Raw genomic sequence first — 54519 nt, 5'->3', positions numbered from 1 at the left:
AGGCCCGCAAATGATCCGTCGCCTCTACGATTGGACGATCGCCCTCGCCGAGACCCGGAATGCCCTGTGGGCCCTGGCCATCGTCGCATTTCTGGAAAGCTCGGTCTTTCCGATCCCGCCCGATGTGCTGATGATCCCGATGATCCTGGCCCGTCCCTCGCGGGCGTTCCTGATCGCGGGCGTGGCCACGCTGGCCTCGGTCGCCGGGGCGCTGCTGGGCTACTGGATCGGCTTCGGTCTGTTCGAGACCGTGGGCCAGCCGGTGCTGGAATTCTACGGCAAGGGCGAGGATTTCAGCGCCTTCGCCGACCGCTACAATGCCTATGGCGCCTGGGCGGTGCTGATCGCCGGGGTGACCCCGTTCCCGTTCAAGGTGATCACCATCGCCTCGGGGGTGACGGCGCTGAACATCTGGGTCTTCGTCTTGTCGTCGATCATCGCGCGGTCGCTGCGGTTCTTGCTTGTGGCGGGGCTGTTGTGGAAATTCGGCGACCCGATCCGCAATTTCATCGAGCGTCGACTGAACCTCGTGTTCATCGCCTTCTGCGTCCTACTGGTGAGCGGCTTCGCCCTCGTCACCTATCTGTGAGCCTGCCATGACCTTTCGCCAGCTTGTCGCCCTCGCAACCCTCGGATCCATGGCCCTGCTGGGCGGGGCCTTCGTGTTTCAGCTGCTGGGCTATGCGCCCTGCAAGTTGTGCCTGTGGCAACGCTGGCCCCACGCGGCCGCGATCGTGCTGGGGGCGCTCATCCTGACGATGGCGCCGTCGCGCATCCTGGCCGCGCTGGGCGGGCTGGCCGCGCTGGGCACCGCGGGCATCGGGATCTATCACACCGGGGTCGAGCGGGGCTGGTGGATGGGCCCGACCAGCTGCACCTCGGGCGGGCAAGGCCTGAATTCGCTCTCCGGCGACCTGCTGCTGCCGGGCAACGCGGCGGTCGAGCCCGTGGTGCTCTGCGACGAGGTCGCCTGGGAGCTCTTCGGCCTGTCGATGGCCAGCTGGAACGCGTCGTTCTCGCTCGCCCTCGCGGTGATCTGGGTGCTGGCGCTGACCGCCCCGCGCAAGGCCTGAGCCTCAGCGGCCCTGCCGGGTCGACAAGAGCAGGTTGGTCTCGCTGCGGATGACCCCCTGCAGGCGCCGGATCGCGAAGAGCGCGGCGTCGAACTCCTCCAGCGTGCGGGTGCCGATCTCGGCCACCAGGTCCCAGGTTCCATTGGTGGAATGCACCGCGCGAACCGCAGGCATCGCCGCGATCCGCGCCATCAGCCGTTCGGTGCCGGTGCCCTCGATCCCCAGCATCATCAGCCCGCGCACAGGCGCCTGTCCGGGGTCGCGACGGGTCAGCACGGTATAGCCCGTGATCTCGCCCGAGGCCTCCAGCCGCGCGAGCCGGCTGCGCACCGTGGCCCGCGTCACCCCGAGGTCGGCGGCCAGCAGCGACAGCGAGGCGCGCCCGTCGCGCACCAGGGCGGCGATCAGCCGATTGTCCAGTTCGTCCATCACGCTTGTCCAATTCGGGCGATATGGCTGCCGTTTTGCACATATCGCCGGCTTCCACCAGCGCGGCAAATGCCTATCCTGCGGGGCATGACACAGAACATCATCCTTATCGGAGCGCCCGTGGACAGCGGCAAGCGCGCCCAGGGCTGCCTCATGGGGCCCGACGCCCTGCGCGTGGCCGGCCTTCGCCGTGCGGCCGAAGAGCTTGGCCGCACCGTCCTCGACCTGGGCAACCTCGCCCCGGCCTCCCTGCCCGAGCCGCTGCCCGCGAACCCGGCCCTGCACGAGCTGACAGAGACCGTCGGCTGGACCCAGACCCTGATGAAGGTCGCGCGCGAGGCCGCCCCCGAGGGCATGCCGATCTTTCTGGGCGGCGATCATTCGCTGTCGCTGGGCAGCGTCGCGGGGATGGCCGCCCATGCCCGGGATATCGGCCGGCCGCTCTTTGTGCTGTGGCTCGACGCCCATTCCGATTTCCACACGCCCGAGACCACGACCAGCGGCAACCTGCACGGCACGCCCGTGGCCTATGTCACCGGCCAGCCCGGCTTCGGCGCCTTTCCCGGGCTTCCGGCGACTGTGCCGACGCGCAACGTCTGCATGATCGGGCTGCGCTCGGTCGATGCGCCGGAACGGGCGGCCCTGGCCGAGACCGACGCCACCCTCGTGGACATGCGGATGATCGACGAAGAAGGCATCGTCGGCCCCTTGCGCGGTTTCCTGGCCAAGGTCGCTGCGGCGGGCGGCCTGCTGCACGTCTCGCTCGACGTGGATTTCCTCGACCCCGCCATCGCGCCCGCCGTGGGCACGACCGTTCCGGGCGGCGCGACCTTCCGCGAGGCGCACCTGGTGCTGGAGCTTCTGCACGACAGCGGCCTCGTGGGCTCTCTCGACCTGGTGGAGCTCAACCCGTTTCTCGACGATCGCGGGCGCACCGCCTCGCTGATGGTCGACCTCACTGCGTCGCTGCTGGGCCGCCGGATCTTCGACCGGCCCACGCGACCCTATAGCGCCGGGAGCCTCGCGTGACGACGCCCTCCACCAAGGCCCTCGTGCCGTTCGTGTCCGTGGATGACATGATGCGGCTGGTCCACCACATCGGGCTGGAGCGGATGCTGAGCGAGCTTGCCGACGCGATCGAGGCCGATTTCAAACGCTGGCCGAGCTTCGACAAGACCCCGCGCATCCCGGCGCATTCCGACCTCGGCGTGATCGAGCTGATGCCGACCTCGGATGGCGAGCTCTACGGCTTCAAATACGTCAACGGCCACCCGTCCAACACCGCCTCGGGGCTGCAGACGGTCACCGCCTTCGGGCTGCTGGCGGATGTGGCCAACGGCTATCCGGTGTTGCTGACGGAAATGACGATCCTGACCGCCCTGCGGACCGCCGCGATGTCGGCGCTTGCGGCGCGGCACCTGGCGCCCGAAGGCAGCCGCACGATGGCTGTGATCGGCAATGGCGCCCAATGCGAATTCCAGTGCCTGGCGTTCAAGGCGATTTGCGGGATCGACAAGGTCCGGCTGTTTGACACCGACCCGGCCGCCACCCGCAAGGCCCTGCGCAACCTCGCCGGACGCGGCCTCGACGTGACCGCCTGCACCAGCGCGCAGGAGGCGATCGAGGGCGCGGACATCCTGACAACGGTGACGGCCGACAAACGCTATGCCACGATCCTGAGCGACAACATGGTCGGCCCGGGCGTGCACATCAACGCGGTGGGCGGCGATTGCCCCGGCAAGACGGAACTGGCCGAGGCGATCCTGCACCGGTCGCGGATCTTTGTCGAATTTCCGCCGCAGTCGCGGATCGAGGGGGAGATCCAGCAGCTCGCCCCCGACCATCCGGTCACCGAGCTTTGGGAAGTCTTCGCCGGCACCGCGCCCGGGCGGCAATCGGCGCGGGACATCACCCTCTTCGACAGCGTCGGCTTCGCGATCGAGGATTTCTCGGCCCTGCGCTATGTCCGCGAGGCGATCCGGGGCACCGCCTATTACGTGGATCTCGACCTGCTGGCCGATCCGGACGACCCGCGCGACCTGATGGGCATGCTCCTGCGCTCGCAGACGTCGGCAAAGCTTGCCTGACGGGGCGGCTTGGCCGTAGGCTTGCCCGGTCACCTCCCCCGGAGAAACCAGATGTCAGACGATCCCGGCGCCACGTTCCGTGCCCTGCATGTGCCGGGAGACCCGTTCATCCTGGCCAATGCCTGGGACCGCGGCTCTGCCCGCATGCTCGAGGCGCTGGGCGCCAAGGCGATCGCGACGTCTTCGGCGGCCCATGCCTTTACCCTCGGCCGGCCCGACGGCGGCACCATCACCCGGGACGAGGCGCTGGCCCATGCCCGCGACATCGTCGACGCCGTCTCGGTTCCGGTGCAGGGCGATTTCGAGAACGGCTTCGGCCAATCCCCCGAAGAGGTGGCCGAAACCGTGCGTCTTGCGGCCGAGACCGGCCTGGCCGGGATCTGCATCGAGGATATCGCCCTGCCCTCGGACACGGCCTATCCCTTCGATCTGGCCGTGGCCCGGATCGCCGCGGCGGTGGAGGCCGCGCGCGGTCTCGACCGCGATTTCGTGCTGACGGCGCGGGCCGACGGTCTGATGCTGGGGGCCTACGGGATCGACGCGGCGCTGGATCGGCTCAAGGCCTATGAGGCCGCGGGAGCCGATTGCCTTTACGCGCCGTTGCCCGCGCATATGGACGACCTGCGCCGGATCTGCGCCGAAACCACCGCGCCGGTCAACGCGCTGGTGGCCGGTCAATATGCCAACCAATCGCTGCAGGAATACGCCGAGGCCGGCGTGGCGCGGCTGTCGCTCGGCTCGTCGCTGGCGCGGGTGACGCACAAGGCGATCCTCGATGCGGCCGGCGACATGTTCGGGCGGGGCAGCTTCGTCACGCTGGGCCGCGCCGCCTCGGGCAGCCGGATCGACGCGCTGCTGCACCGCGAGACGGACTGAGCCCGTCCCGTCCATCCTGAAACCAAAAGCGGCGCCCTGCGATCTGCAGAACGCCGCCCTGGAACCGGAGGCCCTTTTGGGGGGATGAGGGGTTCATCAGGGCCCCGGTCGACGGGCGAGCGCAATCTGGCCCGACCCGAAGAGTGATACGTCGCGCCTCAGAACTGGAACGACACCCTGGCCGAGGCCGTGGTGGCATCGAGGTCGAGCCCGGTGCCGTCGAAATCCTCGAACTGGTGCTGCAGCACCTCGCCGCCGACGCGGACGCGGTCGGTCACCTTGTACTCCACGCCGAGACCGGCAAAGCGGCCGTAGTCCTCGGCATCCAGCGCCCCGCTGGTCTGCGCCCAGACAGCGCCGCCCGTGAGGTAGGGCTGGAACCGTCCGGCGTCATAGCCGACACGCAGCTTGGCCCGTGCGAAACGGTCGAAGTCGATGCCCGTGGGGTCGTCGGAAATGTTGCTGCCCTCGTAGTCGATCTCGGCGCCGGCGACGATGCTGCCGAAATCGTAAAGGTAGCCGCCGTGCAGACCGTAGGTGGCGCCGGTCGCCTCGCCGTCCTCCAGCGGGTCCGCCTCGATCCGGCCATAGCCAAGCTGCGCACCGCCGTAGAAACCGGTCCAGTTGCCCGGTGCGGGCACCGGCGCAGGCGGCGCCATCTGCACCGGGGCGACCACCTGGTCGGGGGCCGGATCGGCCAGACCGCCGGCGAAGGCCGGGGTGGTCGCTGCGAGGATCAGCGCTGTGGTGGCTGTCAATCTCATGGTCATACTCCTGTCGATGGGGCCCTTGCCTGTTTGCGGGCCGCGTCGTGAGAGCGACATAACGGATCATCGGGGAGGCGGTTCAATCGGCGGCTTGCGCAGGGGGCGGCGCTCGGCCAATCCCCGCCACCTGGCGCGACGGAATCGGCTGGATTTGGCGCGGGGACGTGGCCCGGCGCGGTCACATCCCCGTGTGGGCCCTTGTGCCCGCGGGTGCCGCGCCTGCCTGAGCCGCCAGGCGATGCTGGGGCCGGCTGAGCTGTCCGCCGCCCACGGCGGCGGCCACGCCTGTCGTGCCTGGGCAACTGGTCGGCAGGCCGCGGATCACCCGCACGGCCAGATAGGCGAAGGCCTGCGCCTCGAGCATGTCGCCATCGAGGCCCACGGCCTCCACCGGGACGACGGGGATGTCGGCGCCGGCGGCGATCATCTCCATCAGGGTGGCGTTGTGGCGCCCCCCGCCGGTGACGAGCAACCGCTCGGGCGGGATCGGGCAATGCTCCAGCCCGCCCACGACCGCGGCGGCCGCACATGCGGTGAGCGTGGCGGCCGCATCGGCATCGGAAAGCCCGGCGACAGCCTGCGACAGCGCCGCGAAGGCGTCCCGGTCGAGGGATTTCGGCGGCATCCGGGCAAAGAACCGGTGCTTGAGAAAGCCGTCCAGCACGCCTTCGTCGACATCGCCCTGCCGGGCCAGGGCCCCGTCCGCATCCCGCGGCAGGCCACGGCGTTGCATCATCAGGTCGTCGATCGGCGCATTCGCCGGGCCGGTGTCGAAAGCCAGCAGGGCGCCCTCGGTCTCGGGCCTGGGGTGCGCAGGGTCGATCCAGGTCAGGTTGCCGACCCCGCCGAGGTTGAGGAAGGCCAGCGGTGCCCTGGCCCTGATGCGGCGGGCCAATGCGAAATGATAGAACGGGGCCAGCGGCGCACCCTGCCCGCCCAGCCGCACGTCGGAACTGCGGAAATCCCAGACCACCGGCAGGCGCAGGTAATCGGCCAGCGCCTGCCCGTCGCCCGCCTGGTGGGTGCCGCGCCCGGCGGGATCGTGGGCCAGGGTCTGGCCGTGAAACCCCACGAGGTCGGCGGCGAGACCGGCAAGACAGGCCATGTGGCAATCGTCCACCACCTCGGTCGCGGCGGCGACCCCGGGCTCGCCCGGCCAGAGCCCGAGGGCCCCGCGCAGGATCATCCGGTCGGTGGGCGAATAGGGCCGATACGCGGTCTCGCCGAACTCCAGGATCTCGTGGCCGTCGGTCACGATCACGGCGGCATCGACCCCGTCGAGCGACGTGCCCGACATCGCCCCAAGCGCCCGGACGGGCCCCGTCTTCAACATCCGCTTTTCCTCTGACCGGCCTCGCCCTATAGAGTGCCTCGCGCGGCCGAAAGGAACAAGAGCGATGACCTACCACCCGAAATCGGATTTCATGGCCACCATAATGGAGCGGGGCTTTCTGGCCGATTGCACCGACTACCAGGGACTGGACGACGCCCTGTCGCGGGGGCCGGTCACGGCCTATATCGGCTATGACGCCACCGCGCGGTCGCTGCATGTCGGCCACCTGCTGAACATCATGCTGCTGCGCTGGTTCCAGAAGACCGGGCACAAGCCGATCACGCTGATGGGCGGGGGCACCACCAAGGTGGGCGACCCGTCGTTCCGGGCCGACGAGCGCCCGCTGCTGTCGCCGGCGCAGATCGACGACAACATCGCCGGGATGGGGCGCGTGTTCTCGCAATACCTCGGCTACGGCGCGGGCGACGGCGACGCGATGATGCTCAACAATGCCGAATGGCTCGACGGGCTCAACTACCTCGATTTCCTGCGCGACATCGGGCGGCACTTCTCGGTCAACCGGATGCTGTCGTTCGAATCCGTGAAATCGCGGCTCGACCGCGAGCAGTCGCTGTCGTTTCTCGAGTTCAACTACATGATCCTGCAGGCCTACGATTTCCTCGAGCTCAACCGCCGACACGGCTGCCTGTTGCAGATGGGCGGGTCCGACCAATGGGGCAACATCGTCAACGGCATCGACCTGACGCGCCGGGTGCTCGACCACGAGATCTATGGCCTGACCACGCCGCTGCTGACCACCTCGGACGGGCGCAAGATGGGCAAGAGCCAGGGCGGCGCGATCTGGCTGGATGCCGAGATGCTGTCGCCCTACGCCTTCTGGCAGTTCTGGCGGAACACGACCGATGCCGACACGGGGCGGTTCCTGAAGCTTTTTACCGAAGTGCCGGTGGAGGAATGCGACCGGATGGGGCGGCTGGAAGGCTCCGAGATCAACGAGGCCAAGATCCTGCTGGCCAACGAGGTGACGGGCCTGCTGCACGGGCCCGAGGCGGCCCGCGCGGCCGAAGCGACCGCCCGCGAGGTGTTCGAGAAGGGCGGCGTCGGTGACGACCTGCCCACCCTGGTGCTGTCGGCCGAGGAAGTGGGCGACGGGATCTCGGTGGTGCAGCTGATCGTCCGGTCCGGGCTTGCCGGCTCTGGCAAGGAGGCCAAGCGCCTGATCGCCGACAACGGTGCGCGGCTCGACGACCAGCCGCTGACCGATGCGGGGCTGGTGCTGGATCGCGGTGCGCTGTCGGCGCCGATCAAGCTCTCGGCCGGAAAGAAGCGGCACGCGCTGGTTCAGCTTGGCTGACGGGCCTTGATGCAATGGTGAGGGGGGCCGGCGGACCGGCCACCCTTGCGCGATGAAGGGAAGCGGTGCGCAAGGCGCGGCCGGGGTCTCGACCGGGGGCATCGGCGCCTGCAAGATCCGCACCCTTGCCTCGATGGGGCGCAAGCGATCTTCCTGGCTCGAATGGTCAACGAAGCGCACGTGAGCCGCAAGAAGGGCGCTCTCTGCTTGTGCGTCTGCGCCCAATGATGCGCGACGCGGTGCTGAAGGCCCACGTCTTTTCCGACGTCTTTGCCCGCGCCGATTACCCGGCGTTCGGAGAGAGACAAGGTCGGATTCTGCGGCAGACGCCGCCCGAGGAGCACGACCGCCTGCGCACTGCGCTGCCGGTGCCGATCCTGTCCCGCAACGGGTTGGAGGTGGCCTGCGAGGCCGAGGGGGCCGAATGCAGGCACCACGTCACCCGGGTCGCCGGGCGCTTTGCATAAGGGGAGCGTCACGATCCGCCGCCTTCGTCGAGGGGCGCTTTCGCCTCCGCGCCGCGGCCATAGAGGCGGCCGGCGAAGCGGTGCGCGGCGGGTTCGAGCGCACACCGCTTTCCGCCGCCGAGCTGACCGGGTTCAGCCCCGGGGCCCTGCGCCACACCCGACCGGTTCCGGACGGCATCCTGATGTCGCTGGCGCTGTTCCGCGGCCGCCCGGGCGAACTCGTGGTCGCCCGCTTCATCGAGACGGGCGACAAGGGTGTGCGCTTCGAGCCCTGGGCGCTGTTCGATTTCCCCGCCGGCGGGAACAACGTCCGCACCGAGGGGGATCTGGACGACGCCGTCGGCCTGCTGTCTTGCTGCTGCAACCTCTTTTGCGATGCCGCGTCCGAGAGCGGCCCCTGAGCCGGGCTTTCCCTCATCTTGGACCTGCTTGAAAGCTGGCCTGACGACGTGCCCCTCGGTCCGCAATGATGCCTCACGTCCGGCAAAGGGTCCCACCTGCGGAGCCCGCGCGACGTCTTGCCCTGTCCCGTCAGGAACCGCCCGTCAGAACACCAGCCAATCCAGCCCACAGAGCAGGAGCCCGGCCGGCAGGGCAATCCCCGCGGCCAGAAGCGCCGCACCAAGCGGGGTCAGCCGCATTGCGGGGGCATGAATGCCGGCAATCTTCTTGATCTCGCGCATGGCGCCATTAACGCGCCCTTAGGTTTACTTTGTCCTAACTGGGCCATGAATGCGTTGCAGCAACATCCGATCTTTGCCGAGGCGCTGGCCGCGCTGGGCGTCGAGACCTTCCGGGTGTGCCTGGGCGAGGCGCGCCTGCTGGTGGTCCGACGCCGGGTCTGCGGCCTGCCGCTGACGCTGAGCTCGCGCGCGGAGATCCCCGGCCCGGCCGACGGCCTCCGCCCCCTGATCGTCAATGCCGAAAGCGCCGCCTGCGGGGCCGCGCTGCGCGCCATGGGCTACCGGCGCATCGCCACGCCGTCCCATGTGGCGCTGCTGGACCTCGCGCCCGCGCCGGAGGATCTGCGCCTGCGGCTGCACGGGGCCTGGCGGACAGCGCTGCGGCGGGCCGAGGCGCCGGGGCTGAACCATGCCGCCTTCGACCCCGCCCGGCACGGCTGGCTTCTGGCGCGGGAGGCGGCGCAGCGCCGGCGGCGGCGCTACCGCGCCTTGCCCCTCGGCCTCACGGCGGCGATGGCAGCGGTCGCGCCGGGGGCTGTCCGGGTCCTGCAAAGCGGCGAGGACGCGGGCATCCTGCTGGTCCTGCACGGCGACACCGCGACCTATCACATCGGCTGGAGCGGGCCGGAGGCGCGGCGGCGGGACAGCCATCGCCGGCTGCTCTGGGAGGCGATCCTCTGGTTGCAGGCCAGGGGCGTGCGCTGCCTCGACCTCGGGCAGGTGGACACCGAGACAGCACCCGGCCTCGCGCGGTTCAAGATCGGCACCGGGGCGTTGGTGCGGCCCCTAGGGGGCACCTGGATGAAATTCCCGCACCTTGCCGCGGGCAGAGTTTCCCGACCCCCGCGCCCGTGCTAGCGCTTGGCCACCGACCAAAGCCACGGAGCGCCGGATGACCCTGTTGCAGATTGCCTCGCTTCTTATCGTGCTCGCCGGCGCCTTCGGCACGATCAACTACCTGTTCCTGCGGCTGCCCTCGGCGATCGGGATCCTGGTGGTGGCGCTGCTGGCCTCGCTCGCCGTGCTCGTGACCGACGCGCTGTTTCCCGCGCTCACGGTGGCCGAGACGATCCGCGCGGGTGTGCTGGAGATCGAGTTCTCGGACGCGCTGCTGGAGGGGATGCTGGGCCTGCTGCTGTTCGCCGGGGCGCTGCATGTGAAGCTAGAGCGGCTGCGGGCGGAATGGCTGCCGGTGATGCTGATGGCGACCATCGGCATCGGCCTGTCGACCGCCATCGTGGGCTTCGGCTTTTCCTGGCTCACGGGGATGCCGCTGATCGTGGCGCTGGTGTTCGGCGCCCTGATCTCTCCGACCGATCCGGTCGCCGTGCTGGGCGTGCTGCGCAACGCGGACCTGCCCAAGGCGCTGGAGACCAAGATCGCCGGAGAGAGCCTGTTCAACGACGGTGTGGCCTATGTCGTGTTCCTGGTGCTGCTGGGCCTCGCCTTTCCTTCGGACCCGCACCATGCCGGGGGTGCCGGGGGTGCCGGGGGTGGGCTTTCCGACGCCGCCCTGTTGTTCCTGCAGGAGGCCGGCGGCGGGGCCCTGCTGGGCCTGGTGCTGGGGTGGCTCACCTTCCGGGTGATGCGCCGGATCGACGATTACTCGCTGGAGGTGCTGATTACCCTCGGGCTGGCGTTCGGCGGATACGAGCTGGCCGTGGCACTGCATGTCTCGGCCCCGATCATGGCGGTCTGCGCGGGGCTTCTGATCGGCGAGATCGGCACCCGGCACGGGATGTCCGAAGAGACGCGGCGCTATGTCGATGCCTTCTGGACTCTGGTCGACGAGATCCTCAACGCGGTGCTGTTCCTGATGATCGGCTTCGAGGTCTTCGCGGTCGCCTTCGGGCCGGACCTGCTGCTGTCGGGGGTCTTCGCCATCGCCCTGGCGCTGGTGGCGCGCCTGGCGGCGGTGGCCGTGCCGGTCCTGCTGCTGCGCCCGTTCCGCAGCTTTTCGGCCGGGGTGATCCCGATCATGACCTGGGGCGGGCTGAAGGGCGGCATCTCGGTCGCGCTGGCGCTGTCGCTGCCGGACAGCGAGTGGAAGCCCGTGATCCTGACGGCGACCTATGTGGTCGTGATCTTCTCGATCATCGTTCAGGGGCTGACCGTCGGGCGCCTTGCCTCCCGGCTGAGCCGGGAGCCAGAGCTGCTGCCCTAGCTGTTCAGTCCCCCCACCGGAGGCTGCCGCATGAACCGGCCCCGCCCCCCCGGTTGCGCGGCTGGCCTCGCGCGGCCCGCTGCGATAGAGACGACTGGCGAGGACACAGGACGATCCCATGGCAAGAACCATCCTGCAGCGATGCGAGGACAAGGGCCTGCGAATGACGGGCCAGCGCCGGACCATTGCGGCCGTGCTGGAGGCCGCGGACGACCATCCGGACGTCGAGGAGCTCTATGCCCGCGCGGCCTCGGCGGACGCGGCGATCTCGCTGGCCACGGTCTATCGCACGGTGAAGCTGTTCGAAGAGGAGGGTATCCTGGAAAAGCTCGATTTCGGTGACGGCCGGGCCCGCTACGAGACCGCGGACCGGGCCCACCATGACCACCTGATCGACCTCGAAAGCGGCGAGGTGATCGAGTTTGTCGACCCCGAGATCGAGCAATTGCAGGAACGGATCGCCCGCAAGCTGGGCTATCGCCTGACCGGGCACCGGCTGGAGCTTTACGGCGTGCGGCGCAAAGACAAGACATGAGGGACAACCTGCGCGGCGCGCTGCTGATGACGGCGTCGATGGCGGTCTTTGCCGTCGAGGACGCCCTGATCAAGATGACGGCGACCCTGATTCCCACCGGACAGGTGCTGATGCTGATGGGCCTGGGCGGCTTTTGCGCCTTCTGGGGGCTCCTGCGGCTGCGGGGCGGACGCCTGCTGACCCCGGCGCTGCTGAGCCGGGCGGTGATCGTGCGCAACACCGGCGAGCTCGTCGGAACCCTGGGCTATGTGTCGGCGATGACCCTGGGCGACCTGGCGACAGCCTCGGCCATCCTGCAGGCCACGCCGCTTGCGGTCGTGCTGGGCGCCGCCACCTTCCTCAAGGAGACGGTGGGCTGGCGGCGGTGGTCCGCCGTGGCCGCGGGCTTTGTCGGGGTCCTCATCGTCATCCGCCCCTGGACGTCGGCCTTCGATCCGATCTCTCTGCTGGCTCTGGTGGGCGTGGCGGGGCTTGCGGTGCGGGACCTCGCGACGCGCAACATTCCCGCCGACGTCCCCTCGTTCCAACTGTCCGCGGTGGCCTATGCCGCGGTGGTGCCGGGCGGCTTCCTGCTCTTGCTGTTGACGGGCAATGTCCCTGTGTCGCCCGCGCCGATTGCCTGGCTCGGCGTGGCGGGGACGCTGGTCATCGGCATGATCGCCTACACGATGATCGTGGCGGCCACCCGCACCGGCGAGGTCAGCGTCATCGCCCCGTTCCGCTATTCGCGGATCGCCTTCGCGCTGCTGATCGCCACGCTGGTCTTCGGCGAACGCCCGGACGCGGCGACCCTGCTGGGCGCGGCACTGATCGTGGGGTCTGGCCTCTATGCGTTCTGGCGCGAGATCCGCGCGGGCCAAAAGGCCCGCGCTTCCCTCCCGCCGCAGGGCACGATATAGGCAAAGACGGTAAAAACAGTCCCGATAGCGCAAATATTGCGAGGAAAGACCCCATGAGCACGATCATCGACATTCACGCCCGCGAGATCCTCGACAGCCGGGGCAATCCGACCGTCGAAGTGGACGTCACCCTCGAGGACGGCTCGATGGGCCGGGCCGCGGTGCCGTCGGGCGCCTCGACCGGCGCCTATGAGGCGGTCGAGCGTCGCGACGGCGACAAGGCGCGCTACAGCGGCAAGGGCGTGCGCGAGGCGGTGGCCGCGGTCAACGGCGAGATCGCCGAGGCGATCCTGGGCTACGACGCGACCGAGCAGGTCGAGATCGACATGGCGATGATCGAGCTCGACGGCTCCGACAACAAGGGCCGGCTGGGCGCGAACGCGATCCTCGGCGTCAGCCTCGCGACGGCCAAGGCCGCGGCCGAATATTGCTCGCAGCCGCTCTATCGCTACGTCGGCGGCACCTCGGCCCGCGTCCTGCCGGTGCCGATGATGAACATCATCAACGGCGGCGAACATGCCGACAACCCGATCGACATCCAGGAATTCATGATCATGCCGGTGGCCGCGACCTCGATCGCCGAGGCGGTGCGCATGGGGTCCGAAGTCTTCCACACCCTGAAAAAGGCGCTGTCCGAGGCGGGCATGTCCACCGGGCTCGGCGACGAGGGCGGCTTTGCGCCCGAGTTGGAATCCACCCGCGAAGCGCTCGATTTCATCCTGAGATCCATCGAAACGGCGGGCTACACCCCGGGCAAGGACATCTACCTCGCCATGGATTGCGCCGCGACGGAATACTTCAAGGACGGCGTCTATCTCATGACGGGAGAAGGGAAAAAGCTGTCCTCCGACGAGAACGTGAAGTATCTCGAGGCGCTGGTGAACGACTATCCGATCATCTCGATCGAGGACGGCTGCTCCGAGGATGATTGGGACGGATGGGTCAACCTGACCGAGGTGCTGGGCAAGCGCATCCAGCTTGTCGGCGACGATCTCTTCGTCACCAACCCCAAGCGCCTGCAGATGGGCATCGACAAGGGCGCGGGCAACTCGATGCTGGTAAAAGTCAACCAGATCGGCAGCTTGACGGAAACTCTTCAAGCAGTCGAGATGGCGCATCGGGCGGGCATGACCAACGTGATGTCGCACCGCTCGGGCGAGACCGAGGATGCGACGATCGCCGACCTCGCGGTGGCCACCAACTGCGGGCAGATCAAGACCGGGTCTCTGGCGCGCTCCGACCGGCTGGCCAAGTACAACCAGCTGATCCGCATCGAAGAGGGCCTGGGCAGCTCGGCGGTCTACGCCGGCACCTCGGTCCTGCGGGGCTGAGCCCGGTGACCGCCGACGAGATCGTCGCGACGCTCGGCCTCTCTCCGCATCCGGAGGGGGGCCATTTCCGCCAGACCTGGGTGGCGGAGGCGGCCGAGGGCGCGCGCCCCGCGGGCACCTGCATCTATTTCCTGCTCAAGGCCGGCGAGGTCAGCCATTGGCACCGGGTCGATGCGGTGGAGATCTGGCACTACAACGCGGGCGCGCCGCTGGTTCTGTCCATCGCCGAGACCGGAGACGGCCCGGCAACGGACCAGACCCTCGGCCCGGATCTTGCGGCGGGCGAACGCCCCCAGGGCCTGGTGCCGGCCGGGTTCTGGCAGGCGGCCCGCTCCACCGGCGACTGGACGCTGGTCAGCTGCACGGTCTCGCCCGGGTTCCGGTTCGAAGGCTTCGAGCTGGCGGAACCGGGCTTCGACATCCCGCGGGGCTAGGTCCCGGGATCGCCGGCGCCGTCGCGGCCAGGCCCCGCAAAGGCGGAAGGGTCGCGCCACCTTCGGCGGCCCGAGGTCGTGCGTCGCATTCACATCCCCCTGCAAAGCCCTGAATTTCATAAAAAAAACGGGGGCCGAAGCCCCCGTTAGGTTTGCCGTTCAGGCTCGTTCTTTGTACCGCCCGGTTTCTGCCTGCGGCCTGAACGTCATGCCCCCCCTCGGGGGGCGGGACGGAAGCGGGGGACAGAATTTGCCTGACTGCCCGGCGCTCCCGTATCTTGTCTCGCGCAACCCAGATTATTCGCGAATAATCTGGCGCCTCAGCTGCACCCGGAGGTGCCGCCGCAGGTGTTGCACTTCATGCAGGTGCCATTCCGGACCAGCGTGTAATTGCCGCATTCGCCGCAGGGATCGCCCTCGTAACCCTGCATCTTGGCCTTGTCGCGGGCCGTGATTGCGATGGTCGACGTCGTGCCTTTCGTCGCGGTCGCAAGCCCGCCCGTCCCGGTCGACGCGTCGGAGACGATGGTCGCGAGGGTTGCGACCGGCTCTGCCCCATCCACGACGACCGACGGCGTGGCCCCGCCCTGAAGCACCATCAGCTCTTGCGGCACCCGCTTGCGGACGTAGCCGGACGACGCGACCTGGCGCAGGACATCCATCGGCGAGGCGCCGCGGCTGTCGGGGATCTCGCGGAAGTTCGGCGCCCCCTCTTCCTCGCCGCGGCCGATCTCGTCGAAGCCGACGCCCTCGGGCTTCACATGGGCAAGGTCGGTGCGGTCGAGGTAGCTGACCGCCAGTTCGCGGAAGATGTAGTCGAGGATCGAGGTCGCCGATTTGATCGAATCGTTGCCCTGCACCATCCCGGCCGGCTCGAACTTGGTGAAGGTGAAGGCGTCGACGAATTCCTCCAGCGGCACCCCGTATTGCAGGCCGACCGACACCGCGATGGCGAAGTTGTTCATCATCGCCCGAAAGCCCGCGCCCTCCTTGTGCATGTCGATGAAGATCTCGCCCAGCCGCCCGTCGTCGTATTCGCCGGTGCGCAGGTAAACCTTGTGGTTGCCCACGATGGCCTTCTGGGTATAGCCGCGCCGGCGGTGGGGCATCTTGTCCCGCGCCTGCGCCTTCTCGACCTCCTTGATGATGATCTTCTCGACGATCTTCTCGGCCAGCACGGTCGCCTTCTCGTGGGTGCTGCCGCTCTCCAGGGTCTCGCGGGCGTCCTCGTCATCGTCGATCAGCGCCGAGGCCAGCGGCTGCGACAGCTTGGAGCCGTCGCGGTAGAGCGCGTTGGCCTTGACCCCAAGGGACCAGGACAGCTCGTAGGCCTTCTGGCAATCCTCGATGCTGGCGTGGTTGGCCATGTTGATCGTCTTGGAGATCGCCCCCGAGATGAAGCTCTGCGCCGCCGCCATCATGCGGATGTGGCTTTCCACGCTGAGGTAGCGCTTGCCGGTCTTGCCGCAGGGGTTGGCGCAGTCGAACACGCCGTAGTGCTTTTCGGCCAGGTGCGGCGCGCCTTCCAGGGTCATCGTCCCGCAGACATGGTTGTTGGCGGCGTCGATGTCGGCCTTGCTGAAGCCCAGGTGCCGCAACAGGTCGAAGGTCGGGTCCGACAGTTTCTCGGCCGGGATCTTCAGCGTACGGGTGCAGAACTCCTCGCCCAGGGTCCACTGGTTGAAGACAAAGCGGATGTCGAAGGCCTGCGGAAGCGCCTCTTCGACCTTCGCGATCTCGGCATCGGTGAAGCCCTTCTGGCGCAGGGAGGCATGGCTGATCCCCGGCGCATGGCCGATGGTGCCGTGGCCCACCGCATAGCAGATGATTTCCTCGATCTGGGCCGGGCCATAGCCGAGCTTTTCAAGCGCCGCGGGCACCGACTGGTTGATGATCTTGAAATACCCGCCGCCGGCAAGCTTCTTGAACTTCACCAGGGCGAAGTCGGGCTCGATCCCGGTGGTGTCGCAATCCATCACCAGGCCGATGGTGCCGGTGGGCGCGATCACGGTGGCCTGCGCGTTGCGATAGCCGTTGGCCTCGCCCAGCGACAGGGCCTCGTCCCAGGCGGCCGTGGCCAGCGACACCAGCCGCGGATCGGGGCAGTTGGCGTGATCCAGCGGGACCGGCTTGACCGCGAGCGCCTCGTAGCCGTCCGCCTGGCCGTGCGCGGCGGTGCGATGGTTGCGGATGACGCGCAGCATGTGGTCGCGGTTCTTGGCAAAGCCCGGGAAGGCGCCAAGCTCGCCCGCCATCTCGGCCGAGGTGGCATAGGACACGCCGGTCATGAGCGCGGTGAGCGCCCCGGCCATGGCCCGGCCCTCCTTGCTGTCATAGCCCAGCCCCATGTTCATCAGCAGGCCGCCGATGTTGGCATAGCCCAGACCCAGCGTGCGGAAGTCATAGGACCGCTGGGCGATCTCCTTCGACGGGAACTGCGCCATCATCACCGAGATTTCGAGCGTGACGGTCCAGAGCCGCGAGGCATGCATGTAATCCTCGGACTGGAACGCGCCGTCCTTGTGGAAGGTCAGCAGGTTCATCGAGGCCAGGTTGCAGGCGGTGTCGTCCAGGAACATGTATTCCGAGCACGGGTTGGAGCCGCGGATCGCCCCGTCTTCGGGGCAGGTGTGCCAGGCGTTGACGGTGTCGTGAAACTGGATGCCCGGATCCGCGCAGGCCCAGGCGGCGTGGCCGACCTGCTCCCACAGGTCACGGGCCTTGACGGTCTTGGCGACCGACCCGTCGGTGCGCGAGATCAGGTCCCAGTCGGCATCCTCGCGGACCGCCTGCAGGAAGGCGTCGGTCACGCGGATCGAGTTGTTCGAATTCTGACCCGAGACCGAGTTGTAGGCCTCGCTGTCCCAATCCGTGTCATAGGTGGGGAAGTGGATGCTGGTATGGCCCTGCCGGGCATAATCCAGCACCCGCTTTACGTATGTCTCTGGAATGCAGACCTTCTTTGCGTCGCGGATCGCCTCTTTCAGAGCCCCGTTGGAGCCCGGGTCGTAGGCGTCGGCCTCTGCACCGTCCCAGGTCCGGATCGCCGCGAAGATGGCATTGAGCTTCTGCTCGTGCATTTTGCTGCCGGCGACGATGGACGCGACCTTCTGTTCCTCGAGGACCTTCCAGTTGATGAAGTCCTCGATATCCGGGTGATCGGCGTCCACGATCACCATCTTCGCTGCCCGACGGGTCGTGCCGCCAGACTTGATGGCGCCCGCCGCGCGGTCGCCAATCTTCAAAAAGCCCATCAGCCCCGACGACTTGCCGCCGCCCGAGAGCTTTTCGCCCTCGGCGCGCAGCGACGAGAAGTTCGTGCCGGTGCCCGAGCCGTACTTGAACAGCCGCGCCTCGCGGACCCACAGATCCATGATGCCGCCCTCGTTCACCAGGTCGTCCTGCACGCTCTGGATGAAGCAGGCATGGGGCTGCGGATGCTCGTAGGAGGTTTTCGACTTGGTCAGCTTGCCGGTCTTCCAGTCGACATAGAAATGCCCCTGGGCCGGGCCGTCGATGCCGTAGGCCCAGTGCAGGCCGGTGTTGAACCATTGCGGGCTGTTCGGCGCGGCCATCTGGGTGGCCAGCATGTAGCGCATCTCGTCGTAATAGGCCGAAGCGTCCTCTTCGGTCGTGAAATAGCCGCCCTTCCAGCCCCAATAGGCCCAGGCGCCGGCCAGCCGGTCGAACACCTGCCGGGCAGAAGTCTCACCCGACATGGTGGCCCCGGCGGCGGGCTTGCCGCGCCACAGGAACGCGGGCACGCCCTTTTCCTTCACGGGCTCGATCTCGGAAGGCACACCGGCCTTGCGGTAATACTTCTGCGCGATGACGTCAGAGGCGACCTGGCTCCACGATGCGGGCACTTCGCAGCCGTCCAGCTTGAAGACGGTGGACCCGTCGGGATTGCGGATCTCCGAAGAGGTGATCCGGAAATCAATACCGTCGTATGCGTCCTGCCCCGACTTCGTGAAACGGCGTTCGATCTTCATCGCGTGTAGGTCCTTTTCCCAAGGTGGCCCGGTTGTCCGGTGCCGATTTTCTGCCTGCTGCCGGCGTCGTTGCGCAGCACAATCGAACAGACACGTCCTCTATCGCCCGGAGCGTTCTCCCGGCATTGCGGCCCCTTTGCGGCGCCTCCCAGATCTCTGGATGTCTGTCTGTCCCTTGTGCCCGAGCCTACCAGATCTTGTGTGGCCGCTCTCAGCCAGCACAATCTGCGCCATCTAGCCCTAGTGGGTCAACGGCCATTTTAGACAAAATATGGGATATTTCGGATTGACGCGCCATTAACCATTTCGCGGCAACGGGGCGCTGCCGATTCATCCACAGAGCCTGGCGCCGGGGCACGGGGCGCCAGGCGCCACAGGTGTCGGCGCAAGGGGGCAGATTCCAAACGAGTCGTGGCGTCTTATCCGCTTTGGCTCATGTATCGCCTCAAGACCGGGCAGGCCGCCGACCGTGCCGACACAGGGGCGTGAGCCCGCCCGGAATGCCGCGCCGCGCCCCTTTCGGCAGCGTCACATCCGTGCAACTGTCGGGCGGAGCAACAGGAGAAAGACATGCGTCGCGCGGGGATTGCCGCTTTTTGCATCATGCTGTCGGGCTGTTCGGAGACACTCCCTGCAGGGGCCGCGGGCCCCGTGCCGGGCCCGGACCCGCGCCTTGCGCCGGCCGCCTCGCCCGAGGCCGGGCCTGAAAGTGCGCGAGCCTTCTTCGCCAGCTATCCCGAATTGCTGCTTGGCGCCGTGGCGCAATCCTGCGTCGACCCGGGCCAGGCGCTGGTGCGTCCGTCGGAGGATGAGGTCCGCTGCGAATCGCTGCCCCCGGTCGAGGCCGCCGCGGCGCTGATCCTCGAATTCGACGGCACCGTGGACAACCTGCCCCGCTTCGTCACCAGCATCGCCAGCCGATCGGCCGATGGCGGCTACGTGGTGACCGCGGACAATTACATCCGCGTCCCGCTTCAGGCCGGCGGCGCTAGGATCGTCCGCCTGCCCGACCCCGCGCTGAACCGGGTGATCCGGGACGTGCTGGAACGGGCGGGCGGCCGGCTGCTCTAGGAGCGCCGCTGGCAAGGGGGGCAGATTATTCGCGAATAATCTGGGCACCAGGCGGCACCGTCCGAAAAGATGCCGGCCGTGGATCCGGCCATCGGGTGGGGAAGTGGAAGTGGTCGGGGCGGCGAGATTCGAACTCACGACCCCCTGTACCCAAAACAGGTGCGCTACCAGACTGCGCCACGCCCCGACCGTGGCCCGTGCTTAATCCGCGTTGCGGCAATTGGAAAGGGCGTTTGCGGCGCCCGGCGCCTAGTCCCGGATGTAGTCGATCAGGAAATGGGTCGGGTTCTCGGGATTGGGGATGACCTCGATCCGGGCTCGATCCGGGGCGAGGCTGAGGATGCGCATGGTCTCGCGCTCGCCGTCGGCCCAGTTCACCGTGACCGTGGAATAGCTCTCGTCCACCCGCCAGCTGCCGCTGCGCAGCTTGGATTCGCCCCCCGTGTAGGTCAGCCGATAGCGAAAGCGGCCATGGAACGGCCCGTCATGGACAAGGTCCACGACCCGGTTGTTGCGCGCGACCGCTTGCGGATCGCCATGCTCGATCCAATGGGTGCGCACCGCCCGCCACCGCCCCGCATAGGACGGGTAATCGGCGGCCGCGGGCGCTTGCCCGGTCGTGGGCGCCGGCGCTGGCGCGGGGGCCGGGGCCACGGCGGCCCCGGGCGCGGCACCGCAGCTCTGCAGCCCGCTTTGCGCCAGGGCGGTGAGCCGCGGGAACGCCAGCTCCTCGGCCTGCGAAACGAGATCGCGCAGCGCGGGCAGATCGCAGGTCCGGGTGCCGTCGCGCGCTGCACGAAGCAGGCCACCGTTGCGGTTGATCCGCCAGAGCGCCGAGGTCAGCGTTCCGTAGGCCTCGCACTCCTGCAGGCCGGCCTCGTCCATCTCGGCGACGAGGTCGCGCACCAGGGTGCGGCCCTCCGCCAGATTGCCCTCCGCCTCGAGCGCAAGGCCCCGCGGCGCGGCCTCCGCCGCCGCTCCCAGCAGCTCGATGGCGCGGACCAGCTGATCGTGGGCGCGTTGCTGCGGCACGGTCATGCGGTCCTGGGCCCGGAACCCGTCGATCATCCCCTGCATCCGCGCGGGGTCGCAGCTGCCGCGGGCGGCTGCCGCATCGGCGAGATCGTCAGCCAACCGATCGACCCGGCTCAACCCCCGTTCGGCGCGCACGTAAAGCCGGTCGCAGGTCGGGTGATCCGGCAGGCTCGAGGCGACGGCGCGGGCCTGCAGCAGGCTCTCGCGCGCACCCGCGATGTCGCCGGCCCGGTAGGGCTGCATCGCGCCGGCGAGACCCGCGAGCGCCGCCTCGATCCGATAGGTCAGATCGTCGATGGCCCGGATGTCCGCCCCCGGAACCCGGGCCGCGGCCAGCGCGTCAAGGTCGCAGGTCTGGGGCGTGGACGGCGGGTCGACCACGGCCGGCCCCGGATCCGGGTCCCCGGAGTCCGTCGAACCCGAGGAGCCCGTGGACCCGGCGGGCGTGCCCGTTGCAGGCGGATCGGCGGGCTGGTCGGTCAGGGCGATGCCTTGGTCAGGGGCGGCCCCGGTGTCCTGGCCGATCGCGCCGCCCGTCCGGCGCACCGCCTCCTCGGGCCCGAGCACCTCGGCGATGGCCTCGGCATAGGCCCTGTCCACATCCTGCAATACGGCGGTCATGCGGGCGTCGAACGCAGGCGCGCTCGCCTGCATGTCCGCGACCAGCTGCGCGGGCACCGCGCGGCGGGCCCGCGCCTGTTCGGCGGCGTAGCGCCGCTCGATCCAGTCTGAGAACATCGGCCGGCCCATGGGGTCGCGCTTGACCTCGCCCGAGGCTTCGGCCACGCGCAGAAGCTCGGTGAACTCGTCATGGGTCAGGCCCAGCGTGCCGATGGCGCCGGTCGCGGTGACATACTCGCGCATGAAGGCCGTCCACTTGCCGAGGATCGAGCTTTCGCGAACCCAGGGACAATCGCTCTGCCGCAGGCCGATCCAGTCGAAGGTGCCGTTTTCCTGCGCGACATAGGCGCAGTCGATCACCGCCGCGCGCCAGCTGACATCCTGCCGGCGGACAAGCTCCTGCCAATCCCAGGCCAGCTGAAGATAGAGGTCTACCGGGTCGATCCCCCTGCCCCGGAACGTCCGGTTCGGATCGACGATGCCGTTGATCATCTCGCGCCAGAACACCTCGCCCTCGGACAGCAGCGCCTCATAGCGGGCCCGCGCATGGTCCCGGACCATCGCGCCGGCGCGGTCATACCATTCCGATGGCGGCGCCAGCAGCATCTCGGTGATCTGCCGGGCAACGGCGGGGTTGGCCTGCGCCTGGCGCAGAAGCGTGCCGGCATGGCTGTTCGCCGGCAGCCGCGCCTCGACGATGGCGGGGACGTCGAAGTAATGGATGAACCCCGCGAGCACGGTGCTGACCACCTGGTCCGATTGATTCTGCACCAGCAGGTCGAAGACCTCGATCATCTGCCCGGCCATCGCCTGGTCCGCCGGGTCGGAAAAGAGCGTCGGAAGCCGGGCGCGGACCTCCGCCTCGACCAGCGCCTGTTCGCCCTGATCGAGGGTCTCGTAGAGCGCACGGACCGGCAGCTCGTAGGCGTGGAGCGGCCCCGAGCACCCCAGAAAGAGGCTGATGATAAGGAGATAACGTCGCATGAAAGGCCCCCGTCGCTACGGGGACCAACGATAGCCGCTCAGACGATTCGCCGCAAAAGGATCAGCCGCAGGGGGCCGCGGGGTCGGGGCCGATGGCGGGATGCTGCAGGATGTCGCCCGGCGCGATGCCGAGCTGGCCGGCGAGCCCGCCGTTGATCTCGAGCACGTACTGGACGTCGGGGCCGCCGTCGATGCCGGTCCGGTCGAGGGGAATCGCGTTGTCGTGGACCCGGGTCACGGTGCCGTCGGGGCCGGCGAAGATCATGTCGAGGGGAAACAGCGTGTTCTCCATCCAGAAGCTCGCGCGTTGCGGACGCTCGTAGACGAAGAGCATGCCGGACATGGTCGGCATCCGCTCCACGTACATCAGGCCCTGGGCCCGTTCGCCGGGCTCGTCCGCCACGGCGACCCCGAACCGGGCCTGGCCCCAATCGCCGATGACGGTGACGCGGTCCTCGGCGCACAATCCCTGCGCCGCGACCGCGCCGGCCAGACCGGCCCAGAGCGCGAGGGCCAGCAGGGTCCGTGGGATCAGTCTTCGTTCCGCGCGAGCGCCGTTTCCCAAGAGAGGATCTCCATCGCCATGCGTCCGCGCTTGCCTTGAACCGCGCGCAGGCCGACGGCCTCGCCCGGTTGCAGGTCGGCAAAGCCGGACCGTCGCAGCACTTCTATATGAACGAATATGTCTTCTTCCAGCCCGAAAACATTCGCAAAGCCAAATCCCTTGGCCTTGTCGAACCATTTCACGCGCGCCGGTTCCAGCGGCGCCGCCGCCAGTTCCTCCGGGTCGAATTCTGCCAGGTCCGACAGCCCGCTTTGAATGGGGACGGCCGGTGCCGTGATGTCCAGAACGCAGAGGGCCTGGCGACCACGCGGGGTTTCCTGAACCTCCACCGTGATCTCTGACCCGTCCGCGACGGAATTCTGACCGAAGTTTCTAAGAACGTTTGCGTAAAGAAGGATATCCGCGCCACCGGTCTCGGCAACCACAAACCCGAACCCCTTGCCCGGATCGAACCACTTGACACGACCGTGAAGGGTTTCGCCGTTCTCGATGTCGTCGTTCATTGTATACGCCTTTGAATGGGCCCGACTGGACCCTGTCATCTCCCGGAACACATGCGACGAAACATACAGCACGTTTGACCACACAACGCGCGAAAAATTACGGGTTCAGCCTTTCAACTGACCAATCCGTTTTCGATCCGATACGCCGCCAACGAAACCGATCATGCAAGCGAAACGCGCCGTCTGCCCAAAATTCCATTTCGACCGGCGAGATCCGGAAGCCACCCCAGAAGGGAGGGCGGCTTGGCTGCATACCGTGGCGCGCAGAGTTCATCGCAACTTGTGCCATGAGAGCTGAACGGGATGCAAGCGGTTGAGATTGGCGTGATGCCCAGGCACCGATGCGGCTCTGGAGGGAGCGCGATCTGTAGTACGAGTCGGCAACCTGGCCATCCTCCTTTTCAACGAATCCCCGCACGCGAACCTGCCTGCGAAGGGATTTCCAGTGAAGCACCAGGGCTGCTGCACCGCTTTGCTGCAGCTCGACGCCCTTGGCACTCTCGTAATTGGTATAGAACACGAACGCTGCAGGTTCGATATCCTTTAATAGCACAATTCGGACATTCGGCATACCATCGGTATCCGAAGTTGCAAGAGCCATTGCGTTCGGATCGTTGACTTCGGTGGCCTCGGCCTCGGCCAGCCAGCGGCGCGCGATCTCGAAAGGATCGTCGCCCGCAAAAATTCCGGTTCTGTCGGACATCGTGATCGGCTCGTTCCCCTGGTGGATTTCAACCCGGATGCCGTAGGGTCCCGGGGCGCCCGCTGCAAGCCATACCTAAGTACAGCCCGCCTTGAAGCCGTAGGGTCAATGGCCTAAACGGACGGGACAAAGACCCGCGCGCTGCACGGGACAAGCAAGGACGGGGTGGATTCCATGGGCACGGAATTGATGCGGGGCAAGCGTGGCCTGATCATGGGTCTGGCGAACGACAAGTCGATCGCCTGGGGAATCGCCAAGGCCTGCGCCGGGGCCGGGGCCGACCTTGCCTTTTCCTACCAGGGCGACGCGCTGAAAAAGCGCGTCGATCCGCTGGCCGCCCAGCTCGGCTCGGACATGGTGCTGCCCTGCGACGTGGGCGACGAGAGCTCGATCGACGCGCTGTTCGACGGGCTGAAGGCGCGTTGGGACCGGCTCGATTTCGTGGTCCACGCCATCGGCTTTTCCGACAAGTCAGAGCTGCGCGGCCGCTATGTCGACACCAGCCGCGCCAACTTCGCCATGTCCATGGACATCTCGGTCTACAGCTTCACCGCGGTGATGCAGCGCGCCGAGAAGATGATGACCGAGGGCGGGGCGGCCCTGACGCTGACCTATTACGGCGCGGAGCAGGTGATGCCGCACTACAACGTGATGGGCGTGGCCAAGGCGGCGCTGGAGGCCTCAGTGCGCTACATGGCCGAGGATCTGGGCAAGGACGGGATCCGCGTCAACGCGATCTCGGCCGGGCCGATCAAGACGTTGGCCGCGTCGGGAATCGGCGACTTCCGCTACATCCTCAAGTGGAACGAGTTGAACTCGCCCCTGCGGCGCAACGTGACGATCGACGATGTCGGCGGCTCGGCCCTTTACCTTCTGTCCGATCTCGGCTCGGCGGTGACCGGCGAGGTGCATCATGTGGACGCCGGATATCACGTGGTCGGGATGAAGGCGGTGGATGCGCCCGACATCGACGTGGTCACCAAACGCAAGGACGCCTGAGCGACCCGCCCCCTTCGGAGCCGGCAGGGATAAGGATTTCAGCCATGCAAGATCGTCTTCCCCACGAAAAGGGGTTCCATGTGAGTTGGGACCAGATCCACCGCGATTCCCGGGCGCTGGCCTGGCGGCTGGACGGGCATGGCCCCGATCATGGCGCCTGGAAGGCGGTCGTCGCGATCACCCGTGGCGGCATGGCCCCGGCGATGATCGTGGCACGCGAGCTCGACATCCGCGTGGTCGATACGATCAGCGTCAAGAGCTACGACCACCAGAGCCAGTCCGAGCCGAGAGTCATCAAGTTTCCCGACATGGACGTGGTGGGCGACGGGACCGGCGTGCTGATCGTCGACGACCTGGTGGACACCGGCAAGACCCTCGAAGTGGTGCGCAGCCACATGCCCAAGGCGCATGTGGCCACGGTCTATGCCAAGCCCATGGGGCGCGGCCAGGTGGACAGCTTCATCACCGAGGTGAGCCAGGACACCTGGATCTTCTTCCCCTGGGACATGGCACTGCAATACGTCCAGCCCTATCGCGGGGCCTGACCCGGAGCCCTGCCGCGGCGCGGGCGGAGGGGGGCGCTGCCCCCCGGCCTGCGGCCTCCCCCCGGGATACGGGAAGGCAATGAAGGTGCGGACCTACCAGAGCTGGTGAACGTGCGGGGCGATGCGCGTCTCGTAGAGGGCGCGGATCTTTTCCATGACATCCGGAGTCAGCGGCGGTGTCTCGCTGGCGGCGGCGTTCGCACGGGCCTGATCGGCGGATTTCGCGCCCGGGATCGCGACGGTCACGGCCTCTGTCATCAGGATCCAGCGCAGGGCCGAGATCGCCATGGGCTGATTGTCCGGCAGGATACCGCGCAGCTCTTCGACCGCCTCGAGCGCAACGTCATAGGGGACGCCGGCGAAGGTCTCGCCCCTGTCGAAGGCGGCGCCGTCGCGGTTGAAGGCGCGGTGGTCGTCCTCGGCGAAGGTCGTGCCGGCGGTCATCTTGCCGGTCAGCAGGCCGCTGGCGAGCGGCACCCGCACAATGACCGCGACGCCCGCCGCCCGGGCCTGCGGCAGGAAGAGCTCGGCCGGGCGCTGGCGGAACATGTTGTAGATGATCTGGACCGAGGCGACCCCGGGATAGGCGAGCGCCTTGAGCCCCTCCTCGACCTTTTCAACCGAGACGCCGTAGTGGCGGATCTTGCCCCGGCGCACCAGGTCGTCGAGGGCGCCGAAGACCTCGGGCCGGTAATAAACCTCGGTGGGCGGGCAGTGCAGCTGCACCAGGTCCAGCGCGTCGACGCCGAGATTGGCGAGGCTGCGGTCGATGAACCCTTCCATGGCGGCGGCGGTGTAGCCGTCGGCCACGTGGGGATCGAGGCGGCGGCCGAGCTTTGTGGCGACGACCGGCGTTTCGGCGCGGTCGCGCAGCACTGCGCCGATGATCTTTTCGGAGCGGCCGTCGCCGTAGACGTCGGCGGTGTCGATGAAGCTGACGCCAGCGTCGAGCGCGGCGTGCAGGGCCGCGCGGGCGTCCTCCTCGGAGACCTCGCCCCAGGTGCCGCCGATCGCCCATGCGCCGAAGCCGATTTCGGACACGTCGCGGCCCAGTCGAGGAAATTCTCTGGTTATCATGGTCTTGCCCTTCGTGATGTCGGTGGGCGCCCGCGAAAAGCGCCCTCGACCGTCACATAGGACATTGCGGGCCGGATGTCAGTGGTAGGTGAATTCGCCCACCACGTTGCGCCATTCCCCCGGCGCGATCAGCTTGCGGTGCGTATACTGGACGGAATGCAGCGGACCGTCGATCCGGGCGTGCCAGAAGTCGATGAACTTCAGCAGCCGGTCGTGGTCGGGGGCAAGGTCGTAATCCTGCCAGATGAAGGTGTTGAGAACATGGGGATGATCGGGCATCCGGTAGAACATCTGCGCCGTGGTCAGGCCATAGCCCTTGAGCATCAACTCTGTTTCGGTCATCTGCCGCCTCTGACTGGTTGCGTTTCTTGACCCATCCCACCACAGAGACGCTAAAAGTCAATAAAGACAAAGTACTAGCAGCCATCTCCGGTGGCTGCTGACAAGCGACGGACGGGCAGCCATTGCACCCCATCCCTTGACGGTGATATACCCAGACAAACAACATATAGCAGCGACGCAGGGGCGGGCCCAGACGTGAGCGACGACGATCAAATCCCTGAAAACGGTGAAGAAACGGGCGGTCCACCGCCCCGTCCGGCGGGGCCGAGCATTTCTATCGAAGACGAGATGCGCACGTCCTACCTCGACTATGCCATGTCGGTCATCGTCAGCCGCGCGATTCCGGACCTGCGCGACGGGCTGAAGCCGGTGCACCGGCGGATCCTGTTCGCGATGAGCGAGACCGGCAACACCCACGACAAGCCCTATCGCAAATCGGCGCGTCCGGTGGGCGACGTCATGGGCCAGTATCACCCGCACGGCGACAGCGCGATCTATGACGCGCTGGTGCGGATGGCACAGGATTTCTCGATGTCCCTGCCGCTGCTCGACGGCCAGGGCAACTTCGGCTCCATGGATGGCGACAGCCCGGCGGCCATGCGCTATACCGAGGTCCGCATGGACCGGCCCGCGGCCTATATCCTGGCCGACATCGACAAGGGCACGGTCGATTTCCAGGACAATTACGACGGCAAGCAGAAGGAACCCTCGGTTCTGCCGGCGCGCTTTCCGAACCTGCTGGTGAACGGGGCGGAGGGCATCGCCGTCGGCATGGCCACGCGGATCCCGCCCCACAACCTTGGCGAGGTGGCCGATGCGACCCTCGCGCTGATCGAGAACCCGGATCTGACCTCGGAGGACCTGATCGACTATATCCCTGCCCCGGATTTCCCGACGGGCGGGATCATCCTGGGCCGGTCGGGGGCGCGCAAGGCCTACCTCGAGGGGCGCGGCTCGGTCATCATCCGGGCGAAGACCCGGGTCGAGGAGATCCGCAAGGACCGCTATGCCATCGTGCTGGACGAGATCCCCTACCAGGTGAACAAGGCCTCGATGATCGAGAAGATCGCCGAAACCGCCCGCGACAAGAGGATCGAGGGCATCGCCCACGTGCAGGACGAAAGCGACCGCAACGGCGTGCGCGTGGTGGTCGAGCTCAAGCGTGACGCCACCGCCGAAGTCGTTCTGAACCAGCTCTTCCGCTTCACGCCGATGCAGGTGCATTTCGGCTGCAACATGCTGGCGCTGAACGGCGGCCGGCCGGAGACGCTGAACCTGCGCGGGTTTCTGTCCGCCTTCATCGACTTCCGCGAGGATGTCGTCGCCCGCCGCACCGCGTTCGAGCTGAACAAGGCCCGCGACCGCAGCCACATCCTCTGCGGCCTGGCCGTGGCCGTCACCAACGTCGACGAGGTCGTCGCCACGATCCGGTCGTCCGCCGATGCCGCCGAGGCCCGCGAAAAGTTGATGGAGCGGCGCTGGCCCGCCCATGACATCGCCGATTACATCCGGCTGATCGACGACCCGACCCATACGATGAACGAGGACGGGACCTACAACCTGTCCGACCGCCAGGTCCGCGCGATCCTCGATCTGCGGCTGCAGCGACTGACCCAGCTGGGCGTCAAGGAAGTCACCGACGAGTTGGAGGAACTGGCCGCCAGGATCAAGGAATACCTCGACATCCTGGGCTCGCGCGAGCGTATCCTCGAGATCGTCTCGACCGAGCTGCGCGAGGTCCGGGAGCTCTTTGCCGTACCGCGCCGCACCGAGATCGTGGACTGGTCCGGCGACATGGAGGACGAGGACCTCATCGAGCGCGAGGACATGGTCGTGACCGTCACCCAGGGCGGCTATATCAAGCGCACGGCGCTGGCCGATTTCCGGGCGCAGCGGCGCGGCGGCAAGGGGCTTTCGGGCGGGGACCTCAAGGAAGAGGACGTGGTGACCACGCTGTTCGTCGCCAACACCCACACGCCGCTGTTGTTCTTCACCACCGACGGGATGGTCTACAAGCTCAAGACCTGGCGGCTGCCGCTGGGCGGGCGCACCTCGCGCGGCAAGGCGATCGTCAACATCCTGCCTATTCCGCAAGGCGTCTCGATCGCCGCGATCATGCCGGTGGACCGCGACGAGGACGAGTGGAACGACCTCAACATCGTGTTTGCCACCAGCGCGGGCGATGTCCGCCGCAACCGGCTGTCGGACTTCACCAATGTCATGCGCAACGGCAAGATCGCAATGAAGCTGCCCGAGGACGGCGCGGTCAAGCTGATCGGGGCACGGATCTGCTCCGAGGATGACGACATGATGCTGGTCACCGCCGGCGGCCGGGCGATCCGGTTCCACATCGGCGGCACCGACAGCCAGGGCAGCCCGATCATGCGGGTGTTCAACAGCCGCAACTCGACCGGGGTGCGCGGCATCCGGCTGCAGCCGGGGGACCGCGTCGTCTCGATGGCGGTGATCCGGCATTTCGAGGCCACGCCCGAGGAACGGGCCGCCTACCTCAAGATGCGGCGCGCCCAGATGGGCGCCCCGGACGACGGCGATGCCGACGAGGAGGAAACCGCGCTTGCCGGCGACCTGCCGCTGGAACGCTTCGCCAAGATGTCGGCCTCCGAGAACCTGATCCTGACGATCACCGCCAAGGGTCAGGGCAAGCTCAGCTCTTCGCATGACTACCCGCTGCGCGGCCGTGGCGGCCAGGGGGTCTCGGCCATGGACCGCGCGATGCGCGGCGGGGCCGTGGTCTCGACCTTCCCGGTCGAGATCGACGATCAGATCATGCTGGTCACCAACATGGGCCAGTCGATCCGGGTCCCGGTGGACGGGATCTCGTTCCGGTCCCGGTCTGCGGGCGGCGTGAAGGTCTTCAACACCGGCAAGAACGAGGAAGTCGTCAGCGTGGCCTGGATCGCCGACCAGGGCGAAGACGAGGCGCCCGGGACCGAAACCTAGACCTGGACCTGGACCGGACCGCCGGCCCGGGCCATCTGGGCGGCGGGCCGGGCCACCGGGGCGACTTCCCCGCGGCCCGGGCCCGGTCGCCGCCACATTGCGCGGGCGGCATTGGCCCCTTTGCAGGGCGGCACTGGCGCGTTACATCACCCCCATGACAGATATCCTACACATCGTCGGCGGCGGCATGGCCGGGTCCGAAGCGGCCTGGCAGGCGGCACAGGCCGGCATCCGCGTGGTGATCCACGAAATGCGGCCCAAGGTCGAAACCTTCGCGCACAGAACCGGCGATTTCGCCGAGATGGTCTGTTCCAACTCCTTCCGGTCCGACGATGACGAGCAGAACGCCGTCGGCCTCCTCCATTGGGAGATGCGGGCGGCGGGCGGCCTTCTGATGGAGATGGCCGACCGGCACAAGCTGCCCGCGGGCGGGGCCCTGGCCGTCGACCGCGACGGCTTTTCCGCCGGCGTGACAGAGCGTCTTCTGGCGCACCCGCTGATCGAGACCAGCGCCGAGGAGATCGCCGAGCTGCCCGGCGAGGGCCAGTGGATCATCGCGACCGGGCCGCTGACCTCGGGTGCGCTGGCCGAGGCGATCCGCGCCGAGACCGGCGAAGAGGCGCTGGCCTTTTTCGACGCCATCGCGCCCATCGTCTACGCCGACACGATCGACATGTCCGTCGCGTGGGAGCAGTCGCGCTATGACAAGGGCGACACGCTGGAGGAACAGCGCGCCTACATCAATTGCCCGATGACCAGGGACCAGTACGAGGCCTTCATCGACGCGTTGCTGGCCGCGCCCAAGACCGAGTTCCGCGAGGGCGAGATGGCCGGCTATTTCGACGGCTGCCTGCCGATCGAGGTGATGGCAGAACGCGGCCGCGAGACCCTGCGCCACGGGCCGATGAAGCCGCGCGGGCTGACCAATGCCCATGATCCGGACGTCAAACCCCATGCCGTCGTCCAGCTGCGGCGCGACAACGCCCTGGGCACGCTCTACAACATCGTCGGCTTCCAGACGAAGATGAAATACGGTGGCCAGACGGAGGTTTTCCGCATGATTCCTGGGCTTTCCGAGGCGTCCTTCGCGCGGCTTGGCGGGATCCACCGCAACACGTTCCTCAACTCGCCCACGCTTCTGGACGGCGAGATGCGGCTGCGCTCGCGGCCCAACATCCGCTTTGCCGGCCAGATCACCGGGGTCGAGGGCTACGTGGAAAGCGGCGCCATGGGCCTTTTGGCCGGGCGCCTGGCCGCGGCGGAGATGCAGGGGCGCCGCCTCGCGCCCGTGCCGCCGACCACGGCCGTGGGGGCCCTGGTCACCCACATCACCGGCGGGGCCGAGGCCAAGACATTCCAGCCGATGAACGTGAACTTCGGGCTGTTCCCGCCGGTCGGCGGCTTCAAGGGCGGGCGCAAGGGCCGGGTAGAGCGCTACCGCGCCTATACCGACCGCGCCAAGGCCGATTGGCGCGACTGGCTCGGCCAGAGCCGCCAGTCCGCGGCTTGAACCAAGGTCCCCAAGCAGCGGTTGTCGCGCCCCTGCCCCGGGCGTAGGTTCGCCTGCGGGTCGGGAGGAATGCCATGCTGGACTGGATCGAAATCGTCGGCTGGATGGCGGCGGCTGTCACCGTGATCACCTACGCGATGAAGACGATGGTGCCGCTGCGGATCGCGGCCATCGTCTCCAGCGTGCTGTTCATCATCTACGGCGTAGCCGGCGAGCACTGGCCGGTGCTTGGGATGGAGCTCCTGCTGCTGCCCTTCAACTCCTGGCGCCTGTGGGAGATCCTCTCCATGCGCCGCAAGATCGCCGCGGGCCGCGCCGGGGCCCCGACGGATTTCTCGGTGCTGAAATCGGTCAGCCGGGCCCGCCGGGTGGGCGCGGGGACGGCGATCTTAGCGCGGGGCGATCCGGCCGATGCGCTCTATATTGGCCGAAATATAGGCCGAAATCTATTTTTCTCGGCGTCTATAAAAAAGCGCTCTTTCCATTCTCTGTTTTTCTCATTCGCAAGTTTAACCATTTGTCTGGGCTCTTTGCGCACGTTGCCAAGCCCTACAAGAGCTGAAATTTCGTCGAGATGAGACATCCTCTCATCAAAAGCCGTATCTTCGTAAAAAAGTCGCAAGGGTTTTATCCGATGACTATCGAAAAATCTATCCCAGGCAATATTTTCCAAGGTCACCGCAGTGGCGGCCTGAAGTATTTCATCGTAACTGTACGTTACCTTAGAATTGTACTGCTTATCGTACCCCTTCAAGGTTTTCCCGGCAAAATGCTCGGTACCAGACGTAGCATGGTTGACGCTTGTTTGCTTCGCCATTACTCGCGATATTGCCTGCTCGACCACATTATTCCGGCGCAAAAAAATCCATTTCGCATTCTTGAACGTTGCTGCAAAAAAGGGCCAGAGTCCTTGGGTGCCTTCAGCATGCGCAGAAAGGCACTTGTCAACATTCCCAGCCTGATTCGCCATTATCTTTACCGCAGTGACGCCGTTGGCCGAGCGCCCTTGGCTTTCAACACGTGGAACTCTCCTCAGCCAGTTCACTGATTTATCTTCTGGATTCCACGGTATGAACCACTCTCCCGGCACTCCGAGAACGGTCGTGTTCCGCATGTCTTCGACGACGAGAGTTGATCCGCAACGCTGCGTGGCGCAAAGAATAATGTCCATGTTTTTTTGCTTAACGTGACCTGCCCCCCAAGTCTACCGCGACCTGATAGAGCCCGGACCGTGATCACCCGTTTCGCCCCCTCGCCGACCGGGCCGCTGCACCTAGGCCACGCCTTCTCGGCGCTGACCGGGTTCGACCGGGCGCGGGCGGCCGGGGGGACGTTCCTCTTGCGGATGGAGGACATCGACCGCGCCCGGTCGAAACCGGACTGGGAACGGCTGATCGTCGAGGACCTGCACTGGCTCGGCCTCGACTGGCCCACGCCGGTGCGGCGGCAATCCGATCACCTTGACGACTTCGAGGCGGCGCTGGCGCGGCTTGCCGACGCGGGGTTGGTCTATCCCTGCTCCTGCACGCGGGGCGACATCCGCGCGGCCCTGTCGGCCCCGCAGGAGGGTGCGCCGATGGTGGGGCCGGACGGGATCCTCTATCCCGGCACCTGCCGCGGCCGGCCCATGGCCTCGCGGCGGGAGGGCGATGCGCTGCGGCTGGACATGGCCCGGGCGGTCGAAGCCCTACCCGCCGGGGGCCTGAGTTTCTTCGAGAGCGGCCCCGAGCAGTGCGGCTCCCACAGGGTCACGGCCGAGAGCCTGGTAGAGGGCACCGGCGACATCGTGCTGGAACGGCGCCAGACCGGCGAGGTGGCCTATCACCTGGCGGTGGTGGTGGACGACGCCCTGCAGGGGGTGACGGAGGTGGTGCGTGGCGTCGACCTTTTCGCGGCGACGCCGGTGCAGGTCCTGCTGGGCACCCTGCTTGGCCACAACATCCCGCAGTATCATCACCATCGCCTGATCCGCGACGAACGCGGGCGCAGGCTGGCCAAGCGCGATGACGCCCGCAGCCTGCGGACCTACCGCGCCGAGGGGCTGACCCCGTCCGACATCCGCGCGAAGGTCGGCCTCTAGGCGCCAGAATATTCGCGAATATTCTGGGTCCCGGAGATCAACTGTAGAGCGTGTTGGCGCGGCGTTCGAAGGCACGCACGATGCGCTGCATCGCCTCGTTGAAGAACATCCCCGCCGCCCCTTGAAGCAACCGGTTCCGGAACTCGAAATCCACCTCGAAGCTGACCTTGCACCCGGCGGGATCCGCGCCGAACTGCCACCGGCTTTCCAGATAGCGGAACGGCCCGTCGATGTATTCCGTATCGATCGTCATCTGCTGGGGCCACAACGTGACCCGGGACCCGAACCGCTCGCGGAACACCCTGAACGAGATCACCAGGTCCGCGATCACGACCTCGTGGTCCTCGACCCTGTCACGGGACCGGATGCGGGCGGCGGCCGTCCAGGGCAGGAATTCCGGATAGGAGGACACATCGGCCACCAGGTCGTACATTTGCTGCGGGCTGTAGGGCAGGACGCGGGTTTCGGAATGGCGTGGCATGGGCTCGGGTCTGGCCTCCTTCGGGCGTTAACCCGCCTTATGTCGGTCGCCTCGTCCCCGAGCGCAAGTCGGACCGGGAGTCGCAGCGGGCCGGCGTCCGCCACACAGGACCCCAATCGCCCCCGTGACACCGGCCCCCGGCGCGGTATGGTGGCGCGGCGCAGCAAGGAGACGGCGATGGTGCGGACCGACTACGTGATTGACGAGATGATCTCGGCCAAGGCGATCGCCGCGCGGATCGAGGCGCTGTCCCATCTCATCAAGGCCGAGTTCAGCGACACCTCCAAGCTGGTCGTCGTCGGGTTGTTGCGCGGCTCCTTCGTCTTCATCGCCGACCTCGTGCGCGAGCTGGACTTGCCGGTCGAGGTGGATTTCCTGGAGGCGTCCTCCTACGGCGACGGCATGACCTCCTCGCGCGAGGTGCGGATCCTCAAGGACCTGCGCGGCGAGATCTCCGGGCGCGACGTGCTGGTGGTAGAGGACATCGTCGACACCGGCCACACCCTGGCCCGGGTCAGCGAATACCTCGGCACGCGTACCCCGGCCCGGCTGCGCACCATCGCGCTGCTGGACAAGCCCGCGCGGCGCGAGGTCGATTTCAAGGCCGACTGGATCGGCTTCGAGATCCCCGACGAATTCGTCGTGGGCTACGGCATCGACTATGCGCAGCGCAACCGCAACCTGCCCTTCATCGGCAAGGTCCGCTTTACCGGAGAAGGCTGATGTTCTGGATGCGCTGGCTGATGCGGATGCGAAAATGGCGCGAGCGGCCGCCGTCGGCCCAGCGGGTGAAACTGGTGCTGGGCCTGATTGCGCTGCTGGTCGCCATCGCCGCGGTCGAGCGCTGGGTCGGCTGGCCGGATTGGGCCACGCTGCAGCCCACCGGGCCCCGGAGCGGCCGGTTCTGACGCCCGGCCCGGCCGTTGGCCCGCAGACAGAAAGGGGCTCGGTGCGCATTCCAACAGGTGCCTCGCGAAATTCTTACTGGTCAGACCACGATCTCCGACTATCCTGAAATTGAAACCTGAACCGGTAAGGATTTATCGTATGTCATCTTTTTCGAGACCTGTTTTGTTTGCGGCGGCCATGGGCGTTGCCGCCCCCGCTTTCGCGGAAAGCCATGTCGACCCGGCCATTGCCGGCGCGATTGCCGCGCGGCAGGCCCATATGCAGCTCTATGCCCATAACCTCGGGATCGTGGGCGGCATGGCCCAGGGCGAGATCGAATACGACGCCGAGATGGCGACGACCGCAGCGGCCGACCTGGTGGCGCTGTCGCAGATCAGCGAGCAGGCCTACTGGCCAGAGGGCTCGGACAACAGCACCGGCATGACCCGCGCCCTGCCCGCCATCTGGGAGAGCCCCGAAGGATTCGCGGAACACCGGGCCGACCTGATCGAGAATGCAATGGCGCTTGAAGCCGTCGCCGGCGACGGGGTCGAGGCGCTCGGCGGGGCCCTGCGCGGCATCGGCGGGACCTGCGGCGCCTGCCACCGGGAATACCGCGCCCGCGACAATTGAGACCGCTCCTGCGATGGACCGTGGCCCTCGTCCTTGTGATCGGGGCCGCGGGCTGGGCCGTGACGGGAACCAGTGCGCCGCCGGACGACTACGCGGCGCTGACCGGCGATGCCGAGGCCGGCCGGGTGACCTTTGCCCTGGCCGGTTGCGCCTCGTGCCATGTGGACCCCGAGGCCGATCATTCGGACCGGCCGGTGCTGTCCGGCGGGCGCAGGTTCGCTTCGGACTTCGGCGTCTTCGTGGCGCCCAACATCTCTCCGTCGCCGCAGGGTATCGGCGACTGGACCGACACCGAGATCATGCATGCGATCCACGATGGCGTCTCGCCCACGGGGGCGCATTACTACCCCGCCTTCCCCTATGGCTCCTACAACCGCGCAGAGCCTCAGGACCTGGCCGATCTCGTGGCCTTTCTGCGCACCCTGCCCCCGTCGGACGCGGCCAGTGCGCCCCATGAGGTCAGCTTTCCGTTCTCGATCCGCCGCGCGGTCGGGGCGTGGAAACTGCTGTTCCTGTCCGACGAGCCGATCCTGACCGACCCCGCGACCGATCAGATCGCCCGCGGCCGCTACCTTGTCGAGGGGCTGGGTCACTGCGGCGAATGCCACACGCCACGCAATGCGCTCGGGGGCCTCGACCATGACAACTGGCTGGCGGGCGCGGAGAACCCCGGGGGCGAGGGGCGGATTCCCAACATAACCCCAGGTGCGCTGAATTGGAGCGAGGCAGACATCGTGGCCTATCTCGACAGCGGCTTCACCCCGGAATTCGACGTGGCGGGCGGTGAGATGGCGGACGTCGTGCTCAACACCGCGCAGCTCTCCGACGAGGACCGGGCGGCGATCGCGGCCTACCTCAAAGCGGTTCCCGCGATCGACTGAGCCCATGCGGCGGGGTCAGCCCGGTCCGATCCGGGCGGCATGGGTCGCACGAATGGCGTCTTCGCAGGCGCGGGACAGCGCCTTGCGGTCGGCGAAATCCGCCACCGCAAGCGGGGCATGAAAGGCCAGCAGAACAGAGCCCTGCCGCCTTGCCCCGAGCGTCGCCAGCAGGTGCGAGGCGAACTCCATGTCGCCCCACCAGCCGTAGAGCCGCGAATCGGCCGCTGGCGGCGCGGTGTAGACGACACTGACGGGCTGCACCCGAAGCGTCTCAGACAGGGCGGGGGCAAAGAAGGCCGCGAAGAGCGTGGGCTTGAAGGCCAGCACCCGGCGGCCGTCGGTCGAGGTGCCTTCGGGAAAGAACAGCAGCCGGTGGCCGACCCCCAGCCGATCCTCGAACACCTTGACCTGGCCTGCCGCGTCGCGGCGCTGTCGCGCTATGAAGACGGTGCCGGTGGCCCGCGCCAGCCAGCCGATGCCGGCCCAGCCCCGCACCTCGTCCTTGGAAACGAAATAGATCCGCTGGGAGGCGTTCAGCGCGAAGATGTCCAGCCAGGAGGAATGGTTGGCCACCACAGCGCCGGGCCCCGAGATCGGGCGGCCCTCGATCCGGTAGCCCATGCCGAGGATCCGGAAGGCGCTGCGGCAGACGAACTGGGTGATCCAGGGCGTCACCGGCCGACGCAGGCCAAAGAGTGGCCGCTCGATCAGCCGGATCAGCAGCAACAGACCGAGGCAGCCGAAGGTCAGCACCGCCAGCAGCGTGCCCCGGACGACGATGCGCAGCCAGGCGCCCGGGGCTGCGGGCCAGTCGGGCGGCGGCTCGTCGGACTGCCAGGACGCCTGTCTCACCCTGCGCCGGCCCGCGCGTAGAGCCGGCTTTGCCGCTGGTTCAGGCGCGCCGTGTCCATCACAAGGCAGACGTCGATCGTGTTGAACTGCCGGTCCACCCAGGCCCCCGATCCGATGGCCCCGCCGAGACGCAGGTAGGCCTTGATCAGCGCCGGGATCTGCAGCAGCGCGGTGCGCCGGTCCACCGCCTCGGGCGGGAGCAGGTCGAGCGAGACCGCGTCGGCCCCGCGGGCCGCGACCCGCAGGTCGGGCGGTGCCAGGTGATTGCGGTGCAGAAAGGTCAGTGGCTGCGCAAGGGCCTGCACGTCGGTCCCGTGGAAACTGGCCGTGCCGAACAGGATGTCGGTGCCGGTCTCGGCCACCAGAGCCGCAAGACCGGTCCAGAGGTGAAACATCCCCGCCCCGCCGCGGTAATCGGGATGCAGGCAGGACCGGCCGAGTTCCAGCAGGCGGCGGCCACCGCGGCGCAGAACGGTCAGATCGTACTCTTCCTCGGAATAATACCCGCCGGCCTGTCGGGCCCCTGCCGCGTCCATCAGGCGATAGACACCCACGACCGCATCGCCGGCGGCCTTGTCGATCAGCAGAAGATGCTTGGCGGCCGCGTCGAATTCATCGCTTTCGAGCCCGGCCGCGTGATCGACCAGTGCGCCGTCGCCGCCCAATTCATCCACGAAGACGCGATACCGGAGCCGCTGCGCCGCGCGGATCTCGGCGTCATCCTGCGCCAGGCGCACCTCGAAATCTGGCTCTGTCAGAGGCATGAGACGCGAGGTTTTCCCCTTGGCTTGACGCGTGTCCGCCTTCTAGGCAGACCGGACGGTGTTGGCAACCACGACCCAAAAGACATAAACATCATTTGACAGACCGGCAGACCTTGCTACCCTAGGTTGTGCCAATCATTGATCTAGTGCGACCAGTTCCAGACCGACCCGACTTGCATCGAGGACCACCTTGCCTTCGTCCCGGAAATTCACGGTGATCCGCCCGCCGATATTGGACTGGACCTGTCCAACGCCCCATTCCGGCGCGCCCGGATGGCGCACAAGCATGCCCGGGCTCAGGTGAGAATTCAGGTCGCTCAAGACAAACTCCCGGCAAAGTAGAGGCCCGACATGGACAAACGCAACCTGCCTGCCCTCGTCGCATCGCGTATATGTCACGACATTATCAGCCCGATCGGCGCCATCGGCAATGGGGTCGAGCTGCTGTCGCTCTCGGGCGGCAGCTCTCCGGAACTGGACCTGATCACCGACAGCGTCGCAAGCGCCAACAGCCGGGTGCGCCTGTTTCGCCTGGTTTTCGGCGCCACCGGCAGCGGCCAGATGCTGAAGCCCGGCGAGATCACGGCGCTCTTCCGTGACCTGGGCAAGACCGGCCGGCTGAGCTGCACCTGGCAGGTGGACGAGCCCGAACCGCGCGACCACGTGCGCGCCGCGCTGCTGGCGATGCTGTGCCTCGATACCGCGCTGAAGACCGGGGGCGAGATCCGGATTTCCAAGACAGGTGACCGTTGGACCGTCCGGGCCGAGGGCCGGACGCTGCGCCGCGAGGACGGGCTCTGGTCGATCATCGAGGGGGGCGAGGATGTCAGCGACGTCTCGCCCGCCAGCGTGCAATTCCTGCTGTTGCCGCTGGCCCTGTCCGGACTCGGCCGGTCGGCCACCGTCGCCGATGGCCCCGAGATGCTCGAAATCAGCTTCTGACGGTCCCGTCCCCGGTTACGAGATACTTGAAACTGGTCAATTGTTCGGCCCCGACCGGGCCGCGGGCGTGCATCTTGCCGGTGGCGATGCCGATCTCGGCGCCCATCCCGAACTCCGCGCCGTCGGCGAACTGGGTGGAGGCATTGTGCATCAGGATCGCGCTGTCGAGCCGCTCGAAGAAGCGGGCCACGGCGGCGGGATCCTCGGTCACGATGCAATCGGTGTGGCTGGAGCCGTAGTGCCGGATATGCCCGATGGCATCGTCGAGGGAGTCCACCACCTTCGCGGCGATCTTCATGTCGAGATACTCCCGGCCCCAATCCTCGGCACTGGCGGGTACGCTGCCCGAGAGCCCCTCGGCCCGGACCTCGACCCCTTCGGCCATGAGCCCGTCGACGATGGTCTGGCCAAGCGGCACAGCATCGCGGTGCACCAGGAGGCATTCGGCGGCGCCGCAGATGCCCGTGCGCCGGGTCTTGGCGTTGAGCACGATGCGCAGGGCCTTGTCGGGATCGGCCGCGGCGTCGACGTAGATATGCACGATCCCCTCGAGATGGGCGAAGACCGGCACCCGCGCCTCGCGCTGGACGAGGCCGACCAGGCCCTTGCCGCCACGCGGGACGATCACGTCGATGGCGTCGGTCATGGTCAGCATCTCGCTGACGGCGGCGCGGTCGCGGGTGGGCACGCGCTGGATCGCGTCCCCGGGCAGGCCGGCGGCACGCAGCCCCTCGACCAGGCAGGCGTGGATTGCGCCCGAGGAATGGAAACTTTCCGAGCCGCCGCGCAGGATCACCGCATTGCCCGACTTGAGGCAGAGTGCGCCGGCATCGGCGGTCACGTTGGGGCGGCTTTCATAGATCACGCCGATCACGCCGAGGGGCGTGCGGACCCGCGAGATATGCAGGCCCGAGGGCATGTCCCATTCGGCCATGATGCGGCCCACGGGATCGTCCTGGGCGGCCACCGCCTCGAGCCCGGTGCAGATGCTTTCGATCCGGCCGGCATCGAGGGTCAGCCGGTCCATCATCGCGTCCGACAGCCCCTTGTCGCGGCCGAAGGCCAGGTCCTGTACATTGGCGTCGAGTATCGCGTCGACCCGCTCGCGCATCGTGGCGGCGGCGGTGCTCAGGGCCTGGGCCTTGGCCTCGGGGGTGGCATGGGCAAGCTCCGCCGCGGCCGTCCTGGCGCGCTGGCCGATCTCGGCCATCATCGCGGGGATGTCGTTCGGATCCTTCATCGTCGAGCCCTGTGGTTGTCGTCGGATTTGAGTTTGTTGGCCAAGATGAATGGCCATCGGAGGCCTGGGTCAGCTGGACATGTCATCGCGGTGGACGAGCACGCTGCGGCCCTTGTAGCCCAGCACGGCCTCGATGTCAGCCGTCCTGCGGCCCCGGATCATGCGGGTTTCGGCTGCGGTGTAGCGGGTGAGCCCGGCGGCCAGGCGGGCGCCGTCGGGGCCCAGGATCGTCACCGGGTCGCCGCGCTCGTAGCTGCCGGCGATGGCGAGCACCCCGGCGGGCAGGAGGCTCGCGCCGCCGGCCAGCGCCCGGGCGGCGCCGGTGTCGACCGTAACCTCGCCCAGCGGCTTCATCGCGGCGATCCAGCGCTTGCGGGCGGCCTGCGGCGTGGTCTGCGCGGTGAACCAGGTGGCGGGCGCACCGTCGCGCAGGGATTGCAGCGGGTTGAGGGGCGAGCCGAGGGTGATCGCCATTGCGCATCCCGCCTCGGTCGCGACCCGGGCCGCCATCAGCTTGGTCTTCATCCCGCCCTTGGACAGGCCCGAGCCCGCGTCCCCGGCCTGCGCCTCGATCGCGGGGGTGATGTGGTCGATCACGTTATAGCGCCTGGCGTCGGGATCCTGGGACGGATTGGCCGAATAGAACCCGTCGACATCCGACAGCAGCACCAGGCAATCGGCGCCGGTGGTGACCGCGACCTGGGCCGCGAGGCGGTCGTTGTCGCCGTAGCGGATCTCGTCGGTGGCGACGGTGTCGTTCTCGTTCACGATCGGGGTCGCGCCGAGCCCGAGCAGGGTCTCGAAGGTGGCGCGGGAATTCAGATATCGGCGGCGGTCGCGGCTGTCCTCGAGCGTCACCAGAACCTGGGCGGCGATCAGGCCATGGGGGGCCAGCGCCTCTTCGTAGGCGCGGGCCAGGCGGATCTGGCCGACGGCCGCCGCCGCCTGGGATTGTTCGAGCGCGAGATCGCGCCCCCCGAGCCCGAGCACCCCGCGCCCCAGCGCGATCGACCCGGAGGACACAAGAATGACGTCCGCCCCCGTTCCGCGCAGGGTGGCCACATCGGTCGCGAGGCTGTGCAGCCAGTCCCCCCGCAGCGCACCGGTCTCGCGGTCGACCAGAAGCGCGGAGCCAATCTTGACGACGATCCGCCGAGCGGTGCTCAGGGGTGCCATTGTCCGTCCTCTTGACCCTCATCGTCGCCTTCGCCGCCCGGCCGGGCCTCCTTGTGGACGATGCGGGCGAGGGCGCGCAGCACCTCGCGGACGCCCTCGCCCGAGACGGCGGACATCAGCAGCACGTTCTCTGCCCCCGCGGCCTGCAGTTCGTCGCGGATGAAGACCCTTTCCTCTGGGTCGAGCGTGTCGATCTTGTTCAGCGCGGTCACGCGCGACTTGTCCGCCAGCCCCTCGCCGTAGGATTCGATCTCGGTCACGATGGTCTGCCAGTCGCGCACCGGATCGCCGCTGGAGCCGTCGACCAGGTGCAGCAGGGCCGAGGACCGCTCCACATGGCCCAGAAAGAGGTCGCCCAGGCCGCGGCCCTCGGAGGCGCCCTCGATCAGCCCGGGGATGTCGGCCACGACGAACTCGCGCCCGTCCACGGCCACGACGCCCAGGTTGGGCACCAGCGTGGTGAAGGGGTAATCGGCGATCTTGGGCCGCGCGTTGGAGGTTGCGGCGAGGAAGGTGGACTTGCCCGCGTTGGGCAGGCCCAGCAGGCCCACGTCGGCGATCAGCTTGAGGCGGAGCCAGATCGTGCGCTCGACACCTGGCTGGCCGGGGTTGGCGCGGCGCGGGGCCTGGTTGGTGGGGGATTTGAAATGCAGGTTGCCCCAGCCGCCGTTGCCGCCACGCGCCAGAAGCACGCGCTGGCCGACCTCGGTGATGTCGGCGATCACGGTCTCTTCGTCCTCGTCGAGGATCTCGGTCCCCACGGGCACCCGCAGCACGATGTCGTCGCCGGTCTTGCCCGTCATCGCGCTGCCCATACCGGCCTGGCCGTTCTTGGCAAAGAAATGCTGCTGATAGCGGAAGTCGATCAGGGTGTTGAGCCCGTCCACCGCCTCGGCCCAGACATCGCCGCCGCCGCCGCCGTCGCCGCCGTTGGGGCCGCCGTATTCGATGAACTTCTCGCGCCGGAACGAGGTACAGCCGTTTCCGCCCGAACCGGAGCGGATATGGACCTTGGCGAGATCAAGAAACTTCATCGTGGCAGCCTTTGCGCGTTCAAAGGCGGGGCTTACGCTATTCCCCCTGCCCCCTCAAGGCCCGCCATGCCGCGCTGTCGAGGCGCAGGTCGACGCCCGCGGTCCGCACGCCGCGGGCCGGGGCCATCTCGGTGTGCCGGCCGGTCTCGACGAAGCCCAGGCGGTGCAGCAGGGCCAGCGAGGGCGCGTTGTCCGCCCAGACCCGGGCCCCGACCTGTTGCAGCGCCATGGGCCCGAAGGCCCGGTCGAGCGCCGCGGTCGCCGCCTCGCGGGCCAGGCCCCGCCCCCAGCGGTCTTGCCGCAGCATGTAGCCGATCTCGCCGCCGGTGACGCCGACGCTGCCGATGAGCGTATCGCCCTCGAACAGACCCCAGACGAAGCCGTCGCCGATATGGGGCCGGGCCCGGCTGGCGGTCTTGTCGAAATCGAGGGGCCACCAGAAGGGGCCGAGCTCTCGCACGACGGCAAGATCCGAGACGATCGCGTGCAGCGCAGGCGCGTCGTCCGGGCCGAGCGGGCGCAGGGTCAGCCGGGCGGTGGTTTCACCCTCGGTCATCGGCCCGCTCCAGGACCATGCGTTGCAGGGCGACCTCACCGCCCGAGGCGCGGCACTGCACCGGTTCCACCGGGCCGTCCCGAAAGCCGAGGCGAAGCAGGATCGCCCGGGACCGGTCATTGCCCGGAAAGTGCCCCGAGCGCAGGGCGGGCGCGATGCTGTCGGTGTGCCAATGGGCGACGACGGCCGCGGCGGCCTCGGCCATCAGCCCCTGCCCCCAATGTGCCCGGCCGAGCCAATAGCCCAGGTCCTCTTCCAGCCCGATCACGCCGAGGGGCGTGTCGTTCCGCGTCAGCGCCCAGACATGCTGCCCCGGCGGCCGCGCCGTCGCGATGAACTCCCGCGCCATCCCGGCGGAGTAGGGAAACGGCACGACCCTGAGCCAGCGGCTGACCTCGAGATCGTTCAGCAGACGGGCAATCACCGGGGCGTCGCCCGGCTGCAGGCCACGCAGAACCAGCCGCCCGGTGCGCAGCTCGGGCGTCATCCGCCCGGCTTGAACATGTAGGTCCATGTGGGCACCATTGCCCGGCGCGCGACGGACCAGGCCTCGGCATCGCCCAGATAGTCGAAGCCGCAGTTCACCAGCACCCGCGCCGATCCCGGGTTGTCCTGGAAGACGGCGGCAAAGATCTGCCTGGCGCGCTGGGGGTTGGCCTGCAGCAGGGCCCGCACGGCCTCGGTCGCGAGGCCGGAATTCCACAGCGACGGCGCGATCCAGAAGCTGATCTCGGATTGCTCGCGGTCCAGCCGTTCGAGCGAGATGAGGCCGATGACCTCGGCCAGCCCGGTGGCCTGGCCGTCGATCGCCCAGAGATCCTCCTTGCGCCCCTCGGCGCGGGCCTTCTCGATCATCGCTTCGACGGCGCCGGGGGGCAGCGGATGCGGCACGGACCGGGTCATCTCGGCCATGCGCTTCTCGCCGCAATAGAGCGAGACGAGCCCAACGTCGGACTTTCGCACCGGCCGCAGCACGAAGCGGTCGGCCTGAATGGTCGGCTGGTCGGTATCGGTGTCAAACATACGCTGTCCCTCCTGATCCACAGCCCCGGAGGACCGCGCCCTGTGCCGCCGGATACTCGTGGAAGATGACCGGGTGATGGCGCAGCGGCGCGCCAGGGCCCAGAAACGCAAAAGGGGACCGGCCTACTCGCCGATCCCCCAAAGCTCTGATCTGTCAATCTCGGCTTATTCGGCGGCCTCGGCAACGGGAAGCACGGAGACGAAGGTGCGGCCCTTGAGGCCCTTGTGAAAGGTCACGTTGCCTTCGACGGTCGCGAAGAGCGTGTGATCCTTGCCTTGGCCCACACCGGCACCCGGCCAGTACTTGTTGCCGCGCTGACGCGCGATGATGTTGCCGGGGATGACGACTTCTCCCCCGAACTTCTTGACGCCGAGACGACGACCGGCGCTGTCGCGCCCGTTGCGGGATGACCCGCCTGCTTTCTTGTGTGCCATCTGGTGTTACTCCTTTTCGGCGGCGAACTCGGTGGCTTGCGCGATCCAGTTATCACGTTCGATGCGTCCCTTGAAGGACAGCAGATCGTCCATGTAGACGATCTCTTCCGGACCCCAGGCCGCGATCTGGTCGAAGTGGAAGACACCGTTGCTGTTCAGCAGGCCTTCCAGCTTCGGGCCGACGCCGGAAATCTTCTTGAGATCGTCGGCGCCGCCCTCGCGGGCCTCGGTCAGAAGGTTGCCGGGCTTGGTGCCGGTGGCGTCGGCCGCTTGGGCCTCGGCTGCCGGCGCGGCTTTCTTGGCGGGCTTCGCGGCCTTCGGCGCCGGGGCGGCGGCCGCAACGGCGGAGGCGGACACGGAGCCCGCGCCCACGGCGGCCTTCACGCCCGAGGCGTCCGCGCCCGATTCCAGAAGCTCGGTCACCCGGATCAGCGTCAGCTGCTGGCGGTGGCCCTTCGTCCGCTTGGACGAGTGCTTGCGCCGGCGCCGGACGTAGTTGATCGTCTTGACGCCCTTGACCTGGTCGATCACCTCGGCCTGGACGCCTGCCCCCTCGACGAGCGGGGCGCCAACGGTACCGCCGATCATCAGGATATCGTTGAACTGGACGGTTTCACCCGCATCGGCGGCCAGCTTTTCCACGCGAAGAATATCGCCGGAGGCCACCTTGTATTGCTTGCCGCCGGTTTTCATAACCGCAAACATAGTCTTTTCCTTCATGTCCCGCGTCCTCGGGCCCCCCGCTGCGGGGCGTTTCAGGCCATGGGCCTGCCCTGTGACTGCGCGTCCCGGCTGAGGGGACGTGTTTACATCTATCCGAAACCCGCCAGGCGGATCCGGAGCGCGGCTTATCCTTCCCTTTGCCCCTCCTGTCAAGCCCGCCGCTGCCCCATATGCGGCCTCCTGCGCCGCCCCGCTTTCCGCCCCGCCCCGCTTTCCGGCCCGCCCTGTCCCGCCATCGGCCCCGACCTCGGTCGCATTCGGCCGCACACACGACTCTTCGTAGCATTCGGCCGCACACCTTGCTGGCGATCGCCTGCACCCCCGCAACCTGTGCCCCTGCACGTTGCCCGCGACCGCGTGCGCCCCCCCGCATGACCGCGCCAGTCCCGGGCCTGCGGCCCGCCCCGCATCAGATTGGGGGTTGCGCCGACCCGAACCTGTGGCTACATCGCCGCCCACGATCCCCGCGGAGAGGTGCCGGAGTGGTCGAACGGGGCGGTCTCGAAAACCGTTGACCCTTCACGGGGTCCCAGGGTTCGAATCCCTGTCTCTCCGCCATTTCCTTATAAATCAATGACTTAAGAGTTGGGCAGGCAAGTGCGACACAAAGTGGAGCACCACGCCCATGAAACTGTCCGCATTCCTTTCGCCGTCACGGCATGGCGTCTACTATTTCCGCTGGCCTTTGCCTTCCGTTAACTGGCAAAGCCGCCGGACCGTCAGGATTTCCCTACGCACCAAGTGCCCAGATCGGGCTGGCGATCTTGCCCGTCATCTTGCATCATGCGGACGATTGGTTCGGGATAATAAAGCATTGGCTAGGCTCAGACAAGACGAGATGCGGGATATGGTGCGAAGCTATTTTGCTAACGCACTAGACGCATATGTCGAACGACTGAACAACACTGGCTGGCCAGACCGGCACCTCGACATTCTTAAACAAGAACTGGACGTGCACGAAGACGCCATAGGTGGCTTTGATGACCTTTCCGACCTTTACCTTGATGGCGCGTCCGTTGAAGGCTTCCGCGCCTCGGCGGGATTGTCCGACGCCGATTGGGCCGAAAACGAGCCCGATCTACGCGAATGGATGCGCAAGGCCCGCAGGGACCAGATCAAGGCGTTTCTAAGCCGCGCTGAGTGTCTTGACGGCTTTTCCTTCTCAGAGCCCAACGAGATCGCGTCAAGGCCACCACAGGCCCGCTCCGCGTCTCTGAGCGCGGCTATCTCGGATTTCAAAGCCGAGCATGGGCCGCAATGGTCTATCGAGATGCGGAAAAAGGCCGACGCCTACCTCGCCGTGCTGGTGGAGCATTTCGGACCGGATTGCCCGATGGACCAGATCAGCCGCCAAGACGCCGCTGACATGAAAAAGCTGGTGCAAGCCCTGCCCGCCAACCGCAAGACCAAGCCCGAAACCCGGAACCTGAGCTTACAGGACGCAATCGCCGTACCCGGCTTGCCCAAGATGGGCGTGAAGACCGTCAATAGTTACATCGACATGTTCCGCCGCTTCTGGGATTGGGCAGAACGGCATGGTCGTGCGCCGTACAAGCTGTTCGACGGCATGAAGGTTGCAAAGGCCAAGCAAGCCGCCGAGAAGCGCAAAGCCTACAGCAAGGAACAGCTTTCCCGCCTCTATGCCGAGTTGACGGAAAACCGCTCCGGGTTGGTCAAGAAAGACGATCACAAGTGGGGAACGCTTCTCGCCATGTTCACCGGGGCACGGTTGCGGGAAGTCGCGCAACTGGTGCCGTCTGACATTCGGAGCGAGGACGGTATCTGGTACATCGACATCAACGCAGATGGTGAAAACAAAAGTCTCAAGTCGTCTGCCGCCAAGCGCCGCGTGCCCGTCCATTCCGAGTTGGTCAAGCTAGGCTTTCTTGAATGGGTTGAAGGCTGCGCCAAGCAACCGCGCCTGTTCATGTCGTTCACGCATAATACCAAGGAAGGCTATGGCCGCAATCTGGGCCGTTGGTTCGGCACGTTCCTGACCAAGATCGGCATGAAAGAAGACGGGCTTGTCTTCCACAGCCTACGACACACCGCCATTACCCGGATGCGACAAGCCAGCGCCGAGTTGTCGCTTGTTCAAGAGATTGTTGGGCATGAACGCGACACGGTAACGGACGGGTACTTTGGCGAGGGGTACACGCTGGCGCAGAAGAAAGACGCCATTGAAAAAATCACTTTGCGCTAGGCGTGCCACAAAAATGATCTGCCAACGATCAAGGTGACTGAGTGGGGCCAAACCGCATGGCCCCTTCCATTGTGAAGGCAAAGTGGCCAGCTTCGGCGCGGATCGGTTCGAGTGCACTGGAAGTCATCGCTTCGTCGGTAACTTCTGCAATCCAGTCAGGATCGACACTGTCAATGTCGATGCGCTCAAGGCGTGTCAGTTGTGCGAGGATGAACGCCACACCGTTGGTGTGCATATCAAGATCGGACAGCCGAAGGCCACATGCTTGCACCGTTCCGTCGAATGCGCCAAGCGCGGCGGCAGCAAACTCTTTCTCGTCCACGTCACGCTTTATTGCGTTGAGATACCCAAGATGGTGAATGGCCGCTGCATCTTGAACATGCTCCAAATCGTCAGACTGAGGCGTTTCCACGGGCTCATTTTCGTAGACAAAACGTTCGGCATCAAGCCGCAAGGGCTTCAATGTTTCGGAAGTTCTGGGTTCCAGCATGACTTGCTCTAACCAGTCTTCATCACCTTCCTTATACCGCCCAAGCCGTTTTAAACGGATAACCACAAAGGCAGGGCCGTAATCCAGCACTTCGTCGCCGCACAACTCAATGAACCATGGGCAGGCGCGAAGTGTCCCATCAAAAGCCCCCAAGGCGGTAGCTGCAAGTTCTACGTCATTGAGGTCTGCAATACCGCGATCTGCGACTTTGAGATATCCCATGTGACGCGTTTCCGCTTCGTCTATCAGGTCTTGAAGTACTTCTTTTTCTGTAAATTCGTCTTCTTCTTCAGAGCCGATGTCTACGTGTTGTGGCCTGAGCGGCACAATGAAGTTGTCTTCTGCTTTCGGGTTCATTGCGCCTGCGCAAAAGGCACTCACCACGAAAGCAACGCCCAAGGGCATGACGAAAGCCAAGAGCAAGAAACCGGCAACGAGAAACAGCCACCAATACGCCCGGAATAACCGCATGGTGCCGGTGGCGACCAAGAGTTGCATTTGTAGATTCCACCAATAGCGCCCGATCACGCCAAGGCTGGCACTTGCAGCGGCGACACCTTCGGTCGCGGCACCGTAGGCGATGTGGTGGTCAGGTGACTTGTTGTCGAGGCTCATGGGGCACTCCGATAGTGAAACTGACACGCGCGCCCGGCACAGCCCGACACCGGGCATCAAGGGCCGTCAATATCCAGATTAATACCTAGTTTTGAGATATAGTCAACGCGCCCAGTGCAACAGCATGGGGCGTTCATGCCTAAAACTCTTGGAGATCAAAGGCATGATGCTCTTATCCGCTATCTCGTCGAGAAGCGGGGCGAGGCAGGCTTGAAGCAGGTGGAGCTTGCGGAGCGAATGAAGGTCTATCAGTCCTTCATTGCGCGGCTGGAAAGCGGTCAGCGCCGCGTGGATGTAGTCGAACTGGTCAAGCTGGGTGAGGTGCTGGGCTTCGATCCGACCGAGATCGTGGACAGGTTGGCCAAGATGTCAAAATGAGCGCACCGGCCCCGCTTATTTGCCCCAGTAATGGGGGAACCATTATTTAGACCACCAATCCCCCACATTTAGATAGACGCTCACATATAGACAGATGGGACCGGGCTATGCGCCCAGCGCCTCAGTCTCGAATGCGGCTTTGAAGTCGGTGTTAGTCTGCCCCGTTTCATTGAAAAAGGGCAATCCAAGAACGGTATAGTCCCGACCTTGGAATACCGTCTCAAGTCTGGCCTTGGCCTTAACTTGCGCAAGGAAGTCTTGCTTCCAGTCATCTTGTGGACGCAACTGGTCGCCCTTGGGTTCGATGAATAACTGCAACATCGTGCTGCCCTCTTGCCCCTTCTTACGCAGAAACAGAACGAAGTCGGGTTCAAAGGCGCGTCCGGTGTCGAAGTCGTACAGCTTGACCGCCTTTTCGTTCCGCAGCAGGTAAAAGTCGTCATAGATGCCGTGCAACCGGGTTTCCTGATCGTGCATGTATTTAATGAAGTGCTTTTCCTGATCAGTCCCGTAACTGTCATCATAGGCGCGTCATCATATCCGCAATGCCGATCTTTGGTGTCCTTCATGCGTATGGTTTCTTTGCCCCTGTCCACTTGGAAGTCGGCAAAGGTCCAATCCTCCACTTGCAGTTCGCTTTCGCCTTTGTCAGTCAACGCAAAGCGGCTGGTTTGACTATGGCCGGGAAGATTAAAGCCGCGCTTGACCATCTCAATATGGCCAGCTTTAATAAGCCAATCTTGAACTGCTACAAACCGGTCAGCGGACATATATTGTGGCCGGTATCGTCTTTCACGGTCCAAAGCGCCCTGACTGCGATACATGCCTATTGTCGTTGGCCATTTGTTGCACTTTGCCCGCATCAGGTTCGCAAGGATCGCGCTGCCGCAGTCGATAAACTTCTGTTGGGTTTTGGGGCTTGGCTTGCGCTCGGAGAATGCCGCTGTCCAGTCCGCGCACACGTCATCCATCAGCAAGTCGATAAAGTTTTGTGCATTAGGATTTGACACCACTAGATACGGCTCAAAGGCCCACGACTGATCCCCTAGTTGGCTGGGCAACTTTGCTGCTTTCGCTGCAATCTTCAAAGCGAATGCAGACTCGGGTTCTTTGGTCATCGTAAAATCTCGACATATTTTTTCGTGGTCGTATACATATACCAAGCCGCGCCGACTTCCCCCATACCCCACTCGCCCGGACAGAGACACGCCCCGGTTTCAATTCGGGCACACCAGAGGAGAAAAAGAAGGGCACAGACGTGCACTTGCCCTACCTATAGGACGATAAGAAGGCCAGCAGAGACAACACAGGGCGGTTGACAGAAACAGCACTCGTGGACCATAAGTGGGGCGTCAAGTGAGACACCAGAGCAACCTTCGCGCTTGGATGTCCAGTTAAGTCAACGACTTAGGAAAATGGTGGAGTGTCCCTGTCTCTCCGCCATTTTCCCTTGATTTCATTGAGAAATTCGGCGATTCGCAAAATTTACCACCGCTCTACTACTCTTTTCAGCCGCTGTTCTTGCAGGTTTGATTGCGTAAGTTGCGCGTTGGCATTCGGCCCTACTCAACATATAGTTGGTCGCAAGAGTTCACACACAATGCGAGTTTGTAATGCGCGGCTATAATTCAGGGTCAAATGATCTGCTTTTCAACCAAGGGGACTGGCACTCAACACAGGATGCTTGGAAGAAAAAGATGGTGTCTGCGATTGAAGCGATGGACGGGGACGAACTCCTAAATACTTCGACAACCGACTTGGCACGCTACTACGCGGAGCAATGCGCTTTCGATACCCCCACCATTCATTCTGACGACCTTTTGGTGGATCAACGTGAAATCCAAATCGACGTCAGCCACGACAGAAACAGATTGATACATGACCGTTCGCGCCCGTTCTACATGACTGGCACAGCACTGGACGTAGAGATTCCTTACTCCGGCAACAAGATTGGGTTCGATATACAGCCTACGACTTGGAGCACAGGTAAGCCGCGCGGCACGGTTGCCGCGAATGCAATCAAGTTCACCATTTCCGGTACTACCTGACACCAGACCGCGTGAAAAGTGAGATCGACAGACGTATTTCTGGACTGAATGAACACCTTGAATGGCTGCGCAACGATGCGCGTGGCTACAACGCCGGGCTTGAAGCCCTTGCGACCCAAACTATCGAACGACGCAAGGAAAAACTTCTGAAAGACAAGTCTTTGGTCGCGGGCTTGGGCTTCAAAATGAAGCAACGCCCCGGTGCATCCGAAACCTACGCCGCTCCGCAGGTCCGGAGAAAAATCCGCCCGGCCACGCCGAAACCTTCCGCATCCCGCGCACCCTACACTCCCGAACCGACGCTTACCGTCGAAGACTACGAACACATATTGACGGTGCTCGAAAACATGGTCAGCGTGATGGAGCAAAGTCCCGGTGCTTTCCGAGAAATCGACGAAGAAAGCCTGCGAACGCATTTCCTTGTCCAGTTGAATGGCCACTATTTTGGCGACGCCACCAGAGAAACCTTCAACTACGAAGGTAAAACCGACATTCTAATTAAGGCCGAAGGGCGAAACATCTTCATTGGTGAATGCAAGTTCTGGACTGGCGAGAAGGCGTATCTAGAAACGTTGGACCAAGTGCTTTCCTATCTGAGTTGGCGCGACACAAAAGCCGCAGTCCTTATGTTTAGTCGAAACAAAGACTTCACGGGTGTTCTTGAGAAGATTTCCAGCAGCACTCCGAACCACGCAAACTTCAAGAATTTGGTGAAGCAGCGTTCGGAAAGCAGTTGGACCTACCTTTTCGGCCACAAAGATGACATCAACCGCGAAATTTCCATCACGGTTCAAGCTTACAACGTGCCAGAGCGTATTGAACCGCGTATTCGACCGCTCGGAAGGTAAAAAAATGCCGCGCAGTCGGCGGGGCAAGTTGCCCTTGGCACTTGGGTTCAAGGATGTTCGCAATGGGCCGCGACGGTAGGTCGGTCGGCAACGGGTAGTGCCCACAGCGGCACCGCCAGGACCGCCACGGCGGCTCCGGCGGGATCGTAACCGCGGACGCCTTGATATCCGCAATCGTCATGTCGCCTGTCCTCTCAGTTCGGGGGGCCGCTCAACCGCGCGATCAGGCCGCAATCCACCCGGATGGTTTCGCAGGGGATGGCTGAGGTCGGTCGGCGAGTTGCGGCAGCGGTGCAGGGGCCATCACGCCGGCGCCCCGCAAATTCACCCCCATCACCTCGTCGCAGAGCTCGGGCGTGGTGTTGCCGGCCGAGCCATGGAGCCGGATGCCGGCGTAGTCGGAGACCTCCCTTGCGCCGCCCGGCTGGGCCATGGCCGCGGTCGGCCCCTCTGCCGCGTCCCGACCTGCGACCGATCCCGCGATGGTATTGGTCTGGCAGGCGAGGCCCTTCGGCCATCTGGGGCGGGGTCGCCTCGCCGATATCGACGAGGATAAACGGCGTAGACCCTGTCGGTGGCTCCGGTCCCGGCTTCTCGCGCGTCGCCTTACATGTCACGATGGGCCCGGATATCAGGAGGAGAGAGCCATGCCCATCCAGGAGATCAAGACCGAAGCAGCCCCCAAGCCGAATTCCAACTACGCTCAGGCCATGCATGTGTCCGCCGGCGCCCGAACCCTGCACATCTCGGGGCAGCTCGGGATTTCGCCGGAGGGCATGCTGGCCGAGGGGATGGAGGCGCAACTCGAACAGGCCTGGGCCAATGTGCTCGCGATCCTCAAGGCCGCCGACATGGCACCCACCGACATCGTGGACATGCGTGTCTATCTCAGCGACCGCGCGGCGGTGCCGATCGCCCGCGACGTGCGGGACCGTGTGCTCGACGGACACGTCGCCGCGTCCACGCTGATTGTCTGTGGCCTTGCCAATGCCGATTGGCTGGCCGAGATCGCCGTGACCGCGGCGACGGACAGGCCCTAGGCGGGATCGTCCGCCCTGCCCCTGCCGGATTCCTTGCTGACGGCAGCCCGGATGCGGCCGATGATCCCGCCCGTTGATATCCGCGTCGACCAGCTCGTTGCGGCTGATGTGGAAGGGCGTCCGCTCCCAGCCGGTCGTAATCTTCGCCTCGATCAGACGGGTCCGGGCGTCCGGCCGTCCGGCGCAAAGCCGGCGATATCGTAGCCCGCGCCGTCGCCATCCTCCTCGGAGACCCGGCGGACCTTCAGCGCCAGGTCGTCCCGCCCTGCGGCCTGCAGCGCCGCCCGCTCATGGGCCAGAACCCGCTCCTCGCCCGCACGGCAAGGCGCACGGTTGCGCGCGTCGCGCCCCGCCACGTCGAACTTGCGGGCGATGTGCAGCATCTGGTCCAGCTCCTGCGGCGGCGGCTGGTTGGAAAGCGTGGGCGGCGGCCCGACCCAGGCTTCCGCGGCCTCGCAGAGGCCATCGGCGGTCCGCCTGCCGCGCAGCCGGCCCAGCCAATCTTGGTGCCGCGCCAACCACCGGACAACGGCGTCTACCAGCGACATCTGAAAGATGAAGGCCGGTTTGCAGCCTCGGATCCAATCCTCTCCGAGCCCCTTCAGGACCGCGCCGATGTTCTGGTGCTTGAACTCGACCGACCCCTACGACCGGCCGTTCAGCACCGGCAGAAGTGCCAGGCGATGCGCAGCCTCGCTGCAGGGCCGTCCGGCGGCGTCATCTGCCAGCATCGCGAAACGATCCGCAACGATCAGGTCGTATTCATCGTCGCTCCGGGGGCCAATCGCCATTCTCCCAGGCTAGGACTGACATCCGCAATTGTCATCAACGACCTTGCCGGACCCGATGCCGTTCGCGGGACGTGGCTCCAACCATCCATTTCTTGCGCGGCCCGGCTCGACTGACGATAAATACCCGGGATCTCAAAGATTTCCCTGGGCTCGCCGCCCCAGAGCTGAGGCTCAGGGCTCATATCCGGAGGATGACGGTTGCGGCGAGAGCAATGGCCGGGCGGAAGACAACGGGACTTCGGTCTTTCTGACGTTCAGACGTTCAGAGGTTCAGAGGTTCAGAGGTTCAGACATGAAATTGATCCGGTTGCGCTTTCGGTAGCGGCGTTTGTCGCGGATGACGGGGTCCTCGGGTGACATCCGGCCGGGGATGCAGGGCGTTGTCTTCTTGTCGACAAGGGCGGCGCGGAACCGGTCCGCATCATGGCCCCGGTCCCCCGGTCGCCAATGGGCGGCCGCTCGGCTGCGCCCCTGCTCCAGTATGGTCGCTGACCTGTCCGGCCGTTGCGAAGACCTGGATTGGCCCCCCTCCTGCGTCGGTCACTTCATGCAACTTCGTCTTCATGCCAGCCTTCGTGCGACCGACCAGACGCCTACGCGTCCCTTTTTCAACCCCGGGATCGCGGCCGCACGATGTGCCTTGAGGTCGGCCGCATCGATCGAGATCACGGTGTTGTCCGGTGCTTGCGCCGCCAGCCCCGTCATGATCCGCGCGAACACGCGCATATCTCTCCACCTTTTCCGGCGGTTGCAGAGCGTCTTTTGCGGGCCATGCTCACGCGGCGCATCACGCCACCGCAACCCGTTGCGACGGATGAAACCAATACCACGCGGGGCACATCGGCCATCGACGCGGGGAACGCCATGGCTATCTGGACAACAGGGCCATCGCCGCGCCATCCGAGCGTCGCGCAGCCATTACGGATTGCCCATCAAGCCCGCTTTGGTTCGGGGGTTGTGAACCATGCAGGAGTTATGCCCGAAAGTTGGTGATGGTCTGAAGTAGGCGGCATATCATGGCGGTGTTCAAGATGCCGTCGTTCTCAGAGAGAAAGGATATGCCACCATGGCCAAATCTACCGTTGTCCCGTTCGAGC

Annotated in this window: 55 protein-coding genes, 2 tRNA genes and 3 pseudogenes; 31 read left to right on the top strand and 29 right to left on the bottom strand. The window is 66.0% G+C overall.

The genetic code is table 11. The annotated features are described in order from the left end of the window. The first annotated feature begins 10 nt into the window (after positions 1-10). Both ROA7023_RS13650 and ROA7023_RS13645 read left to right on the top strand, forming a co-directional pair. The gene (locus ROA7023_RS13650; RefSeq protein ID WP_085879596.1) at positions 11-589 is read left to right on the top strand and encodes a YqaA family protein; all 579 of its coding nucleotides are present in this window, start codon (positions 11-13) and stop codon (positions 587-589) included. Between the two features lie 7 nt (positions 590-596). Beyond that, on the top strand, positions 597-1073 hold the full coding sequence (locus tag ROA7023_RS13645) for a disulfide bond formation protein B (RefSeq protein ID WP_085879595.1): 477 nt from the start codon (positions 597-599) through the stop codon (positions 1071-1073). A gap of 3 nt (positions 1074-1076) precedes the next feature. On the opposite strand, the gene ROA7023_RS13640 is transcribed toward ROA7023_RS13645, so the two are convergent. Next, positions 1077-1502, bottom strand: a complete 426-nt coding sequence (locus tag ROA7023_RS13640; RefSeq protein WP_085879594.1) for an Lrp/AsnC family transcriptional regulator — start codon at positions 1500-1502, stop codon at positions 1077-1079. 87 nt (positions 1503-1589) lie between these two features. Between ROA7023_RS13640 and rocF the strand changes: the two genes are divergently transcribed. The 3 genes from rocF to ROA7023_RS13625 are packed head-to-tail and all read left to right on the top strand — an operon-like array spanning position 1590 to position 4465. Further along, positions 1590-2531, top strand: coding sequence for an arginase (rocF, locus tag ROA7023_RS13635; protein ID WP_085879593.1), 942 nt, complete (start codon positions 1590-1592; stop codon positions 2529-2531). Next, positions 2528-3589, top strand: coding sequence for an ornithine cyclodeaminase (gene ocd / locus ROA7023_RS13630; RefSeq protein ID WP_085879592.1), 1062 nt, complete (start codon positions 2528-2530; stop codon positions 3587-3589). Before rocF ends, ocd begins: the two co-directional genes overlap by 4 nt. A 51-nt stretch (positions 3590-3640) precedes the next feature. Continuing rightward, positions 3641-4465, top strand: a complete 825-nt coding sequence (locus ROA7023_RS13625) for an isocitrate lyase/PEP mutase family protein (protein ID WP_085879591.1) — start codon at positions 3641-3643, stop codon at positions 4463-4465. 158 nt (positions 4466-4623) lie between these two features. On the opposite strand, the gene ROA7023_RS13620 is transcribed toward ROA7023_RS13625, so the two are convergent. Then, positions 4624-5229, bottom strand: a complete 606-nt coding sequence (locus ROA7023_RS13620) for an outer membrane protein (protein WP_234992216.1) — start codon at positions 5227-5229, stop codon at positions 4624-4626. A 181-nt stretch (positions 5230-5410) separates the two neighbouring features. Next, positions 5411-6565, bottom strand: coding sequence for an anhydro-N-acetylmuramic acid kinase (locus ROA7023_RS13615; protein WP_085879589.1), 1155 nt, complete (start codon positions 6563-6565; stop codon positions 5411-5413). A 64-nt stretch (positions 6566-6629) separates the two neighbouring features. Between ROA7023_RS13615 and tyrS the strand changes: the two genes are divergently transcribed. From tyrS to ROA7023_RS25125, 3 genes are all read left to right on the top strand, one after another. After that, positions 6630-7880: a tyrosine--tRNA ligase gene (gene tyrS, locus ROA7023_RS13610; protein ID WP_085879588.1), complete on the top strand. Its 1251-nt coding sequence runs from the start codon at positions 6630-6632 to the stop codon at positions 7878-7880. Positions 7881-8089: 209 nt separating this feature from the next. Further along, the gene (locus ROA7023_RS13605) at positions 8090-8347 is read left to right on the top strand and encodes a hypothetical protein (RefSeq protein ID WP_159458510.1); all 258 of its coding nucleotides are present in this window, start codon (positions 8090-8092) and stop codon (positions 8345-8347) included. Next, positions 8305-8748, top strand: a complete 444-nt coding sequence (locus tag ROA7023_RS25125) for a hypothetical protein (RefSeq protein WP_234992214.1) — start codon at positions 8305-8307, stop codon at positions 8746-8748. Before ROA7023_RS13605 ends, ROA7023_RS25125 begins: the two co-directional genes overlap by 43 nt. Before the next feature lie 144 nt (positions 8749-8892). Here the strand turns inward: ROA7023_RS25125 and ROA7023_RS24465 are convergent, their stop codons facing one another. Continuing rightward, complete coding sequence (locus ROA7023_RS24465; RefSeq protein ID WP_159458509.1) at positions 8893-9030, bottom strand: hypothetical protein; 138 nt, start codon at positions 9028-9030, stop codon at positions 8893-8895. A gap of 54 nt (positions 9031-9084) precedes the next feature. On the opposite strand from ROA7023_RS24465, the gene ROA7023_RS13595 reads away from it, so the two are divergent. The 6 genes from ROA7023_RS13595 (at position 9085) to ROA7023_RS13570 (ending at position 14393) form a co-directional block, all read left to right on the top strand. Continuing rightward, positions 9085-9888: a GNAT family N-acetyltransferase gene (locus ROA7023_RS13595; RefSeq protein ID WP_085879586.1), complete on the top strand. Its 804-nt coding sequence runs from the start codon at positions 9085-9087 to the stop codon at positions 9886-9888. Between the two features lie 34 nt (positions 9889-9922). Next, positions 9923-11194, top strand: coding sequence for a cation:proton antiporter (locus tag ROA7023_RS13590; protein ID WP_085879585.1), 1272 nt, complete (start codon positions 9923-9925; stop codon positions 11192-11194). 118 nt (positions 11195-11312) lie between these two features. Further along, complete coding sequence (locus ROA7023_RS13585) at positions 11313-11729, top strand: Fur family transcriptional regulator (RefSeq protein ID WP_085879584.1); 417 nt, start codon at positions 11313-11315, stop codon at positions 11727-11729. After that, complete coding sequence (locus tag ROA7023_RS13580) at positions 11726-12628, top strand: DMT family transporter (protein ID WP_085879583.1); 903 nt, start codon at positions 11726-11728, stop codon at positions 12626-12628. Before ROA7023_RS13585 ends, ROA7023_RS13580 begins: the two co-directional genes overlap by 4 nt. Positions 12629-12681: 53 nt before the next feature. Further along, on the top strand, positions 12682-13959 hold the full coding sequence (gene eno, locus ROA7023_RS13575) for a phosphopyruvate hydratase (RefSeq protein WP_085879582.1): 1278 nt from the start codon (positions 12682-12684) through the stop codon (positions 13957-13959). A 5-nt stretch (positions 13960-13964) separates the two neighbouring features. Continuing rightward, complete coding sequence (locus ROA7023_RS13570; protein ID WP_085879581.1) at positions 13965-14393, top strand: cupin domain-containing protein; 429 nt, start codon at positions 13965-13967, stop codon at positions 14391-14393. Between the two features lie 320 nt (positions 14394-14713). On the opposite strand, the gene ROA7023_RS13565 is transcribed toward ROA7023_RS13570, so the two are convergent. Further along, positions 14714-18385: a vitamin B12-dependent ribonucleotide reductase gene (locus tag ROA7023_RS13565; protein ID WP_085879580.1), complete on the bottom strand. Its 3672-nt coding sequence runs from the start codon at positions 18383-18385 to the stop codon at positions 14714-14716. Between the two features lie 570 nt (positions 18386-18955). Between ROA7023_RS13565 and ROA7023_RS13560 the strand changes: the two genes are divergently transcribed. Further along, a complete protein-coding gene (locus ROA7023_RS13560) occupies positions 18956-19456 on the top strand; it encodes a hypothetical protein (RefSeq protein WP_085879579.1) in 501 nt (166 codons plus the stop codon). A gap of 110 nt (positions 19457-19566) precedes the next feature. On the opposite strand, the gene ROA7023_RS13555 is transcribed toward ROA7023_RS13560, so the two are convergent. From ROA7023_RS13555 to pdxH, 5 genes are all read right to left on the bottom strand, one after another. Further along, positions 19567-19643 (bottom strand) — tRNA-Pro (locus ROA7023_RS13555). Positions 19644-19705: 62 nt separating this feature from the next. Continuing rightward, positions 19706-22096, bottom strand: a complete 2391-nt coding sequence (locus ROA7023_RS13550; protein ID WP_085879578.1) for a hypothetical protein — start codon at positions 22094-22096, stop codon at positions 19706-19708. A gap of 61 nt (positions 22097-22157) precedes the next feature. Further along, on the bottom strand, positions 22158-22661 hold the full coding sequence (locus ROA7023_RS13545) for a DUF192 domain-containing protein (RefSeq protein WP_143535559.1): 504 nt from the start codon (positions 22659-22661) through the stop codon (positions 22158-22160). Then, complete coding sequence (locus ROA7023_RS13540) at positions 22628-23164, bottom strand: cold-shock protein (RefSeq protein ID WP_085879577.1); 537 nt, start codon at positions 23162-23164, stop codon at positions 22628-22630. The genes ROA7023_RS13545 and ROA7023_RS13540 overlap by 34 nt, the downstream gene beginning before the upstream one ends. A 97-nt stretch (positions 23165-23261) precedes the next feature. After that, complete coding sequence (gene pdxH, locus ROA7023_RS13535) at positions 23262-23867, bottom strand: pyridoxamine 5'-phosphate oxidase (protein ID WP_085879576.1); 606 nt, start codon at positions 23865-23867, stop codon at positions 23262-23264. A gap of 174 nt (positions 23868-24041) precedes the next feature. Between pdxH and fabI the strand changes: the two genes are divergently transcribed. Both fabI and gpt read left to right on the top strand, forming a co-directional pair. Next, complete coding sequence (gene fabI / locus ROA7023_RS13530) at positions 24042-24866, top strand: enoyl-ACP reductase FabI (RefSeq protein ID WP_085879575.1); 825 nt, start codon at positions 24042-24044, stop codon at positions 24864-24866. 44 nt (positions 24867-24910) lie between these two features. Then, positions 24911-25411, top strand: coding sequence for a xanthine phosphoribosyltransferase (gene gpt, locus ROA7023_RS13525; RefSeq protein WP_085879574.1), 501 nt, complete (start codon positions 24911-24913; stop codon positions 25409-25411). A gap of 93 nt (positions 25412-25504) precedes the next feature. Here gpt and ROA7023_RS13520 read toward each other — a convergent pair whose 3' ends face one another. Continuing rightward, positions 25505-26488 (bottom strand): aldo/keto reductase, encoded by a 984-nt coding sequence (locus ROA7023_RS13520; RefSeq protein WP_085879573.1) that lies wholly within the window; start codon positions 26486-26488, stop codon positions 25505-25507. 78 nt (positions 26489-26566) lie between these two features. Then, positions 26567-26830: an usg protein gene (locus ROA7023_RS13515; protein ID WP_085879572.1), complete on the bottom strand. Its 264-nt coding sequence runs from the start codon at positions 26828-26830 to the stop codon at positions 26567-26569. 195 nt (positions 26831-27025) lie between these two features. Between ROA7023_RS13515 and gyrA the strand changes: the two genes are divergently transcribed. Both gyrA and trmFO read left to right on the top strand, forming a co-directional pair. Beyond that, complete coding sequence (gene gyrA / locus ROA7023_RS13510; RefSeq protein ID WP_085879571.1) at positions 27026-29791, top strand: DNA gyrase subunit A; 2766 nt, start codon at positions 27026-27028, stop codon at positions 29789-29791. A gap of 154 nt (positions 29792-29945) precedes the next feature. Then, complete coding sequence (gene trmFO / locus ROA7023_RS13505) at positions 29946-31301, top strand: methylenetetrahydrofolate--tRNA-(uracil(54)-C(5))-methyltransferase (FADH(2)-oxidizing) TrmFO (RefSeq protein WP_085879570.1); 1356 nt, start codon at positions 29946-29948, stop codon at positions 31299-31301. A 418-nt stretch (positions 31302-31719) separates the two neighbouring features. Here the strand turns inward: trmFO and ROA7023_RS25675 are convergent, their stop codons facing one another. Continuing rightward, positions 31720-32415 (bottom strand): Stf0 family sulfotransferase, encoded by a 696-nt coding sequence (locus ROA7023_RS25675; RefSeq protein WP_370739228.1) that lies wholly within the window; start codon positions 32413-32415, stop codon positions 31720-31722. 117 nt (positions 32416-32532) lie between these two features. Here ROA7023_RS25675 and gluQRS point away from each other — a divergent pair, with 117 nt between their 5' ends. Continuing rightward, positions 32533-33381, top strand: coding sequence for a tRNA glutamyl-Q(34) synthetase GluQRS (gene gluQRS / locus ROA7023_RS13495; protein ID WP_085879568.1), 849 nt, complete (start codon positions 32533-32535; stop codon positions 33379-33381). 37 nt (positions 33382-33418) lie between these two features. Here the strand turns inward: gluQRS and ROA7023_RS13490 are convergent, their stop codons facing one another. Beyond that, a complete protein-coding gene (locus ROA7023_RS13490; RefSeq protein WP_085879567.1) occupies positions 33419-33862 on the bottom strand; it encodes a type II toxin-antitoxin system RatA family toxin in 444 nt (147 codons plus the stop codon). Positions 33863-34039: 177 nt separating this feature from the next. Here ROA7023_RS13490 and hpt point away from each other — a divergent pair, with 177 nt between their 5' ends. The 4 genes from hpt to ROA7023_RS13470 all read left to right on the top strand — a co-directional run bounded on the left by hpt (position 34040) and on the right by ROA7023_RS13470 (position 36264). Further along, positions 34040-34585, top strand: a complete 546-nt coding sequence (hpt, locus tag ROA7023_RS13485) for a hypoxanthine phosphoribosyltransferase (RefSeq protein WP_085879630.1) — start codon at positions 34040-34042, stop codon at positions 34583-34585. Further along, positions 34585-34770, top strand: a complete 186-nt coding sequence (locus ROA7023_RS13480; RefSeq protein WP_085879566.1) for a hypothetical protein — start codon at positions 34585-34587, stop codon at positions 34768-34770. The genes hpt and ROA7023_RS13480 overlap by 1 nt, the downstream gene beginning before the upstream one ends. A gap of 178 nt (positions 34771-34948) precedes the next feature. Further along, on the top strand, positions 34949-35383 hold the full coding sequence (locus ROA7023_RS13475; RefSeq protein WP_159458508.1) for a c-type cytochrome: 435 nt from the start codon (positions 34949-34951) through the stop codon (positions 35381-35383). After that, positions 35380-36264 carry a cytochrome c gene (locus ROA7023_RS13470; protein ID WP_085879564.1) on the top strand — a complete coding sequence of 295 codons (885 nt, stop codon included), beginning with the start codon at positions 35380-35382 and terminating at the stop codon, positions 36262-36264. Before ROA7023_RS13475 ends, ROA7023_RS13470 begins: the two co-directional genes overlap by 4 nt. Before the next feature lie 15 nt (positions 36265-36279). Here ROA7023_RS13470 and olsA read toward each other — a convergent pair whose 3' ends face one another. The 3 genes from olsA to ROA7023_RS13455 all read right to left on the bottom strand — a co-directional run bounded on the left by olsA (position 36280) and on the right by ROA7023_RS13455 (position 38201). Beyond that, positions 36280-37116 (bottom strand): lyso-ornithine lipid O-acyltransferase, encoded by an 837-nt coding sequence (gene olsA, locus ROA7023_RS13465; protein WP_085879563.1) that lies wholly within the window; start codon positions 37114-37116, stop codon positions 36280-36282. Then, positions 37113-37880 (bottom strand): L-ornithine N(alpha)-acyltransferase, encoded by a 768-nt coding sequence (gene olsB / locus ROA7023_RS13460; RefSeq protein WP_085879562.1) that lies wholly within the window; start codon positions 37878-37880, stop codon positions 37113-37115. Before olsB ends, olsA begins: the two co-directional genes overlap by 4 nt. Positions 37881-38015: 135 nt before the next feature. Then, positions 38016-38201 (bottom strand): DUF3553 domain-containing protein, encoded by a 186-nt coding sequence (locus ROA7023_RS13455; protein WP_085879561.1) that lies wholly within the window; start codon positions 38199-38201, stop codon positions 38016-38018. Positions 38202-38231: 30 nt separating this feature from the next. Between ROA7023_RS13455 and ROA7023_RS13450 the strand changes: the two genes are divergently transcribed. Continuing rightward, on the top strand, positions 38232-38822 hold the full coding sequence (locus ROA7023_RS13450) for a histidine phosphotransferase family protein (protein WP_085879560.1): 591 nt from the start codon (positions 38232-38234) through the stop codon (positions 38820-38822). On the opposite strand, the gene ROA7023_RS13445 is transcribed toward ROA7023_RS13450, so the two are convergent. The 8 genes from ROA7023_RS13445 to ROA7023_RS13410 all read right to left on the bottom strand — a co-directional run bounded on the left by ROA7023_RS13445 (position 38812) and on the right by ROA7023_RS13410 (position 44991). Then, a complete protein-coding gene (locus tag ROA7023_RS13445) occupies positions 38812-40062 on the bottom strand; it encodes a glutamate-5-semialdehyde dehydrogenase (protein ID WP_085879559.1) in 1251 nt (416 codons plus the stop codon). The genes ROA7023_RS13450 and ROA7023_RS13445 overlap by 11 nt on opposite strands. 69 nt (positions 40063-40131) lie before the next feature. Further along, positions 40132-41238, bottom strand: coding sequence for a glutamate 5-kinase (proB, locus tag ROA7023_RS13440; RefSeq protein WP_085879558.1), 1107 nt, complete (start codon positions 41236-41238; stop codon positions 40132-40134). Beyond that, positions 41226-42272, bottom strand: coding sequence for a GTPase ObgE (obgE, locus tag ROA7023_RS13435; protein ID WP_085879557.1), 1047 nt, complete (start codon positions 42270-42272; stop codon positions 41226-41228). The genes proB and obgE overlap by 13 nt, the downstream gene beginning before the upstream one ends. A 37-nt stretch (positions 42273-42309) precedes the next feature. Further along, positions 42310-42828, bottom strand: a complete 519-nt coding sequence (locus ROA7023_RS13430; RefSeq protein ID WP_159458507.1) for a GNAT family N-acetyltransferase — start codon at positions 42826-42828, stop codon at positions 42310-42312. Beyond that, positions 42815-43342 (bottom strand): GNAT family N-acetyltransferase, encoded by a 528-nt coding sequence (locus tag ROA7023_RS13425; protein WP_085879555.1) that lies wholly within the window; start codon positions 43340-43342, stop codon positions 42815-42817. The genes ROA7023_RS13430 and ROA7023_RS13425 overlap by 14 nt, the downstream gene beginning before the upstream one ends. Further along, positions 43312-43851: a GNAT family N-acetyltransferase gene (locus ROA7023_RS13420; protein ID WP_085879554.1), complete on the bottom strand. Its 540-nt coding sequence runs from the start codon at positions 43849-43851 to the stop codon at positions 43312-43314. The genes ROA7023_RS13425 and ROA7023_RS13420 overlap by 31 nt, the downstream gene beginning before the upstream one ends. A gap of 165 nt (positions 43852-44016) precedes the next feature. Beyond that, positions 44017-44286, bottom strand: a complete 270-nt coding sequence (gene rpmA / locus ROA7023_RS13415) for a 50S ribosomal protein L27 (protein WP_085879553.1) — start codon at positions 44284-44286, stop codon at positions 44017-44019. A gap of 6 nt (positions 44287-44292) precedes the next feature. Then, positions 44293-44991 carry a 50S ribosomal protein L21 gene (locus tag ROA7023_RS13410; protein ID WP_085879552.1) on the bottom strand — a complete coding sequence of 233 codons (699 nt, stop codon included), beginning with the start codon at positions 44989-44991 and terminating at the stop codon, positions 44293-44295. 486 nt (positions 44992-45477) lie between these two features. On the opposite strand from ROA7023_RS13410, the gene ROA7023_RS13405 reads away from it, so the two are divergent. Together ROA7023_RS13405 and ROA7023_RS13400 are read left to right on the top strand one after the other, a co-directional pair. Beyond that, positions 45478-45567, top strand: a tRNA-Ser gene (locus ROA7023_RS13405). A 67-nt stretch (positions 45568-45634) separates the two neighbouring features. Then, entirely contained in the window at positions 45635-47212 is a 1578-nt protein-coding gene (locus tag ROA7023_RS13400; RefSeq protein WP_085879551.1) for a site-specific integrase, read from the top strand. 28 nt (positions 47213-47240) lie between these two features. Here the strand turns inward: ROA7023_RS13400 and ROA7023_RS13395 are convergent, their stop codons facing one another. Beyond that, positions 47241-48317, bottom strand: coding sequence for a hypothetical protein (locus tag ROA7023_RS13395; protein WP_085879550.1), 1077 nt, complete (start codon positions 48315-48317; stop codon positions 47241-47243). Positions 48318-48452: 135 nt separating this feature from the next. Between ROA7023_RS13395 and ROA7023_RS13390 the strand changes: the two genes are divergently transcribed. Next, positions 48453-48695 carry a helix-turn-helix domain-containing protein gene (locus tag ROA7023_RS13390; RefSeq protein WP_085879549.1) on the top strand — a complete coding sequence of 81 codons (243 nt, stop codon included), beginning with the start codon at positions 48453-48455 and terminating at the stop codon, positions 48693-48695. Between the two features lie 105 nt (positions 48696-48800). Here ROA7023_RS13390 and ROA7023_RS13385 read toward each other — a convergent pair. Next, a pseudogene (locus ROA7023_RS13385) lies at positions 48801-49205 on the bottom strand (HI_1054 family type III restriction endonuclease); the annotation flags it as partial. 1103 nt (positions 49206-50308) lie between these two features. Between ROA7023_RS13385 and ROA7023_RS24825 the strand changes: the two are divergent. The 3 genes from ROA7023_RS24825 to ROA7023_RS24460 all read left to right on the top strand — a co-directional run bounded on the left by ROA7023_RS24825 (position 50309) and on the right by ROA7023_RS24460 (position 52631). After that, the gene (locus ROA7023_RS24825) at positions 50309-50743 is read left to right on the top strand and encodes a hypothetical protein (RefSeq protein ID WP_200812516.1); all 435 of its coding nucleotides are present in this window, start codon (positions 50309-50311) and stop codon (positions 50741-50743) included. Between the two features lie 11 nt (positions 50744-50754). After that, a complete protein-coding gene (locus ROA7023_RS13380; protein ID WP_200812515.1) occupies positions 50755-51591 on the top strand; it encodes a hypothetical protein in 837 nt (278 codons plus the stop codon). Positions 51592-52238: 647 nt separating this feature from the next. Beyond that, positions 52239-52631 carry a RidA family protein gene (locus ROA7023_RS24460; RefSeq protein ID WP_159458506.1) on the top strand — a complete coding sequence of 131 codons (393 nt, stop codon included), beginning with the start codon at positions 52239-52241 and terminating at the stop codon, positions 52629-52631. Positions 52632-52709: 78 nt separating this feature from the next. Here the strand turns inward: ROA7023_RS24460 and ROA7023_RS13365 are convergent. After that, positions 52710-53422, bottom strand: a pseudogene (locus ROA7023_RS13365) (protein NO VEIN domain-containing protein); the annotation flags it as partial. Between the two features lie 178 nt (positions 53423-53600). Continuing rightward, positions 53601-54322 (bottom strand): annotated as a pseudogene (locus ROA7023_RS13360) (IS5 family transposase). Between the last annotated feature and the right edge of the window lie 197 nt (positions 54323-54519).

It is taken from the genome of Roseisalinus antarcticus (genome assembly GCF_900172355.1).
GTDB classification, from domain to species: Bacteria; Pseudomonadota; Alphaproteobacteria; order Rhodobacterales; family Rhodobacteraceae; genus Oceanicola; species Oceanicola antarcticus_A.
This window is presented reverse-complemented; position numbering and strand designations above follow the sequence as displayed.

Bases quoted from the DNA above. Each gene is read 5' to 3' on its own strand.
- ROA7023_RS13650 (WP_085879596.1), top strand. From the start codon at position 11: ATGATCCGTCGCCTCTACGATTGGACGATCGCCCTCGCCGAGACCCGG.
- ROA7023_RS13645 (WP_085879595.1), top strand. From the start codon at position 597: ATGACCTTTCGCCAGCTTGTCGCCCTCGCAACCCTCGGATCCATGGCC.
- ROA7023_RS13640 (WP_085879594.1), bottom strand. From the start codon at position 1,502: ATGGACGAACTGGACAATCGGCTGATCGCCGCCCTGGTGCGCGACGGG.
- rocF (WP_085879593.1), top strand. From the start codon at position 1,590: ATGACACAGAACATCATCCTTATCGGAGCGCCCGTGGACAGCGGCAAG.
- ROA7023_RS13625 (WP_085879591.1), top strand. From the start codon at position 3,641: ATGTCAGACGATCCCGGCGCCACGTTCCGTGCCCTGCATGTGCCGGGA.
- ROA7023_RS13620 (WP_234992216.1), bottom strand. From the start codon at position 5,229: ATGAGATTGACAGCCACCACAGCGCTGATCCTCGCAGCGACCACCCCG.
- ROA7023_RS13615 (WP_085879589.1), bottom strand. From the start codon at position 6,565: ATGTTGAAGACGGGGCCCGTCCGGGCGCTTGGGGCGATGTCGGGCACG.
- tyrS (WP_085879588.1), top strand. From the start codon at position 6,630: ATGACCTACCACCCGAAATCGGATTTCATGGCCACCATAATGGAGCGG.
- ROA7023_RS25125 (WP_234992214.1), top strand. From the start codon at position 8,305: ATGCAGGCACCACGTCACCCGGGTCGCCGGGCGCTTTGCATAAGGGGA.
- ROA7023_RS24465 (WP_159458509.1), bottom strand. From the start codon at position 9,030: ATGCGCGAGATCAAGAAGATTGCCGGCATTCATGCCCCCGCAATGCGG.
- ROA7023_RS13590 (WP_085879585.1), top strand. From the start codon at position 9,923: ATGACCCTGTTGCAGATTGCCTCGCTTCTTATCGTGCTCGCCGGCGCC.
- ROA7023_RS13585 (WP_085879584.1), top strand. From the start codon at position 11,313: ATGGCAAGAACCATCCTGCAGCGATGCGAGGACAAGGGCCTGCGAATG.
- ROA7023_RS13580 (WP_085879583.1), top strand. From the start codon at position 11,726: ATGAGGGACAACCTGCGCGGCGCGCTGCTGATGACGGCGTCGATGGCG.
- eno (WP_085879582.1), top strand. From the start codon at position 12,682: ATGAGCACGATCATCGACATTCACGCCCGCGAGATCCTCGACAGCCGG.
- ROA7023_RS13565 (WP_085879580.1), bottom strand. From the start codon at position 18,385: ATGAAGATCGAACGCCGTTTCACGAAGTCGGGGCAGGACGCATACGAC.
- ROA7023_RS13560 (WP_085879579.1), top strand. From the start codon at position 18,956: ATGCGTCGCGCGGGGATTGCCGCTTTTTGCATCATGCTGTCGGGCTGT.
- ROA7023_RS13550 (WP_085879578.1), bottom strand. From the start codon at position 22,096: ATGCGACGTTATCTCCTTATCATCAGCCTCTTTCTGGGGTGCTCGGGG.
- ROA7023_RS13540 (WP_085879577.1), bottom strand. From the start codon at position 23,164: ATGAACGACGACATCGAGAACGGCGAAACCCTTCACGGTCGTGTCAAG.
- pdxH (WP_085879576.1), bottom strand. From the start codon at position 23,867: ATGTCCGACAGAACCGGAATTTTTGCGGGCGACGATCCTTTCGAGATC.
- fabI (WP_085879575.1), top strand. From the start codon at position 24,042: ATGGGCACGGAATTGATGCGGGGCAAGCGTGGCCTGATCATGGGTCTG.
- gpt (WP_085879574.1), top strand. From the start codon at position 24,911: ATGCAAGATCGTCTTCCCCACGAAAAGGGGTTCCATGTGAGTTGGGAC.
- ROA7023_RS13520 (WP_085879573.1), bottom strand. From the start codon at position 26,488: ATGATAACCAGAGAATTTCCTCGACTGGGCCGCGACGTGTCCGAAATC.
- ROA7023_RS13515 (WP_085879572.1), bottom strand. From the start codon at position 26,830: ATGACCGAAACAGAGTTGATGCTCAAGGGCTATGGCCTGACCACGGCG.
- trmFO (WP_085879570.1), top strand. From the start codon at position 29,946: ATGACAGATATCCTACACATCGTCGGCGGCGGCATGGCCGGGTCCGAA.
- ROA7023_RS25675 (WP_370739228.1), bottom strand. From the start codon at position 32,415: ATGCGGAACACGACCGTTCTCGGAGTGCCGGGAGAGTGGTTCATACCG.
- ROA7023_RS13490 (WP_085879567.1), bottom strand. From the start codon at position 33,862: ATGCCACGCCATTCCGAAACCCGCGTCCTGCCCTACAGCCCGCAGCAA.
- hpt (WP_085879630.1), top strand. From the start codon at position 34,040: ATGGTGCGGACCGACTACGTGATTGACGAGATGATCTCGGCCAAGGCG.
- ROA7023_RS13480 (WP_085879566.1), top strand. From the start codon at position 34,585: ATGTTCTGGATGCGCTGGCTGATGCGGATGCGAAAATGGCGCGAGCGG.
- ROA7023_RS13475 (WP_159458508.1), top strand. From the start codon at position 34,949: ATGGGCGTTGCCGCCCCCGCTTTCGCGGAAAGCCATGTCGACCCGGCC.
- olsB (WP_085879562.1), bottom strand. From the start codon at position 37,880: ATGCCTCTGACAGAGCCAGATTTCGAGGTGCGCCTGGCGCAGGATGAC.
- ROA7023_RS13450 (WP_085879560.1), top strand. From the start codon at position 38,232: ATGGACAAACGCAACCTGCCTGCCCTCGTCGCATCGCGTATATGTCAC.
- ROA7023_RS13445 (WP_085879559.1), bottom strand. From the start codon at position 40,062: ATGAAGGATCCGAACGACATCCCCGCGATGATGGCCGAGATCGGCCAG.
- proB (WP_085879558.1), bottom strand. From the start codon at position 41,238: ATGGCACCCCTGAGCACCGCTCGGCGGATCGTCGTCAAGATTGGCTCC.
- obgE (WP_085879557.1), bottom strand. From the start codon at position 42,272: ATGAAGTTTCTTGATCTCGCCAAGGTCCATATCCGCTCCGGTTCGGGC.
- ROA7023_RS13430 (WP_159458507.1), bottom strand. From the start codon at position 42,828: ATGACCGAGGGTGAAACCACCGCCCGGCTGACCCTGCGCCCGCTCGGC.
- ROA7023_RS13425 (WP_085879555.1), bottom strand. From the start codon at position 43,342: ATGGACCTACATGTTCAAGCCGGGCGGATGACGCCCGAGCTGCGCACC.
- ROA7023_RS13420 (WP_085879554.1), bottom strand. From the start codon at position 43,851: ATGTTTGACACCGATACCGACCAGCCGACCATTCAGGCCGACCGCTTC.
- rpmA (WP_085879553.1), bottom strand. From the start codon at position 44,286: ATGGCACACAAGAAAGCAGGCGGGTCATCCCGCAACGGGCGCGACAGC.
- ROA7023_RS13410 (WP_085879552.1), bottom strand. From the start codon at position 44,991: ATGTTTGCGGTTATGAAAACCGGCGGCAAGCAATACAAGGTGGCCTCC.
- ROA7023_RS13400 (WP_085879551.1), top strand. From the start codon at position 45,635: ATGAAACTGTCCGCATTCCTTTCGCCGTCACGGCATGGCGTCTACTAT.
- ROA7023_RS13395 (WP_085879550.1), bottom strand. From the start codon at position 48,317: ATGAGCCTCGACAACAAGTCACCTGACCACCACATCGCCTACGGTGCC.
- ROA7023_RS13390 (WP_085879549.1), top strand. From the start codon at position 48,453: ATGCCTAAAACTCTTGGAGATCAAAGGCATGATGCTCTTATCCGCTAT.
- ROA7023_RS24825 (WP_200812516.1), top strand. From the start codon at position 50,309: ATGCGCGGCTATAATTCAGGGTCAAATGATCTGCTTTTCAACCAAGGG.
- ROA7023_RS24460 (WP_159458506.1), top strand. From the start codon at position 52,239: ATGCCCATCCAGGAGATCAAGACCGAAGCAGCCCCCAAGCCGAATTCC.